This is a genomic window from Chromobacterium sp. CCUG 30098 (assembly GCF_059916605.1).
The window spans coordinates 615,787-671,472 of sequence record NZ_JAUCGS010000001.1 but is presented as its reverse complement, the minus strand read 5'-3'; the positions used below and the strand labels follow the sequence as shown (position 1 = coordinate 671,472).

Below are 55,686 nucleotides of genomic sequence, written 5' to 3'. Positions count from 1 at the left end.
GCCCGCCCCTTCCCCATTCCGCCGACGCTTGCGCCGGCGCTTCCTGTAGTCAGCCGACGGCCCCCGGTTTCATGGCCGCCGTCGGCTTGTGGCTGCGCGATCACGCCGGCCTGCTGCGCGCGCTGCAATGGGGGGTGGTGCTGGTCTACGCCGCGCTGCTGATCGTGCCGGCCTGCCTGGACCTGCCCGGAGACACCGCCCGGATCTGGAACAATCTGACCATCTTCGCCCAATTCGTGTTCTGGGGCATCTGGTGGCCCTTCGTGCTCTTGTCCATGGTGCTCTTCGGCCGGCTGTGGTGCGGCGTGTTGTGCCCGGAAGGCGCGCTGTCCGAATGGGCGGCCAAGAAAGGCCTGGGGCGGCCCATCCCGCGCTGGATGCGCTGGGGCGGCTGGCCCTTCGTCGCCTTCGCGCTGACTACCATCTACGGCCAACTGGTCAGCGTTTACCAATACCCCAAGGCCGCGCTGCTGGTGCTGGGCGGCTCCACCGTGGCCGCGGTGATCGTCGGCTTCATCTACACCCGCGGCAAACGCGCCTGGTGTCGCCACCTGTGCCCGGTCAACGGCGTGTTCGGCCTGCTGTCCAAGCTGGCGCCGATGTACTACCGGGTGGACGAAGCCGCCTGGAAAGCCTCGCAGCAAGGCAAAACCATCCCGATACAGACGGTGGATTGCGCGCCGCTGCAACCGCTGCGCCATATGCAAGGCGGCAGCGGCTGCCATATGTGCGGCCGTTGCAGCGGCCATCGCGACGCCATCGAACTGAGCCTGCGCTCGCCCACTGAAGAAGTGGTCAAAGTCGCCGCCAAGGAGGCCGACGGCTGGCAAACCGCGCTGATCGTCTACGGCCTTCTGGGCGTGGCGATGGGCGCCTTCCACTGGACCATGAGCCCCTGGTTCGTGGCCATGAAGCAGGCGGCGGCGGAATGGCTGGTGGACCGCGACATCCTGTGGCCGCTGGACACCGAGGCGCCGTGGTGGCTGCTGACCCACTACCCGCAGCATAACGACGTGTTCTCCTGGCTGGACGGCGCGGCGCTGATCAGCTATGTGCTGATCACCGCGCTGGCGCTGGGCAGCGGCCTGCTGCTCTGCCTGGCGGCCGGCGTGCGCATCGCCGGCCCCTGGCGGCTGCAACGCCTGCACCACCTGGCTCAGAGCCTGATCCCGCTGGCCGGCTGCGGCGTGTTCCTGGGTCTGTCCGCGCTGACGGTGACGCTGTTGAAAGCCGAAGGGGTGCCGATGTTCTGGGCCAACGACGCGCGGCTGGCCTTGCTGGCCGGTGCCAATCTGTGGTCGCTGTGGCTGGGACGCGCCATCCTCGCACGTTGGAGTGCCGGCTGGCGTCAGGCGCTGGCCTTGCTTCCCTTGCTGGCGGCGCTGGCCCTGGTGGACGCCGCCTGGGGCTTCATGTTCTGGTGGTGGTAGCCGTCCCGCTGGCGACGGGGTGGGCGCTGTGCGATAACAAAGCATGCTCCCACCCTGATCCTGGAGTCGCGCCATGTGGCGTTCGCTGCTGCTTGCCCTCTATTGCCTGGCCGCGACTGCGCGCGCAGAAACGCCGGCGATAGACTTCGCCACCGGCGAGTGGCCGCCCTATGTGTCGCGCAGCTTCACCGCCGACGGCGTGTTCGCCGACATGGTGCGGCAAATCTGCCGACGCGCCGGCTATACCGCGCGTTTTCACTATATGAGCTGGCCCCGCGCGGAAGCCGAAGTCAAAGCGGGCCGCGCCGCGGCGGCCTTTCCCTACCGGCCGACGCCGGAACGCGCGCTCAGTTTCGATTTTTCCCCGCCGCTGATCCACAGCAGCAGCTACTTCTTCTACTACAAGCCCCGGCTCGCCAATCCCCCCTACGACTTTCACAGCCTGGCCGACTTGCGCGCCTACCGCATCGGCGTGCAGCTGGGCTATTGGTACCAGCCGTTGTTCAAGCAATACCGCCTGAACACGCTGAACACCAACGACGAGGAAAACGCGATCAGGCTGCTGCGCGCCGGCCACCTGGACCTGGCGCCGCTGACGCTGGAACGCGGCCTGTTCCTGATCCGCACCCAGGCCGCCGGTCAGGAGCGCGACTTCGCCTACATTCCCACGCCGCTGGACAAGGCCACCTCGCTGTCGCTGATGTACTCGCGCACTTATCCGAACATCGTCAAACTACGGCGCGCAATCGATCAGACCCTGCAAGCGATGCAGGCCGACGGCAGCCTGCAAGCCATATACCAGCGCAACTTTCCCGAACTCAAGCCGCGGCGCTGACCAGAACCGGCTGCAGCACCCGCTGCGCGTCCTTGGGCGACATCCCGATCAGAAAACCGCGCTTGCCGCCGTTGATGTAGATGCGCTCCAGTTCGACGATACTGGCCTCCATATACACCGGCATCGGATGGCGGGCGCCGAAAGGACTGGTGCCGCCCACCTGGTAGCCGCTGTGCTTGTCCGCGGTCTTGGGATCGCAGGGATGGACCTTCTTGACGCCAATCTGCTTGGCCAACATGCCGGTGCCCACTTCGCGGTCCCCGTGCATCAGCACGATCAAGGGCCGCTTGTTCTCGTCCTCCATGATCAAGGTCTTGATCACACAGTGCTCGTCCACGCCCAACTCCCGCGCCGACACCGTGGTGCCGCCCTTTTCCTCGTACTTGTACAGATGCTCGCTATAAGCGACCTGATGCTCGCGCAATACCCGGATCGCCTGAGTGACCGGGGCTTTCTCCTTGGACATGATCTTCACGGTGAAAAACAAAACGCCACTGTAGAAGTTTGAGCGCCGGCTGGCAAACCCCAAGCCGCCGCTTAGCCGCTCCAGTGCGGGGGGATTTGTCCCAGCTCAAGCGCCGCCGGGCCGGCGCAGCCGCCACCACAGCCGCAGCCCCAGCAGCACAGCCAACACCGCCGCGTAGATCAAGGGCTGGCTCAGGTCCTTCTTCACCAACCACCAGTAATGGATGACCGCCAGCAAGGCCGTCGGATAGACCAGCCGATGCAGCCGGCCCCAGTTGCGCTTGAGCCGGCGCATCCAACCCTGGGTGGAGGTCAGCGCCAACGGCGTCATCAGCAAGAGCGCGGCGAAACCGACGGTGATGAAGGGCCGCTTGTAGATGTCCCTGACGATGCCGGCCCAATCGAAGAACTGGTCCAGCCACAAATAGGTCAGGAAATGCAGGCTCAGGTAGAAAAAGGCGAACAAGCCCAGCATGCGCCGGCACTTGAGCGGCCAGCCGCCAGCCCCCAAACGCCGCAAGGGCGTCATCGCCAGCGTCGCCAGCAGCCACACCAAGGTCCAGGTGCCGGTGGAACGAGTGATGAACTCCACCGGGTTCACCGCCTCGCCGGACAGCACAATCCAGGCGGCGCGCGCCAGCGGCAACAGACAGACCGCAAACAGCAGGCATTTGAACCAGGCCAACGCGTGATCGGCCGGCCGGGCGGAAGCGGATTTAAGGCGCAATGTCGTCATCCTCGCCCCATCAATAGTTCTTGCGCAGATCCAGGCCGCGGTACAAACCCGCCACCTGCTCGGCGTAGCCGTTGAACATCAGCGTCTTGCGCTTGAAGAACTCGCCGATGCGGCGCTCGCTGGCCTGGCTCCAGCGCGGGTGATCCACCTCCGGGTTCACATTGGAATAGAAGCCGTACTCGCGCGCATTGGCCCTATTCCAACTGGTGGCCGGCATGGTTTCCTGCAAATGGATGCGCACGATGGACTTGATGCTCTTGAAGCCGTATTTCCACGGCACCACCAGGCGGATCGGCGCGCCGTTCTGATTGGGCAGCACATCGTTGTACAGGCCGACGGCCAAAATGGTCAACGGGTGCATCGCTTCGTCCATGCGCAGGCCCTCGCGGTAGGGCCAGTCCAGCACCCGGCCGCGCTGGCCGGGCATTTCCGCCGGCCGCTGCAGGGTTTCGAAGGCCACGTACTTGGCGCGCGAGGTCGGGTTCATCTGCTTGAGCAGGCTGGCCAAGGGAAAACCCACCCATGGAATCACCATGCTCCAGCCCTCGACGCAACGCAGCCGGTAGATGCGCTCCTCCAGCGGCATTTTCAGCAATTGCTCAATGCCGAAGCTGCGCGGCTTGGCCACCTCGCCGTCCACCAGCACGTTCCAGGGACGGGTTTTCAGGCTGCCGGCATTCGCCGCCGGGTCCGACTTGTCGGTGCCGAACTCGTAGAAATTATTGTAGCCGGCAATCTCTTTCAGGCTATTGGCCTTGTCGTTGCCGGCCAGCGTCGACAAGGGGCTTTTCTTGGCGGCCAGCGCCGCCAGCGTCTCGGCGGACAGCAGCAGGCCGGCGCTGCCCAGCATGAAGTGGCGGCGGTTCAGGTACACGCCTTCCGGCGTGATGTCCGACGAGGGAATATCGGCGGGTTTCTTGATCAGCATGGCGGTGTCTCCAGTCTTTACCCCCATGAGTCGGGAGCGGCTCCTGAATCTGACAATCGACCACGCCGATAATTTACGCAAGCGGCTCCGCACCCGCCCGCCAGGCCTGACCCAAGGCGCTGCCCTGGCCGCCGTCGCGCGCCAGGCGCCGGCCTATGGCCTGCAAGGCGGTCCAGCGCGGCCCGCACCAGTCCGGCGCGATCAAGGTGGGCGCTTGCGCGGTGGCCGACACCCGATGGTAGACCACCTGCGGCGGCGTGCGGCGGATCAGGCTGGCCGCCAGCTCGGCGTAGTCGTCCAGGCTCCACGGCGTCACTTCGCCGCGCCGGTATTGCGCCGCCATCCGCGATCCGCGCACCACCATCAGCGGATGCAGTTTCAGCCCTTCCACGCCGATATCCAATACCGTGTCCAGCGAGGCGTGGACGGCGGCGGCGTCCTCGCCGGGCAGTCCGGCGATCAGATGGGTGCAAATCTTGAGCCCGTGCCGGCGCGCGCGTCGCACCGCGTCGCGATATTCGGCCAGGCCGTGGCCGCGCCGGATCAAGGCCTGGGTCTGGTCATGCGCGGTCTGCAAGCCCAGTTCCAGCCACACCTCGCCGCCTTGGTCCTGATATTCCGCCAGCAGGGCCAGCGCGGCGTCCGGCACGCAATCCGGCCGGGTGCCGACGCACAGCCCCACCACATCGGCGCCTGCCAGCGCCTCGTCGTACAGCCGGCGCAGCAGCTCGGTTTCGGCATAAGTGCTGGTATAAGCCTGGAAATAGGCGAGGTAGCGCCGCGCGCGGTCGGTCTTCTCCTTCTCCCGCGCCAACTGCTCGCTGATAGACAAGGCGGCCGGGTCGCGGCCGAAACTGCGCACATTGCAAAAGGTGCAGCCGCCGCGCCCCAGCGTGCCGTCGCGGTTGGGGCAGGTGAAATCGCCGGCCAGCGACAATTTATGCACCGGCTCGCCGAAGCGGCGTTTCAGATAATAGCCAAAGGTATGCAGATGCCGGGTCAGGTCCATCGCCAAACAAAGCCCAAAACCGGGCAGTCTAGCAAGCAGGCCGCCCGGAAGCGCTGAGCGGGATCAAGGATGGACGCGGCGGCACCGCTCTTAAAGACGATGCCAGCCCAATAGATACAGCAGCGAAAACAGCCCGGCGCTGAGCAGCAGCGCCAGCGCCAAGGTGCTGAACAGCTCGTGCAGGCTCTGCCGCTGGCGCCGGTTGAGCAGCCAGCGCGCCAGCATCAGCAAAACGCCGCACAATACGAAAAACTTGAAGAGACGACCGAACATGGCGGGCCAGCGGAAGAAAGTCGCCCGATTATCCGGCGCGCCGCCCCAGCTGGCAAGACGGCTGTCGCCGGCGGCAAAAGACATGCTAAAGTCCTGGCTGTAGCCTACAGGAGGCTCCGCGACAGAGAATGGCCGGCATGGACCGGCCGCCGGCGGAGCGACAGCATGCGCGCAGCCGGCCCCGGCTCGCCGCGCATGCCGAAAATAGCAAAAGAGGCACTCAAGTCACCATGTCCGACCTCCACGACTCCGTCGGCATCGTCACGGCCCAAACCGCCGTGTTCGATACCCCCTTGCCGCTGAACAGCGGCGCCGTCCTGCCCGGCTATCAGCTGCGCTTCGAAACCTACGGCGAACTCAACGCCGCCAAAAGCAACGCCATCCTGATCTGTCACGCCTTGTCCGGCCATCATCACGTGGCCGGCCGGCACCAGGCGGACGACAAGGCCGCCGGCTGGTGGGACAATATGGTGGGCCCCGGCAAGCCCATAGACACCCGCCGCTTCTTCGTGGTGGGCGTCAACAATCTGGGTGGCTGCCACGGCAGCACCGGCCCGTCCAGCGTCAATCCGGCCACCGGCCGGCCCTGGGGTTCCGGCTTTCCCGTCGTCACCGTGTCAGACTGGGTCACCAGCCAGGCGCGGCTGGCGGACCGGCTGGGCGTGGAACGCTGGGCGGCGGTGATAGGCGGCAGCCTGGGCGGCATGCAGGCCATGCAGTGGAGCATCGACTACCCGGAGCGCATCGCCCACGCGTTGCTGATCGCCTCCGCGCCCAAATTGTCGGCGCAGAACATCGCCTTCAACGATGTGGCGCGCCAGGCCATCATCACCGATCCCGAATTCCACGGCGGCGATTTCTACGCCCACGACGCGCTGCCGCGGCGCGGCCTGCGGCTCGCGCGCATGCTCGGCCACATCACCTATCTGTCCGACGACGGCATGGGCGAGAAATTCGGCCGCATGCTGCGCTCCGGCGAGTACCGCTTCGGCTACGACGTGGAGTTCGAGATCGAATCCTATCTGCGCTATCAGGGCGACAAGTTCTCCGACGCCTTCGACGCCAACACCTATCTGCTGATGACCAAGGCGCTGGACTACTTCGATCCGGCCAAGGACTTCGGCGGCGATCTCGTCGCCGCGCTGAAAAAGGCCAGCGCCCGCTTTCTGGTGGCCAGCTTCACCAGCGACTGGCGCTTCTCCCCGGAGCGCTCGCGCGAAACCGTCAAGGCGCTGGTGGCCGCCAACCGGCCTGTGTCCTACGCCGAGATCGAATCCGTCCACGGCCACGACGCCTTCTTGATGACCGACGAGCCCTATGTCCAATTGATGCGCGCCTACCTCGACCGCGTGGCGCGGGAGGTGCAAGCATGAACGCTCCGCAAACCACGGCGCCCTTGCGCGCCGACCTGCGTCTGATCGCCGACTGGATCGCGCCCGACAGCCGCGTGCTGGACCTGGGCTGCGGCGACGGCGCGCTGCTGTCCTGGCTGGGCCGCAACAAACAGGTGGTCGGCTACGGCGTGGACCTGGATGTCGGCAATGTCGTCAAATGCGTAAACGCCGGCGTCAACGCGCTGCAAGGCGATCTGGAAACCGGTCTGGCCGAATTCGACAGCGACGCCTTCGACCACGTGGTGCTGTCGCAAACCATACAGGCGATGCGCGAAACCGAGCAGATCCTGAACGAGATGCTGCGCGTCGGCCGCGAAGCCATCGTCACGTTTCCCAACTTCGGCTACTGGGAAAACCGCTGGCAGATCCTGCAAGGCCACATGCCGGTCTCCGACACCATTCCCTACCAGTGGTACGATACGCCCAACATTCACTGGTGCATGCTCGGCGACTTCGAAGCGCTGTGCGCCAAGAATCGGCTGCGCGTGGTGGAACGCGTGGTGATGAACGGGGTCAAACGGGTGACTTTCATGCCCAATCTGCGCGGCAGCCTGGCCTTCTACCGGGTGGCGCGCCAATAACAACAAGCGGCGGGCTCGTCTCGCCGCGCGATCCGTAGAAACTGGCCTGCCCATGAGCAACACAACCATAGACTGGCGGCGCGACGTCTTTTCGCGCACGATGCTGATCTGCGTCTTCACCGGCTTCGCCTCCGGTCTTCCGCTGTACACCCTGATCAATCTGCTTCCCGCCTGGCTGCGCAGCGAAGGCGTCGACCTCAAGGCCATTGGTCTGTTCGCGCTGATCGGCCTGCCCTATACCTGGAAATTCCTGTGGTCCCCCTTGATGGACCGCTACGTGCCGCCGCTGCTGGGCCGCCGTCGCGGCTGGATGCTGCTGACCCAGCTGGCGCTGATCGTCACCATGGCCGGCTTCGGCCTGTTCAACCCGGCCCAGCACATCTGGAGCATCGCCGCGCTGGCGGTGGGCGTGGCCTTCTTCTCCGCCAGCCAGGACATCGTGCTGGACGCCTATCGCCGCGAGATCCTCAGCGACAACGAACTGGGCCTCGGCAATACCGTGCACATCAACGCCTACCGCTTGGCCGGCCTGGTTCCGGGTTCGCTGTCGCTGATCCTGGCCGATCACATCTCCTGGGACCGAGTCTTCCTGATCACCGCGCTGTTCATGATCCCCGGCCTGCTGATGACGCTGCGAGTCAGCGAGCCCAAGCTCGCCGGTCAAGCGCCCAAGACCCTGCGCGAAGCCGTGGTCGAACCCTTCCATGAATTCATCACCCGCCAGGGCTGGCAGGGCGCAGCCTGGATTCTGGGCTTCATCTTCCTGTACAAGCTGGGCGACAGCATGGCCACCTCGCTGGCCACCCCCTTCTACATGGACATGGGTTACGCCAAATCCCAGATCGGCCTGGTGGCCAAGCACGCGGCGCTGTGGCCGGCGGTGATAGGCGGCCTGCTCGGCGGCCTGTGGATGATCAAGCTGGGCATCAACCGGGCGCTGTGGGCCTTCGGCGTGGTGCAGGTGCTGTCCATCCTGGGCTTCGCCTGGCTGGCCAGCTACGGCCGCTTCGCCTCCATCGGCGCGCATGAACTGAGCATGCTGGCCGTGGTCATCGGCTTCGAGGCGCTGGGCGTGGGTCTTGGCACCGCGGCCTTCGTCGCCTTCATCGCCAAGAGCACCCACCCGGCCTACACCGCCACCCAGTTCGCCTTGTTCACCAGTCTGGCGGCGGTGCCGCGCACCCTGGCCAACGCCTCCACCGGCTACATCATCGACGCCATAGGCTGGACCAGTTTTTTCCTGTTGTGCACCGCGCTGGCGCTGCCCGGCATGGTGTTGTTGCTGAAAGTCGCCCCATGGAGGGAAAAGGAGGGAGCATGAAGGCATGGAAACCAGCGTTGCTCTGCGCAACGCTGCTGAGCGCGTCCTGCGCCGCGTCGGCCTCCGCCGACACGGCCATGCAAACCGTCAAATACCGCTGCAACGGCAGCAAAATGGTGGTGGTGGAGTATCCGCGGCAGCAAAGCGGCGCCGCCATCCAGCTGAACTGGAACCATCACCGCTACCGGCTGACGCCGGCCAAGGTCGCCCAGGGCGAGCGTTACGTCAGCCAACAACTGATCTGGTCGCTGCTGGACGAGCAAGCGCGCCTGACCACTCGCGGCGGCCGCGTGCTGGCGCAAGGCTGCCGCAAGATCCAGCTGCCGGCAACGGCCGACGGCGCTTAATCTCCCCAGGCCCGACACGACTGCGGGCCGGACTCCTCCGGCCCGCATTGCGCCAGATTGCCGTCCTGATCCAGGCTCAGCTGCAAGCGGCCGGCCAAACGGTGGCCGGCCCTGGGCTTGGCCAGCAAACGGAAACTGGCTTGTCCGGCACTGTCCGAGCCCAGGCTGACGCTGCCCAGCCGAATGTCGAAATCGCGGGTGGCGGATCGCGGCAGAGGCGGCCATGCCGTGGATCCCGAGCGGTTTTCGAGATGCCAGCGCTGGATGAAATGCAGATTCTCCAATAGCGCCGCGCGCGCCTCCGCCAACTGCCCGCGCAATATCTGCTGCTGATAGGCCGGCCAGGCCATCGCGGCTAGAATGGCCGCCACCGCCATCGCCGTCAGCAACTCCAGCAAACTCATGCCCGCTTGCGTCCTCATTGCGCCTCCTCCGGCAAACGCCAATTCAAACGCCCGCCGCGGCCGGCCTGCGCACCCGCCCCGGCCCAGAACCAACTCTGCACGGTCAGCATGTCGCGCTCGCTCTCACCCCAGACCCTCACGCTGACTCGATACAAACGGCCGTCCACGCCGGCGATCCGGAACGCCGGATTGAGCAATTCCAGCACATAACGCGGCGAACTCCAGCGCTGCCCTGCGCGCGGCCGCGCCGGCAAGCAGGACGCCGGCGGACGGCCGGACGTCACCTCCAAGCCGCGGCTGGGGCCGCAAGGATGCAAGAGCGGCCATCTCGCCCCGTTGATCTGGGCGCTGCGCCGCCACACATCGGGCTCGGTCGCGCACAAGCCGTATCCGACGCCGGCGACGGCGGACAGGCAATCCGGCATGAACCAGCCCAGGCCGCGGGCGTCTCCTTGCCAGGGAATGCCGGCTTCGCTCGCCAGAGCGTCCTCGAAACGGAGGTTCAAATCCAAGGTCCGCCGTTCCGCCGCCCGCAACGCCTGCAAAGCCGCCAGCCTCAATGCGCGCTCCTCCGCCAGATTGCGCGTGGCGCGCTGCTCCACCGCCACCGAGCGCGCGCTGCCCATGGCCAACACCGTCAGCAGACTGAGCAGCGGCAGAATCAGCCACAACACCGCTCCGCGCCGCCGGGCCCTCATCCGCCCGGCTCCAGCGCGCACGGCAGGGCCGGCGTCAGCGCCACCACCGTGGACCAGCTCCGCCGGCGGCCGCCCGCTTGCAACTCAAGCGCCAGTTCCACCCGCGACAGCCGCTTCCAATCCTCCGCGGCCAATTGCTCCGGCCCCTCCCTCCAGGCCAGCGCCAATGGTCGACACCCGCTGCGAACGCCAAGGCGCTGCCTCAACGCCACCACGCCCGTCGCCAGCAATTGCGGCGGCTCCGCCGCCCTACCGGGCAGGCTTTCCTCCAACCACAGCGCGTCGCCATCGTCACCCTCGCGACGCAGAACGTAACGCTGCGAGGCGATGGCCAAGACCTCCAAGGAGGCGATGTCCGCGCCCCTCAAGAGCCCGGCCCTCACCGCCCCCGGCCAGGTCAGCACATGCGCGCCGGCCTCCCGTCGCCATTCCAGCCCCGGCTCGCCCCGCTTCAACAGCCTCAGGCTGGAACAACTGACCAGCGCCGCCTCTTCCCAATCCACCTCGCCTTGCCAACTCAACGTGGTCCGCGTCGCGTCCTCCGCCAGCAAGGCCGCCGCCGCGCCAACCCCGTAGCGAAAGCGCATGCCTTCCGGCGCCTCGAACCCTCGCCCCGGCGACTCCATCGCCTGCGCGCAAGCGAAACGTCCATGCTTGCGCCAGCTTTCCGCCAATTGCGCCAGCGCGAACTGTCCATCCTGATGTTGACGCAAACCGTTCTCCAACACGCGCAAGCTGCCCTGCATCGTCAACGCCCCCTGCAAGGCCAGCGCCAACACCAGCAGCCCCATGCTCGTCGCCACCATCATTTCCACCAGGGAGAAGCCCTGGACGCGCGCGCGGGCCGCCACGGTCAAGGCTCGTCCAAGGCCAGCGCGTAACGACGCTCAAAACGACCGGCGCCGTCTCCGGCCGACATGCCGGTCCAAGTCAGCCTCACATAGGCAACGGCGCCCTGCTGCTCGCAAAGCGCCGTCATCGCGTCCAGCGCGCCGCGGCATGAGCTCGCCTCTATCGCTCCTTCCAAGCCTTCCAGCCGCTGCCGCAAACGCGCCCAATCCGCCTGAGCTTGCGACGACGCTTGCTCCGCCGCCGTCTCCGGCCACAGCAGCGCCGCCTCCCCCAGTTCGAGCGCCGCCGCGATCGCCTCCGCCCGCAACAAGGCGTCGCGGCCATGCAGCAGAGCGCGCAATTGCACCGAGGACAGCGCCAGCATCGACACCATGACCAAGAACAAGGCCAGCATGGTTTCCAGCAAGGCGCCACCGCGCACGGCGGGCTCAGGCCGGGCAGTCATGATCCGCCCTGCCGACTTCCGCCCGGCCATGAGCGCTGACCGTCAGCGTCAAGCACACGCCGGCGCGCGGGCTTTCCAGCAACAGGCGCGCGCTCTGGCCGCGCGCCAGCCGCCCGTTCGGCATGAATTGCAGCTGATCCCCTTCCGCGCGCATCCTGACCTTGCCCACGGCGAACACCAGCAGATGCAAACGCTCCTGGCTGTCGTAGCCGGCCTGGGCGCCGCCCCCTTTATCCGCATACGCCAACGCGCCGCGGTCCCACACCTGCCGCTGCTTGGCGCAGCCTTGCAATTGCAGATTGCGCTTCAGATTGGCCGCGCACACATATACCGGCCGCTTGCTCCTCAGCGCCTCGCTACGGGCAAAGTGCAATAGATTGGCCATTGCCTGGGCATGGCTGCGCAATTGCTGCGTCGACAATAAACGGCCCAGTCCCGGCGCGGCGATCGCCAGACAGAGCAGCATGATCGCCAGAACCGTCATGGCCTCAATCAGGGTGAAACCGGTCTGAGTTCGCATCGCAGGCTCCCCGTCTCATTGGGCACCTGGGTAATATATTAAGCAAAGCGAGGCGGACGAAACCGATCTTGTTCCCGCCGACGCCCGTCTGGCCAAGCATTTAGACCAGGACCAGGAAAACGACACAGGCATGAAAAAAGCCAGCCTGAGCGGCTGGCTTTCAGATGGCGACGCAAAGCTGGCTCAGTGCGCGCTTTCCCAACTTTCCCCCGCGCCCACTTCCGCCAGCAAGGGCACCTTGAGCTTGGCCACGCCGGCCATGATCTCGGGCAAGCGGCGTTTGACCAACTCCAGCTCGGCGTCCGGCACTTCCAGCACCAGTTCGTCATGCACCTGCATGATCAGCTTGCTGCCCAGGCCCTCGCCCTGCAGCCAGTCCTGCGTCGCAATCATCGCCAGCTTGATCAGATCCGCCGCCGTGCCCTGCATCGGCGCGTTGATCGCCGCACGCTCGGCGCCGGCGCGGCGCGCCGGATTGGACAACTTGATTTCCGGCAGATACAGGCGACGGCCGAACACGGTTTCGACATAGCCTTGCTCGCGCGCGGTCTCGCGCGTGGTCTGCATATACTCGGCCACGCCCGGGTAGCGCATGAAATAACGGTCGATGTATTGCTGGGCGGCGCTGCGCTCGATGTCCAGCTGCGCGGCCAGACCGAAGGCGCTCATGCCGTAGATCAGGCCGAAGTTGATCGCCTTGGCGGCGCGGCGCTGATCGGCGCTGACCTGGGACAGCTCGACGCCGAACACCTCGGCGGCGGTGGCGCGATGGATGTCCTCGCCGCTGGCGAAGGCCCGCAGCATGCCGGCGTCGTCGGACAGATGCGCCATGATGCGCAGCTCGATCTGCGAATAATCGGCGCTGACGATCACATGCCCAGGCGGCGCGATGAAGGCCTCGCGCACGCGACGCCCTTCCGAGGTGCGCACCGGAATGTTCTGCAGATTGGGATCCGAGCTGGCCAAACGCCCGGTGATCGCCACCGCCTGCGCGTAATTGGTGTGCACGCGGCCGGTGGCCGCATTGATCAGCTGCGGCAATTTGTCGGTGTAGGTGGACTTGAGCTTGGCCAGGCCGCGGTACGCCAGAATGCATTTGGGCAGCGGGTGCTCCAACGCCAGCGTCTCCAGCACCGATTCATCGGTGGAGTAGCCGCCGGACGGGGTCTTCTTCACGCCCTTGGTGGGAATGCCCAGCTTGCCGAACAGGATTTCCTGCAACTGCTTGGGCGAATTCAGATTGAAAGGCTGGCGGGCCAGATCGTAGGCCTGGTTTTCCAGCTTCAGCATTTCGGTGCCCAACTGATGGCTCTGCGTCGCCAGACGCTCGCGGTCTATCAGCACCCCGTGGCGCTCCATCGCGAACAGCACCTCGGCCACCGGCAGCTCAATGTCCCGGTAGACCTCGCGCAAGCGGCCGTTCAGCAGGCCGGAGAAATATTGATTCAAGCGCAGCGTGATGTCGGCGTCCTCCGCCGCGTAATTGGCGGCGGTGTCGATGTCCACCTCGCCGAAGCCGATCTGCTTGGCGCCCTTGCCGCAGATCTCCTCGTAGCTGACCGTGGATTCGCCCAGATGGCGGCGCGCCAGATCGTCCATATTGTGGCGTTCATGGCTTTCCACCACATAGGACGCCAGCAGGGAATCGTCGACCACTCCGGCCAAGCGGATGCCGTGGTTGGCGAACACATGGCGGTCGTACTTCAGGTTCTGGCCGCACTTTTTCTTGCCGGCGTCTTCCAGCCAAGGCTTGAGTTTGGCCAGGCTCCGCTCCAGGTCCAACTGCTCGGGCGCGCCGGCGTAATGATGGCCCAACGGCAGATAGGCGGCTTCGCCGGAGCGCACCGAGAAGCTGACGCCGATGATGCGCGCCTGCATCTGGTCCAGGCTGGTGGTTTCCGTGTCCAGCGACACCACATCCGCCGCGGCCAGCTTGGCCAGCCAGGCGTCCAGCTGCGCGGCCTCCAGAATGGTTTCATAGCGCCGCTCCGCCGCCGTTTCCGGCAGAGCCGGGCTGTCCTGCGCGGCCTCGATGGCGAACAGATCGTCGCCCTGGGTTCCGCCCGCGGTCTGCGCCACCGCCGGCATCTCCTCGCCCTCGGTCACCTCGCGGTAAAAGGTGCGGAAGCCCAAGCCCTGATACAGCTCGGCCAGACGCGGCTTGTCCTTGAGGCCGTGCTGCAGGCTGTCCAGGCCATAGGGCATGTCCGCGTTCAGATCCACATCGCACTTGATGGTGATCAGCTCGCGGCCCTTGGGCAGCCAATCCAGCGCCGCGCGCAGGTTCTCGCCCACCTTGCCGCCCACTTCCGCCGCCTGGGCGATGACGGCGTCCAGGCTGCCGTACTGCTCCAGCCACTTGACCGCGGTCTTGGGCCCGCACTTGTCCACGCCCGGCACATTGTCCACCTTGTCGCCGATCAGGGTCAGATAGTCGACGATCAATTCCGGCGGCACGCCGAACTTGTCCTTGACCCCGTCGCGATCGAAGGTTTCATTGGTCATGGTGTTGACGATGGACACCTGTCCGTCCACCAACTGCGCCATATCCTTGTCGCCGGTGGAGATGACCACCCGCATGCCAGCGGCCGCGCCGGCGCGCGCCAGCGTGCCGATCACATCGTCAGCCTCCACGCCCGGCACCACCAGCATCGGCCAGCCCGAGGCTTGCACCACCTCATGGACCGCCGTAATCTGGGAGGCGAGTTCCTCCGGCATCGACGGGCGATTGGCCTTGTACTCGGGGTAAAGGTCGTCGCGAAATGTCTTGCCTTTGGCGTCGAAAACGCAGGCGCTATAATCGAACTGCACTTCCTTCTCCAGCCGCCTGAGCATGTTCACCATGCCATAGACAGCCCCCACCGGGCGGCCATCCGGAGAACGCAAATCGGGCATCGCGTGAAAGGCGCGGTACAAATAAGAAGAGCCGTCGATCAATAACAGTGTTTTCATAAAAAGAGGCAGAATATGAGCTTGTCCGATAAATTACCGCAAACCAGCGATCGTCACGCGATGATGCAGCGTTTCCGTTCCCGCGAAGCCTGGCATGTGATGAAGATCATGTCGGAGTTTGTCGATTCGGCGGAAGCCTTGCAAGGCATCATGCCGGCGGTGAGCATCTTTGGCAGCGCGCGCACGCCGCGCGACCACAAGTATTACAAATTGACCGAAGAAGTCGCGCGTCTGCTGTCGGACTCCGGCTTCTCCGTTGTTTCCGGGGGCGGCCCCGGCATCATGGAGGCCGCCAATAAAGGGGCATTCTACGGCAGAAGCCCGTCGGTGGCGCTGAATATCGTGCTGCCGCACGAACAAAAACCCAATGAATACCAAGACCTGAGCATCAAGTTCAACCACTTCTTCAGCCGCAAGGTCATGTTCGTCAAGCACGCTATCGCCTACGTGGTGATGCCGGGCGGCTTCGGCACCCTGGACGAAATGTTCGAGGCCCTGACGCTGATACAGACCGGCAAGAGCCGCAAGATCCCCATCATCCTGTGCTGCCGCGAGTTCTGGGAGGGCCTGCTGGACTGGGTCAAGGACAGGCTGATCAGCGAAGGCATGATCAATCCCGAAGACATGAATCTGATCCAACTGATCGACGATCCGCGGCAAATCGTCGAAACTATCTTCAAACATTACGAAACCCGCGGTTTTGAAGCGCTGCCGGAAGAGCGCGAACAACTGCTGCACCTTTAAAACTGATGACAATCAAGGACCACGCCATGCGCCGCCTGCTCGCCGCCCTCGCCCTGCTGCCATTGACAGCCGCCTGGGCCGATACGCCCCCTCCCGCCAAGACCCCGGTGCCGCCGCCGCCGACGATCAGCGAACAAAACGCCGCCACCGCGGAACCGGAGGTGCGCATCATCCAGAAGGGCGAGGAGAAGATCGAAGAATACCGGCTCAACGGCCACCTCTATATGGTCAAGGTGACGCCGTCGCACGGCGTGCCCTATTACCTGATGGACGACAACGGCTCCGGCACCATGAAGCAGATCGACCCCGCCAACCGCATCATCATCCCGCGCTGGGTGCTGATCCGGTTCTGAGAGGGCCACTATGTCGGTTTACACCACGGTCAGCCATGACCAGATGCAGGAATGGCTCAAGCGCTACACCTTGGGCCAGTTGCTGGACTTGAAGGGCATTGCCTCCGGCATCACCAATACCAATTACTTCCTCACCACCACGCACGGCCGCTATGTGCTGACGCTGTTCGAAGCGCTGAAGCTGCAGGAACTGCCTTATTACCTGACGCTGATGAGCCACCTGGCGCGCCACGGCGTGGCCTGCCCGGCGCCGGTGGCCGACAACACCGACCAGTTCGCCTCGATGCTGGCCGGCAAGCCGGCCTGCCTGGTCAGTTGCCTGGACGGCGCCGACGTCGCGCAGCCCACCCCGGCGCAATGTCGCGCCGTAGGAGAAATGCTGGCGCAAATGCATATCGCCGGCGCCACCTTCCCCGGCAAAATGGCCAATCCGCGCGGTCCGCGCTGGTGGAGCGAAACCGCGCTCCAGGTCTACCCTCGCATGGACGAAGACGCCGCCGCCTTGCTGCGCGAAGAGGTGCAACTCCAGGACAGCCACCGCTTCGATCACCTGCCCTCCGGCGTGATCCACGCGGATCTATTCCGCGACAATGTGCTGCTGGACGGCGACCGCATCGCCGGCTTTATCGACTTTTACTACGCCTGCAACGACGTGCTGCTCTACGACCTGGCCATCGCCGTCAACGACTGGGCCCGCAAAGCGGACCACGGCATAGACGACGAGCGCGCCGCCGCGCTGCTCTCCGGCTATCAGTCGGAACGCGAACTCACCACGGAAGAGAAAAAAGCCTGGCCGCTGATGCTGCGCGCCGCGGCGCTGCGCTTCTGGGTGTCGCGGCTGCAGGATCTGCATTTCCCGACGGCGGGCGAGATGACCTACACCAAGGATCCCAAAGTCTTCCAAACCGTGCTGGAGGCGCATCGCTCGCGCAGCGACTACTGGCTGCGACATTAATGGCACACTCACTCCCGTCGTGTTGACAAATCCTCAGTTGTCACTTTGCAGACTTACAGTCCTGCACTATGCTGATGGCAAGCAGTATTGATTTTATGAAGTTGATAGTTTTCCTGTTTTAAATGTTGCACTTAGATTAACTTCGAAGCACAAATACACAAGGGCACACTATCATGTTGAAGAAAGTCTTTATTCTTGCCTTGGCTGGCCTGCTCTCTGCTCCGGTGTTTGCCGCAGAGGAAGCCGCAGCGACCTCGGCGGCGGGCAGCAGCGCCGCCGGCACCACCTCCGCGGCAGCCGCTGGCGCCGCAGGCACCACTGCCGGCATTGCCGGCCTGAGCGTAGGCACCATCGCCGCCATCGGCGCAGCGGTCGCCGCAGCGGTTGCAGTTTCCAGCAACAGCGACTCCTCTACCTCCCACTCCGCCACCACCCACCATTAAACCGCCGTGCCTATGCACTGCGGCTTGACCGGACACTGGCCTTCGTCCCGAACAGGCAGCCTGCCTGCGCCCGCAACAGGCTGCCTGTGTTTCTGCCTGCGTCTGACATAGACGCTGCGTAAGCTTGACGTTCTTTATTGATATTCATTTGTTGTTTGCAAGACCAAATCAATAACTCTAAATAAAGCAATCCATGCGTGGCATTCTGATAAAAGGGATCGTTTTCGGGGGTAGTTGCGGCCTGCTGTTGCCGGTTTACGCGCAACCGTCGCTCAATGGCCAATCCGGCTACATCAATATGCCGTCGGCGGACCTTGGCCGCGATGGCTCCTTAAGCTTTGGTTTCAGCTCCGACAAGCCATACAGCACCTTGTGGGTCTCGGCAACGGCGCTTCCCTTTCTGCAGATTTCGGGGCGTTATATCTCTATTGCCGGCATTGCCGGTTTTGACGATCAGCAATACGGCGGCGGCTACGGCAGTTATAAAGACAAAGCCATCGACACCAAATGGCGTTTGCTTGAAGAGGCCGACTTTTGGCCCGCGCTCTCCTATGGCCGAACGGATATTTTCGGCACCGCCCTATGGCGCGGTGATTATCTGGTGGCCAGCAAGCGCCTCCGACCCAACCTAGAAGTCTCGGCGGGTGTCGGCTCCGGCCGGATCGAAGGCCCTTTCGGCGGCCTGCGCTGGACGCCGGAACGCTTCCCCCGCTGGTCGCTGGTAGCTGAATACGACGCGAATCACTATATATCGGATATTCGTTCCAAAGACACCTTCGCTTCGCAAAGAAAAAAAGGGCCTGCGGCCGGCATTGAATACCGATGGGGCTGGCTGGGCCTGCAGTTAGCCAAGCAAAAAACCCATGCCAGTCTGAACGCCTCTATCGAAATCCCCTTGAATGAGCGCGAATTCGTTCCCAAAATCAGCGAGCCCGCTTATTTCAGCGGTGGCCCCGAAGTCCCGCTCCGCCCCACCTTGCGTCAATGGCATGCCAATAGCGCCTATGGCCACAGCCTTGTCAGCGCCTTGAGCAAACAGGATTTCAAAAACATCCGCATCAGCATGCGCGGCGACGAGTTCGTACTGGAATTGAACAATAGCCGAATTTCCAATGTGGGCCGTGCGGTGGGCCGCGCGGTTCGCACCGCGTTGTACTTTACCCCAATTGAAACGCGCAGCATCCGCGTGGTCTACACCAAGCTGGAACAGCCAATCGCGACCTATAGTTTTTTCAAGCTGTCCACCTTGAACGACTACCTGCTGGGCAAGATCGATCGCCAACGCTTTCTGGAAAGCGTCAGCATCACGCCAGGCAAGAACTTGGAGTTGGAGGAAGTCGACGCGCAGCAGCTCAGCGCCAGCATCAAAGACAGCGTCAACCTGGAGATTTTGGCGGGCAAGGACGGCGACATTGTCCAGCTTAACGCCGAGGACAACGAGGCCAATCGCTTCCGACTGGTGCCCAAGACCGGGGTTTACTTCAATGACCCCAGCGGCGCCTTCCGCTATGAAATCGCCGCCGCCGCCACCTATACGCGGCGTATGGGAACCGGCTTGTTTCTGAATAGCGCACTCAGCGCCAATCTCTACAACACGGTCTCCGGCGTCAAACAGCCATCCAACAGCCTGCTGCCTCATGTCCGCTCCGACGTGGCCGAATACAAGAAAACCAATTCGCCCAAGCTGGACCGCCTGCTGCTGAACCAGTATCTGACCCTGGGGCCGAATACCTATGCCCGCGCCTCCGCCGGCATTTACGAGGAAATGTTCCGCGGCGCCGGCGGCCAGATCATCTATTACCCCGAAACCCGCCACTGGGCGATAGACCTCGCCGTGGACGCCTTGCAGCAACGCGACTTCAAGGGCTGGCTCGGCAAACGCGATTACCAGACAGTCACCGCACTGGCCTCGCTGCACTATAAATTGCCGATGAACGTCACCGCCACGGTGCGGGCGGGCCGCTTTCTCGCCAAAGACAGCGGCGCCCGTCTGGAGCTGAAACGCCGCTTTCGCTCCGGCATCGAGATCGGCGCCTGGTACACCAGCACCAACGGCAACGACATCACCTCACCCGGCCTGCCCAGCTCGCCCTATAAGGACAAGGGCTTGTTCATTTCCATCCCGCTGAACAGCATGTTGACGCTGGACACCCAGGCGGTGGGCAATTTCGCCCTGTCCCCATGGACGCGAGATGTCGGCCAGATGGTGATGTCCCCCGGAGACCTCTACGATCAGCTGAACGACCCGCGCAGCGATGTGAACGCCTACGACGGCCTGGGCAATTTCGCCGAACGGCCGGATGAGCAAGACCTGCCTCAAGTCAACCCGCCCGCTCCGTCTTTCCATCCCTGGCCATCGGTGCGGCTACGGCTGAGCGACTCCTCCAAGCAGTTCGCGTCCATGGAAGACAAGCCAGGCGCCGTGGCCATTGCTGCCGGCATGACCCTGGCGGCGATAGCCCTGGACAAGCCGGTGAACCAGGCGGTGGGCCGGCATCAGGACAACCGCCTGCTCAAGGGCTGGAAACAAATTGGCAAGACCCTGCCTGTCGCCGTGCTGGGTCTGGCGGGCGGCGCTTTCGCGCTGGGCGACGACAGGCTGAGCAACACCGGCTTGATCGCGCTGGAATCCTCGGCGCTGTCCGCCGCCGGCAGCATCGCGCTGAAGAGCTTGGGCAATCGCGCGCGGCCAAACACCAGCGATAACCCTTGGCAACAGCAGCCGGCGGGCAGTTCCCGCTTCCAAAGCAGCTTCACCTCCAATCACGCCGCAGTGCTGTTCGGCGCGCTGACGCCGTTTGCCAAGGAATACGACCAGCCCTGGCTGTATGGCCTGGCCGCCATCGGCGCGCTCGGCCGCGTCGCCGGCAAGGACCACTGGTTGTCCGACGTCGCCGCCGGCAGCCTGCTCGGCTACGCCTCCGGCGCCTGGCTCTGGCACGCCCAGCGGGACGAGTCCCGTTATCGCACCTCGCTGATGCTGGGCCCCAAGCAGGCCGGCATTCAAGTTTCGAAATCACTGGATTGAAACGACCTCCCATGACCCATCCGCTCGCGACCATGACTGCTTATCCAAGCCTCCGCCGCCAGATGATCCCGCTGCTTATCGCCCTGTGCGTCGCCAGTCCCGTCTACGCGGCCGCAAACGCCGCCGGCAATTTCTCCAGCACCATGATGCCCAGCTATGAGCCGGACCCCATGATGTACGGTCAACCCAGCATCAACAATCAGGCCCCGCTTGCCCAACCGCAAGCGTGGCCGCCCCAAACGCCGCAACCGCAATGGCAGCAGCAACGCAGATTGTCTCCTTCCTCCAGCACAAAACAAGACAAACGCGACCCGCTGCAAAATGGGCAGCAAGAAGAGAAACTGCCACCCTTCGTCGAATACGTGAAAGTCGCCACCGGCAACATCCTGCCGGTCTTTGGCGCGGACCTGTTCGACAGCCCTCCGTCGACCTTTGCCCCCAGCGGCGCCGCCCAGGTCAATCCGGACTATGTGATCGGCGCCGGTGATCAGATCCAGGTCAAGGGCTGGGGCATGGTCGATATCGACCTGACCCTGACCGTGGAACGCAACGGCACGGTCTATCTGCCCAGAGTCGGCGCCATCGCGGTGGCCGGCGTGAAATTCAGGGATTTGCAAGACACGCTGAAAAAAAGCGTCTCACGCGTATTCCACAACTTCGATCTGAGCGCCAGCCTGCTGCAAACCCGCGCCGTGCAGGTATACGTCGTCGGCAATGCGCGCGCGCCCGGCAGCTATACCCTGGGCGGGATGAGCACCTTGCTGAACGCGCTGTTTGCCGCCGGCGGCCCCAACGACAATGGATCGATGCGTCATATCCAATTGATGCGCGACGGCAAGGCGGTCGGTCAGCTCGATCTTTACAAGATTCTGGTAGATGGGGACAAGTCCAGCGATCTGACCCTGCGCGACGGCGACGTGATTCAAATCCGACCGACGGGCAAGCGGGTCGCCCTGCAGGGCGACGTCAAACACCCCGCCATCTATGAGTTTGCCGACGGCGACAGCGTCGCAGACCTTTTGCATTGGGCCGGCGGCCTGGAATCGGCGGCGGAAGGCAAGGCTTGGCAATTGGAGAAAAGCGTAGACAATCGCTTCGAACCGCAATGGCAGACGCCCAATGGGAAAAGCGGCCTTGATAACGTCGCCCTAAGACAACTCAAGCTGGCGGCCAGCGATATTTTCCGGGTGTTCGCACCCAACGCGCTGCCGGTGAACATTCAGCAAGACGCCGAATACGTCCGAGTCAGCGGAGAAGTGAAACAAACCGGCACCTTCCTGCTGCAAAAAGGCGAGACCCTGCGCGATCTGGTCATGCGCCTGGGCGGCTCCACGGAAAACGGCTATGTCTTCGCCACCAATTTACAGCGCGAGAACATCAAGAAAGAACAGCAGGCCAAACTGGATGAGGTGGCCAATCGCTTTGAAAAGGAACTGGAGCAGGCCTCCGCCGCGCGCCTGTCCAAACAGACCGATAAAGACAATGTCGCGGCCATTACCGCGGAAGTCGAGCGTCAGCGCAAACTGGCGGAAAAAATGCGCGCCATCAAAGCGGAAGGGCGCGTCGTGCTGGAGCTGAGCGGCAGCGGCGCCCAAGTCAAGGACCTGCCCGATCTGCCCCTGCAGAACGGCGACTCCATCACCATCCCGCGCCGGCCCGGCACCGTCAATGTCCTGGGCTCGGTTTACCAGAGCAATGCCTTCATCTACAGGCCGCAACGCTCGGTGAAAGACTATCTGGACCTGGCCGGCGGCATCAGCCAGACCGGCGACAAATCCGCGACCTATGTGATCCGGGCCGATGGCACCGTGGCCAGCAATAATAATGCGGGCTGGTTCAACAGCCTGGGCGGCAAGCGCATCAATCCGGGCGACACCATCGTCGTTCCCGACGAGCTCGTAGTCAGCAGCTGGACTCAGTCGCTGAAGGAATGGACCTCGATTCTCTATCAGTTCGGGCTGGGCGCCGCCGGCTTGAAAGTCTTGAAATAAGACAAGGCCTCATCACTTAACTCGGGATTCAGACATGTCCACACACGACAGGGCAGAAGCTCAAACCGTACCTTCCGATGACATCGATCTCATCACCGTGCTGAAAACCTTGCTGAAACACAGGCGCTGGGTCATCGGCAGCGTTATCGCGCTGGGCAGCGGCGCCTTGATCCTGAGCCTGACGCTGCCGCCGCTATATACCTCCACCGCCAAGATCCTGCCGCCCCAGCAGCAAAACTCGAGCATGAATATGCTGCTGGGCCAACTGGGTGGACTGGCCGGCGCGGCCGGAGGCATCACCGGCCTGAAAAACCCGGGCGAACTCTATATCGGCCTGCTGCAAAGCCGCACGGTGGCGGACAATTTAATTCAACAGTTCAAATTGAAACAGCGCTACGCCACGGAAACGATGGACGAAACCAGAAAGGCATTACAGAGCGCCAGCGCCTTCAACAGCGGCAAGGACGGCTTGATCAGCATCAACGTGGAAGACAAGGATCCCCAATTCGCCGCGGCTCTGGCCAACGGCTATATCGCCCAATTGATCCGGCTCAATCAATCCCTAGCGGTCACCGACGCGGCCAAACGCCGGCTGTTTTTCGAGACCCAGCTAAAACAGACCAAGGAGCAATTGGCCACCGCGGAAACCGCGTTGCGCCAGACCCAGGAGCGCACCGGCATGATTCAGCCGGATGGTCAGGTCCAGGCCATTATGAACACCGTTACCCAGCTGAAAGCCAGCATCGCCGCCAAGGAAGTGCAACTAGAGGCCCTGCGCAGCTACGCCACCGAACAGAACCCGCTCTATCAACGCAGCCGGCAAGAACTGGCCGGTTTGAAAACGCAATTGGCCAAACTGGAAAACGGCGCTGCAATCGCCGGCGACGTGATGGTGCCCACCGGCAAAATGCCGCAATCCGGGCTGGAATACCTGAGACGGCTACGCGAGGTAAAGTACCAGGAGACGATTTTCGAGCTGCTGGCCAAACAATATGAACTGGCCAGAATCGACGAAGCCAAGGATTCGTCACAAATCCAGATATTGGACAGCGCCGCAATACCCGAGCTCAGAAGCAAGCCTATTCGCTCTTTGATCACCGTCGTGGGACTATTCAGCGGCTTGGTGCTCGGCATCGCGCTGGCCCTACTGCGCGAACGTTTCCAGATCGCGCAACAGTCCGGCCGCCTGCATGAATTGAACTGGGCGCTGAAAGAGCGCTAGCGCGTCACCCGCCGCCTATACCCCATCCGGAACACGAAGCCCAGGACCAGCATCACCATCATGCTGGCCGCCAGGCTCAGCGGGCTGGACCAGACCAGCGGCGCGATCAGGCCGGCCACCACGCTGGACATCATGGTCTGGAAGAAGCCCTGCAGCGAGGAAGCGGTGCCGCGCAGCGATGGAAACTGGTCCATCAGGTTTAGGGTGATGGACGGCGCAGCGATCGACATGCCGGTGGTGTACAACGCCAACGGCAATACCGCCCACGGCATCGCGGCCTCCGGCGCCAGCAGGTTGTACAGCAGATTCCAGCCTGCGGCGACGAACATCACCGCGTAGCCGCGCGACACGATGTCCTTCTGCGCCACCCGTCCGGCCATCTTGCCGGACAGATAGGCGCCCAGCATGATGCCGGACACGGCCGGGCCGAACATCCATAGAAACTGTTCCGGCCCCAGGTGCAGATGCTGCATCAGAAACACCGGCGCTGACGGTATGTAAAGGAAGAAGCCGGCGAAATTGAAGGACACCGCCGCGGTCAGCAACTGGAACTCGCGCTTGCGCCCCACCTGCCAGTAATTGGCCAACAGGTATTTAACCTTCAAGGGCTGGCGCGCGGACTCGTGATGGGTTTCCGGCAAGGCGAACCAGCTCATCAGGAACAGCGCCAGACCGATCAGCGCCATGAAGACGAAGATGGAATGCCAGCCGAAGGCGCCGAACAGCCAGCCGCCCACCACCGGCGCAATCGCCGGCGACAGCGAGAACAACATGGTCACCTGCGACATCAGCCGCTGAGCGTCGGCGCCGTCCAGCTTGTCGCGGATGATGGCCCGCCCCACCACCAGGCCGGCGCCGCCGCAAAAGCCCTGCAGCGCGCGGAACAACAGCAATTGCCCCAGGCTGTCCGACAGCGCGCAGCCTATCGACGCCAGGCTGAACAGCAAGGTGGTGACCAGCACCACCGGACGGCGGCCCACCGCGTCCGAGATGGAACCGTGCCACAACATCATCACCGCGTAAGACAATAGATATACCGTCAACGCCTGCTGCATCTGCAAGGGCGAGACCGCCAGGCTTTGCCCGATCGCGCTCATCGCCGGCAAGAAGGTGTCGATCGAAAACGGCCCCAGCGTGGACAGGGCCGCCAACAGGATTGCCAGCCCGAAGTGGCTGCGTGTGGTGGGATGCATGGCGGATAAATAACAATGAGAGTCAATGCATGGTAACGGTTGGGCCGGAACTTGCCAAACCGGACTGATGTAAATAAAACGTCATAGCCGGATATCGCTACGCTCAGGCGCGCGCCGCTGGCGCCGGCTTCGATTTCGTGCCACGATCAATCCACTCCACGCCGGCCATAACAAGGAGAGACCAGCATGATTCGCCTGTACCACAACCCGCGCTGTTCCAAATCCAGGGAGGCGCTGAGCCTGCTGGAGAACGCCGGCGCGGAAATCGAAATCGTCGAGTATTTGAAGCACCCGCCCAGCTATGAAGAGCTGGAGCGCCTGTTGACGCTGCTGAATATGGAACCGCGCGATCTGATCCGCCAGAAAGAGGAGGAGTACGCCGAACTCTATCTGGACGACATCACGCTGGAACCCAGACACCTGATTACCGCCATGATAGACAATCCCAAGCTGATTGAACGTCCTATCGCCGTTTGCGGCGATCGCGCCGTGGTGGGACGTCCGCCGGAGCGGGTGCTGCAGCTGCTGGGCTAGCCTTAGCCGGCATCGCCCATCAGCGCCCAGGGCTTTGGCCTTGGGCGTTTTTGCATGCGGCCGCCCCTGCCCAGCCCATTGCCTTCAAAATTATCACTTGCGGAATAGTAACTTCCGTTACTAAAATAACGGCTATGAATCCAACCAAGTCATTTCAAACGCTTGAGCAGGCCGTCAATCGGATCGAAGCGCGTTTTCCCGGCGTGCCGCGCCAGGAAGTCATTCTGGCGCGCTTGCTGTACCACATCCTGCCGCGGCTGTCCGCCCACCTGTGCGACAAGCTGAAGCATCACGGCCTCAACGAGACGGTGTGGATGGCCCTGCTGGCGCTGTACGCCTGTCCGCAACAGGCGCTCTACCCGTCTGAAATCAGCGACACGCTGGATTCATCGCGCACCAACGCCACGCGCATCGCCGACGAACTGGTCAAAAACGGCTGGGCGGCCCGCTCGCCCAGCGCGGAAGACCGACGCAAGATCCTGCTGGAGTTGACGCCGGGGGGCGTGCAACTCGTCGAATCGCTGCTACCCGTCTCCCGCGAATGTCACCGGGAGCTGTGGTCGGATTTCGACGCCGCGGAAAAGCAGGAGTTCGAACGCTTATTGCGCAAACTGCTCTGCAGCCTGGGCGGCTGAAGCTGGGGAACTGGCTTTTTTTCGTCCTTATAATAACTTGCGTGACTATCACATCATCAATCACTTCATCAATTGCTAATACAGCAAGTGAACACGGGGAGTCCCACAAGGTGAAAAAGACTCAATGGCAGCACGGCGTCAGCGCCCTGCTGCTCAGCGCCCTGTTGGGCGGCTGCGCGAGCTTCGGCCCGGATAGCGCGCCGGCCACGCAGCTCGATGCCGGGCAATTGCGGCTGAGCGACGGCCAGGCCGGGCAGATCGCCAGCGACTGGTGGACTCAGCTGAACGACGCGACGCTGAACCAGTTGGTGGCGCGCGCCCTGCAAGAAGCGCCGTCCTTGAAGCTGGCCGAAGCCCGGCTGCGCCAGGCGCGCGCCGCCGTCGGCATCGTCGAAGGCAATAGCGGCCCCAAACTCGATTTCAGCGCCAATATGACCCAGCTGAATTACGAGTTTCCGGCGCCGATCTCGCGCGACTACGTCAACGCCTACACCGCCATGCTGATGGGCAGCTGGGAGTTCGACTTCTGGGGCAAGCACCGCGGCCAGATCGACGAAGCCGTCGGCCAACAGCAAGCCATTGCCTTCGAAGGTGCTCAGACCCGGCTGACGCTGACTCAGGCCGTCATCGCCCAATACACCCAGTTGCAGCGGCTGCAGGCGCAAAGCGCGGTGCTGGCCAAGCGCATCCAGCTGGCGGAGAGCCGTCAAACGCTGACCCAGGCCCGCATCAACGCCGGCCTGCTGCCGGGCGACAACCAGCGCGGCAACGAAGTCTCGCTGCACCGTCTGCGCCAACAGCAAAGCGCCTTGGCCCAGGACAGCGACCGCGCCCGCCACGCGCTGGCGGCGCTGACCGGCCAGGGACCGGACGCCTTGAACGCACTGCAAGCCGCCAAGAGCACGGCGCTGCCGCCGCTGGACATGGACAGCCTGCACGCGGAACTGCTGGGCAAACGCCCGGACATCGCCGCCCAACGCGCGCGGGTGGAAGCCACGGCCGGCGCGGTCAAAGCCGCGCGCGCCGAGTTCTACCCCAATATCAAGCTGACCGCCTTCGCCGGCCAAACCTCGTTGGAACTGAACAAGCTGATGAACGGCAACTCCACCTTCTGGGGTTTCATGCCGGCAATCAGCCTGCCCATTTTCCACTCCGGCGCGATCCAGGCCAATCTGGGCAAGCAAAAGGCCGGCTACGACCTGGCTGTGCACAGCTACAACCAGACCGTGTTGGACGCGATGCGCGACGCCGCCGACGCCGTCAGCGGCTGGCAGCAAAGCGGCAAGCAACTGGAACAGGCCCGCCAGGCGCAGGACAGCAGCGGCCGCGCCGCCGACTCCGCCGCCGCCCGCTTCAAGGCCGGCATCATCAACAAGCTGAACCTGCTGGATGCCCAGGACAGCGCGCTGGCGCAACAGTCGGCGCGCATCGACGCCGAAGCCGGCCGCAAACTGGCTTGGGTCTCCCTGAACACCGCATTGGGCGGCGGCTTCAACGCTGCGCCCGCCACCCACTGAGAACGCATCCATGGACAAGAAAACCAAAACCGCGCAAGGGCGCAAACGCAATCTGATCGTCGCCACCACCCTGTTCGCCGCCATCGCCATCGGCTACGGCGCCTACTGGGCGCTGGTGCTCAGTCATCAGGAAAGCACCGACGACGCCTATGTCAGCGGCCACCTGGTGCAAGTCACCCCGGAAGTGGGCGGCACCGTCGCCAAGGTGCTGGTGGACGACACCCAGCACGTCAAAGCCGGTCAATTGCTGGTCAGCCTGGACAAGAACGACGCGCAGCTGAACTTCGACCGCGCCCGCAATGAATTCGCCCAAGCCGTGCGTCAGACCCGCCAATTGATGAGCAACACCCAACAGCTGGCGGCCCAGGTCACCCTGCGCGAAACCGAGCTGGCCCGCGCCGACGCCGACCTGAAACGCCGCAAACAGTTGGCCGGCACCGACGCGCTGTCGGCGGAAGAACTGGGCCACGCCAACGACGCCGTCGCCGCCGCCAAGGCCGCGCTGGACGCCGCGCGCGAACAGCAAAAAGCCAGCGCCGCGCTGCTGGGCAAGGACGCGCTGGCGCAGCAGCCTGCGGTCAAGGCCGCCGCCAGCCGGCTGAAGGAAGCCTGGCTCGCGCTGCAGCGCACCGAGATCAAGGCCCCGCTGGACGGCGCCGTCGCCCGCCGCAATGTGCAGGTTGGCCAGCGCCTGGCCGCCGGCACCCCGCTGATGTCGGTGATCCCGCTGCAAAACCTGTGGGTGGACGCCAACTTCAAGGAAGGCCAGCTGGCCAAGATCCGCATCGGCCAGCCGGTGGAACTGAAGTCCGATCTCTACGGCGGCAAGATCGTCTACCACGGCAAAGTGGTCGGCCTGTCCGCCGGCACCGGCAGCGCCTTCTCGCTGCTGCCGGCGCAGAACGCCACCGGCAACTGGATCAAGGTGGTTCAACGCGTGCCGGTGCGCATCCAGCTGGACCCGAAAGACCTGCAATCGCACCCGCTGCGCGTCGGCCTGTCCATGGACGCCGTGGTGGACACCTCCAGCACGGACGGCAAGGCCGTGGCCGAAGCCCAGCCCTTCGTCGCCCACCAGGACGTCTCCGGCCAGCTGCCGGACCTGAAACAGGCCGACGAACTGGTGCGGACGCTGCTGGCGGCCAACGCGGGTGAAGGCAAGGCCGAATAAGGGGTCCGGACCATGAATCATCCACCACTGACCGGCTCCAAGCTGGTCTGGATCACGCTGGCGCTGTCGATGTCGGTGTTCATGCAAGTGCTGGACACCACCATCGCCAACGTGGCCTTGCCCACCATCTCGGGCAACCTCGGCGCGGCCACCAGCCAGGGCACCTGGGTGATCACCTCCTTCGGGGTGGCCAACGCCATCGCGGTGCCGCTGACCGGCTGGCTGGCCAAGCGCCTGGGCGAAGTGAAGCTGTTCACCGCCTCCACCCTGCTCTTCGTGCTCACCTCCTGGCTGTGCGGCATGTCCAGCAGCCTGGAAATGCTGATTTTCTTCCGCGTGCTGCAAGGCGCGGTGGCCGGCCCGATGATTCCGCTGTCGCAGAGCCTGCTCTTGTCCTGCTACCCGCCGGAGAAGAAAGGCATGGCGCTGGCGCTATGGGCGATGACGGTGATCGTCGCGCCGGTGTTCGGCCCGATTCTGGGCGGTGTGATCAGCGACAACTGGCACTGGGGCTGGATCTTCTTCATCAACGTGCCGGTGGGACTGGCGGCGGCCTTCATTTCCTGGCGCATCCTCAAGCCGCGTGAAACCGAAACCGTCGATCTGCCTATCGACCGCATCGGCCTCGCTCTGTTGGTGATAGGCGTAGGCTCGCTGCAAATGGTGCTGGACCGCGGCAAAGAGCTGGACTGGTTCAACTCCACCGAGGTGATCACCCTGGCGGTGATCGCGGTGCTGGCGCTGGTCTATCTGGTGATCTGGGAGCTGGGCGAGAAACATCCCATCGTCGACCTGAGCCTGTTCAAGCAGCGCAACTTCACCGTCGGCACCGTCGCCATCAGCCTGGGCTTCATGCTCTACTTCGGCACCGTGGTGCTGCTGCCCCTGATGCTGCAGACCCAGATGGGCTACACCGCCACCTGGGCCGGCCTGGCCGCGGCCCCCATCGGGCTGATCCCGGTGGTGCTGTCGCCCATCATCGGCAAGTACGCGCAGCGGCTGGACATGCGCTGGGTGGTGACGGTGAGCTTCAGCGTGTACGCGATCTGCTTCTTCTGGCGCAGCACCTTCAACCCGCAGATGGACTTCGCCTACGTGGTGTGGCCGCAGGTGGTTCAGGGCATAGGCGTGGCCTGCTTCTTCATGCCGCTGACCACGATCACCCTGTCCGGCCTGCATCCCAGCCAGATCGCCAGCGCGTCCAGCCTGTCCAACTTCCTGCGGATTCTGGCCGGCAGCATCGGCACCTCGATCACCACCACGATGTGGGACCGTCGCGAGGCGATGCACCACGCGCGCCTGACCGAGCATGTCAGCCTCTACGATCAGGCGTCCAACGCCTGGTTCCGGCTGCTGGACATGGCCGGCCTGTCCTCCGGACAGCAGGCGGCGCTGACCTCGCTGCAAATCACCAAGCAGGGCTACATCATGGCGGCCAATGAGATTTTCTGGCTGTCCGGCGTGCTGTTCGTGCTGTTGATCGGCCTGGTGTGGTTCGCCAAGCCGCCGTTCACCGCTGCTGGCGGCGACAGCGGCGCGCATTGAACACAATAGCCTGAATAGAACGGGCAACGCTTTACTGCGTTGCCCGTTTAACTATTCAACAAATACACTTCCCTGCAAATCCTGTGGCGTAATGTGATAAACACCTTGTGCTGGGAATTGGCGTGGCCGCTCTTTGTCGACCACTGCATATAGGACTTCTCGGTTACTCTGTTTTTGTAGAATTACCCGACACTCATCATCCGTTCTTCCAGTAAAAACTGGGCTCACTCTACGTAAAGTTTTTAACTCAACCTTAGCCTGCGGCTTTGTACCCAATAGCAATAAAACATATTCTCCATCAAGGCGAACAACAAGGTTATCAACCTCCATACCACCCTCCATCACGGTAATAAAGCCCCCTGATTGTAGTAGACCAGCATCTGAAACATGCTAGGGAGATATCCATACCCCCTGAATTGAAGTCAACTCTCCAGAGTCATAACAAGAACTTCCTATTCCCCTAGGAACACCGCGGCTCTCTTTTCGAGAAATGCCCGCATGCCCTCCTTCTGATCCCTCGACGCGAACAAGAGCTGGTAAGCCTTGCGCTCCAGCATCAGCGCCGTCGCCAACGGCGCGTCGGCGCCGGCCAGCACCACTTCCTTGATCTGCTCCACCGCCAGCGGCGGCAGCGCGGCGATCTGCGTCGCCAGCTCCAGTGCGCGCGTATCCAGCGCCTCGTCCGCCGTCACCTCGCTGACCAGGCCCATCGCCAGCGCCTCCGCCGCGCCGATGCGCTCGCCGGTCAACAGCAGCTTCATCGCGCGGAACTTGCCCACCGCCCGCAGCAGCCGCTGGGTGCCGCCGGCGCCCGGCATCACCCCCACCTTGACTTCCGGCTGGCCGAACTGGGCGGATTCGGCGGCGACGATGATGTCGGCGTGCATCGCCAGCTCGCAGCCGCCGCCCAAGGCATAGCCGGCCACCGCCGCGATCACCGGCTTGGGACAGTCGGCAATCGCCTGCCATAGCTTGTGCAGCTGGCGCTGCATCAGCTCTATGCTGCCGCAGTCGGCCATCTCGGTCAGGTCCGCGCCGGCGGCGAAAGCGCGATGGTCGCCGCACAGCAGAATCGCCCTGACGTCGGCCGCGGCGGCCAGCTCCTGGAAACGCCGCGCCAACTCCCGCCGCAGCGCCGTATTCAAGGCATTGAGCGCCTGCGGGCGGTTCAGGCGCAGCCGCGCCACGCCATCGGCCGGATAATCCAGCAAGATCAGTTCGTCCATCACGCCTCCTCCACCCTCTCCAGCACCAGGGCCACGCCCTGGCCGACGCCGACGCACATCGCGCACAGCGCCAGCCTATCTCCGCTGGCCTCCAGCTGACGCAGCGCGGTCAGCGCCAGCCTGGCGCCGGAAGCTCCCAGCGGATGGCCCAGCGCGATCGCGCCGCCGTTGGGGTTGACCCGGGCGTCGTCGTCGGCCAGGCCCAGTTGGCGCATCACCGCCAGCGATTGCGAGGCGAATGCCTCGTTCAGCTCGATCACGTCCATATCCGCCACGCTCAGGCCCAGCCGCCGCAACAGCTTTTCCGCCGCCGGCGCCGGCCCCATGCCCATGATGCGCGGCTCCAGCCCCACCGAGCACATGCCCAGAATCCGCGCCCGCGGACGCAGGCCGTGGCGCTTGAGCCCGGCGCCGCTGGCCAGCAACAGCGCCGCCGCGCCGTCGTTGACGCCGGAGGCGTTGCCGGCGGTGACCGAGCCGTCCGCCACCACGCCCTTGAGCCGCGCCAGCTCCGCCAGCGTGGTGGCCGGCCGCGGGTGTTCGTCCCGGATCACCCGCAGCGGCTCGCCCTTGCGCTGCGGCAGCTCCAAGGCCAGGATCTCCGCGTCGAAGAAACCGCGCTCGCGCGCCGCGGCGTAACGCTGCTGGCTGCGCAGCGCGAAGGCGTCCTGATCGGCGCGGGAAACCTTGAACTGGCGCGCGACGTTTTCCGCGGTTTCCGGCATGGAGTCGATGCCGAACTGACGCTGAAACGCCGGGTTGACGAAGCGCCAGCCTATGGTGCTGTCCTCTACCCGCGCATTGCGCGCGAACGGGCTCTCGGCCTTGCCCAGCACGAAGGGCGCGCGCGACATGCTCTCCACGCCGCCGGCCAGCACCAGTTCGGCTTCGCCTGCGGCGATCGCCCGCGCGGCCAGACCCACCGCGTCCAGTCCGGACGCGCACAGGCGGTTGACCGTGATCGCCGGCGCGGACTGCGGCAGGCCGGCCAGCAAGGCCGCCATCCGCGCCACATTGCGGTTGTCCTCGCCGGCCTGATTGGCGCAGCCCAGAATCACCTCGTCCAGGCAGGACCAGTCCAGCGGATGGCGCCGCATCAGCGCGGCGAGCGGCAGCGCCGCCAGATCGTCGGCGCGCACGCCGGAAAGCGCGCCGCCGTAACGGCCGAACGGGGTGCGAATGCCGTCACAGATATAGGCATGGGGCATGGGAAACCTCCTGGATCAACGGTGTTGGAACTGCGGCGGCCGCTTGTCGAGAAAGGCCTGCATGCCTTCCTTCTGGTCGGCCAGCGAGAAACTGGCGTGAAAGGCGCGCCGTTCGAACAGCAGGCCTTCGGCCAGGCTGGATTCGAAAGCGCGGTTCAAGGACTCCTTGATCAGCATCAGCGCCGGCAGCGAGTAGCCTGCCATCCGCGCGGCCAGCGCCTGCGCCGTCGCCAGCACGTCGGCGTCCGCCACCACCCGCGACACCAGGCCGGCGCGCTCGGCTTCGTCGGCGCTATAGAGCTGGCCGCTCAAGCACCATTCCATCGCCTTGGCCTTGCCGATGGCGCGCGGCAGCCGCTGGGTGCCGCCCATGCCGGGCAGGGTGCCCAGCTTGACTTCCGGCTGGCCGAAGCGGGCGGACTCGCCGGCGATGATCACATCGCACATCATCGCCAGCTCGCAGCCGCCGCCTATCGCCAGGCCGCGCACCGCGGCGATTAGCGGCTTGCGCACGCCGCGCGCGCGCTCCCAGTGCCGGCTTACGTAATCGTCGAGAAAGACTTGCTGATAATCCCATTCGGCCATGCGGCCGATGTCGGCGCCGGCGGCGAAGGCCTGCTCGGTGCCGGACAGCAGAATGACGCTGATGTCGGGATCGCCGTCCGCCGCGTCCAGCGCGGACTCCAGCTCCCGCATCAGCTCGGGGCTCAGCGCATTGAGCTGCGCCGGCCGGTGAATTTCCAGGTGGCAGATCCGCTCAGCGCGGCGCTCCCTCAGATGCTCGCTCATGGTCAGTTCCCTCTCCACATCCATACACCCCGTGAAGAAACAACTGGCTGACTATCCGCGCCATGCCCTGCCGGTCCACCGCGCCGTCCGCGCGGAACCAGGTGAAGGTCCAGTTCATCATGCCGAACAAGGTCATCGTCACCGGTTTGACCTCCGTCGCCGGCAGCTCCGGCCGCAAACGGGCGATCAGTTCGGCAAAGGCGGACACCACGCCGGCCTGCTTGGCCTTCACCTTCAGCCGGTCCGCCTCGCCCAGGAATTTGACGTCCTGCACCAAGACCATGTGGTAATGGCGCGAGAACGCGTACTCCTCCATGAAGCGCTCGATCAGCAGCCGCAGATGCGCGTCCGCCGGCAGCGCTTGCCGCGCCGCCTCGTCGACGATGCCCACCAACCTATCCACATAGGTGTCGGCGATGTCGAACAGCAGATGCGATTTGTCGCGGTAGTAGTGATACAGCAGCGGCTTGGACATGCCGCACAGCTCAGCCAGTTGGGCTATCGAAGCACTGGGAAAACTCTGCTCGGCAAACAGGCGGGCAGCGTTCTCCAGTATGTTTTGTTGCTGCGCCTCGTAATTGGGAGATTTTGTTCTGGCCATATCCGCATATCGGTTGAATGAAAAGACCAGACGCGGCACCAGCGAACCTCCCCGATGACTACGAGCCGCCAGGCAAACCCCGGTCAAACCGGGGCTTGCCAGCGGTTCTAGACAAGCAACCGTCAACGCTCATCAAAACTGAGCACCACTTGCTGGGTCCGTGGACGCGCCTGACAGGCGAGCACGAAGCCTTGTTCCACCTCGGCCGCTTCCAGGGCGAAATTCTTGTCCATGGACACGCGGCCGGACAGCACCTTGGCTCGGCAGGTGCAGCATACCCCACCTTGGCAAGAGTAAGGTAGGTCGACCCCGGCCGCGGTGGCCGCTTCCAGGATGCGCTCACCGGCGCTCAGTTCCAGTTGGCGCTGCTGGCCGTCGATGATGAGAGTGACGCTGGCCGCCGGATTGTCCTCGGCCGCCGCTGCCGGTTTGGCCGCACCGCGCCCCGGTACGCCGAAACGTTCGTAATGGATGCGTCCGGCGGCCAGCCCCACGCGCTCCAGGCAGGCGCAGGCCTGATCAATCATATCGTTGGGGCCGCAAACGAAGGCTTCGTCCACCGCGCTGTCCGGCAGCAGCGCGGCCAGCGCCCTGTGCAGCCGTTCGCCGTCGAGACGGCCGTGAAACAGCTCCGGCTGCTGTGCTTCGCGGCTGAGGAAGTGATACACCGCCAGGCGCGCCGGATAGCGCGACTTCAGCGCCGCCAGCTCGTCGGCGAACAGAATACCGCCGCGCCGCCGATTGCCGTACAGCAAGGTGAAACGGCTGTGCGGCTCTCGCCGCAAGGTGGTTTTCAAGGTGGACAGCAAGGGGGTGATGCCGCTGCCGGCGACGATGCCCAGATAGTGCTTGCGCTGCTCCGCCGCCAGCGGCGTGAAAAAGCGCCCCTCCGGCGGCATCGCTTCCACCTCCTGCCCAAGCTGCCAATGCCGGTGGACGTGGCTGGAGAACACGCCGCCCTCCACCCGCTTCACCGCCACCCGTAAAATGCCTTCGTCCGCGCCACAGCACAGCGAATAAGTGCGCCGCTGCTCCACGCCGTCGATATGTTCGCGAAACACCAGGTGCTGGCCCTGGGTGAAGCGGAAGCGCTCCTTAAACTCCGCCGGCGGCTCCAAGGTCAGCGAAATGGCGTCGTCGGTTTCCTGGCGGCGTTCGACGACGCGCAGGCGATGGAAAGCTAGTCTCATCCCGGTCTCCTTACTCCGGTCCCTCAGTGGACTCAGATCGGCTTGAAATACTCGAATGGCTCCAGACAGGCCTCGCAGCGGTAAAGCGCCTTGCAGGCGGTGGAGCCGAACTGGCTCAGCCGCCGGCTGCGGACGGAGCCGCATTGCGGACAGGCCGGCGCCGCCGTTTGGAAGCGCAGCGGCTGCCAGTCGTCCTCGGCCGCCCTTGCGCAGGCCGGCGGCGCAATGCCGTAACGGCGCAGCTTTTCGCGGCCGTCGGCGCTGATCCAGTCGCTGCTCCAGGCCGGACTCAGCTGGGTGCGCAACACCACCCGCTCTTCGCCCGCCTGACCCAAGGCCTGCCGCACCGAGGCGGCGATGGCCTCGGTCGCCGGGCAGCCGGAATAAGTGGGGGTCAGCGTGACCTCCAGATCCTCCCCCACCCGCGCCACCTTGCGCACGATGCCCAGATCGCACAGCGACACCGCCGGCACCTCGGGATCCGGCACCTGGTCCAGCACCCGCCAGGCTTGCGCCACGCTCAGCCGCGCGGCGCGCATCACCAGCGCCCTCCGGGATAGGCGCGCTGCAGGAACTGCATCTCCGCCAGCACATGGCCCAAGGATTCGCTGTGTTCGCCGCGCTTGCCGCCGGAACGATATTCGGTGTCCGCCGGCGGCCGCAGCGTGGCTTCCGCCAGCACCGGCAGCATCAGCGCCTCCCATTCCTTCCGCAGAAGAGCCGCTTGCGGCGCGACGCCGTCCAGGCGCCGCTCCAGCGCGTCCTCGTCGAACATCTCGGCCAGATACGGCCACCAATGCGTCAGCGCCCGCTGCATGCGCCGCCTCGATTCGTCGGTGCCGTCGCCCAGCCGCACCACCCATTCCGCCGCGTAGCGCAGGTGGTAGCGGCTTTCCGCCAGCGCCTTGCCGGCGATCGCCGCCAGCCGCGCTTCGCCGCCGCGCAAGGTCCGCCACACAGCCACTTGGTAGGCGCTGAACAGGGCGATGCGCAACACGGTCTGACCGAAGTCGCCGTTGGGCAGCTCCAGCAAGGTCAGGTTGCGGAACGCCGGCGCGTCACGCAGATAGGCCAGCGCGTCCTCGTCCCGGCCCCGTCCCTCCCATTCGCCGGCCAGACTCAGCAGCAAGCGCGACTGGCCTATCAGATCCAGCGCGATATTGCTCAGCGCGATATCGTCTTCCAACTCCGGCGCGTGGCCGCACCATTCACCCAGGCGCTGGCCCAGCAACAAGGTGTTGTCGCCCAGCCGCAGCGCGTATTCGATCAGGTCCGCCGTCGCCGGCGGCTGCGTTTGCACAGCTATCTGCACAGACATCGCGCACTCCTCACATATGGTTCACGGCTTCCGGCAACTGGAAGAAGGTGGGCAAGCGATAAGTCTTGCTGGCCATCGGTTCGAACAGCATCTCGCGTTCGTCCGGCTCGCTGCAGCTCAGCGCAGCGCTGGGCAGCGCCCAGACCGCGCCGGGCGGGAACTCGCCGAAGGCCCGCTCCGCCCGCTCCAAGGCCTGCGATGCCGACGCGGCCAGCAGGCTGGCGACGTGCAGATGATCCAGACCCGGCTTGAGCTGCAAAAACACTTCGTACTGTTGCGGCGCCGCGGCTTCCGTCGCAGACGGCGGCTCGCCGTTCTCGCTTAGGCGGGCGCTGGGCGCCACCCACAGGCTGATGCCCTCTTGGCGGCGGAAATAGATGTCTCTGGCCAGCAGCAGCGCATGGCGCGCATCGGCGGCGTGCAGGCTGCTGGAGTGCTTGTATTGCAAGGCGTTGCGGCCAAGGACAAAAACCTCGAAACGCGGCCAGGCGTTAGGCTCGGACATGATGGCTCCTGATCAGGCGGCGGCGCGCGCCGCCTGTTTGTCGGCATAGGCTCGGGCCGCGGCGCGCACCCAGGCCCCCTCTTCATGCGCGCGGACGCGCGCGGCCATGCGTTCGCGGTTGCAGGGGCCGTCGCCCGCCAGCACCCGCTTGAACTCCGTCCAATCCGGCTCGCCGAAGTCGTAATGACCGCGCGCCTCGTTCCAGACCAGCGCCGGGTCCGGCAGCGCGATGCCCAGCACTTCGGCCTGGGGCACGATGGCGTCGACGAACTTCTGCCGCAAATCGTCGTTGGAAATGCGCTTGATGCCCCATTGCATGCTGCTGGCGCTGTGCACCGAATCCCGGTCTGGCGGGCCGAACATCATCAGCACCGGCCACCACCAGCGGTTCACCGACTCCTGCACCATGGCCCGCTGCTCCGCGCTGCCGCCCATCATCGTCAGCAACAGATCGTAGCCCTGGCGCTGGTGAAAGCTTTCTTCCTTGCAGATGCGCACCATGGCGCGGGCGTACGGGCCGTAGGAACAGCGGCACAGCGGAATCTGGTTCATGATCGCCGCGCCGTCCACCAGCCAGCCTATGGTGCCGATGTCGGCCCAGGACAAAGTGGGGTAATTGAAGATGCTGGAGTACTTGGCGCGGCCGGACAGCAAGGTCGCCACCATTTCGTCGCGCGGGCTGCCCAGGGTTTCCGCCGCCGCGTACAGATAAAGGCCGTGCCCGCCCTCGTCCTGCACCTTGGCCAGCAGAATGGCCTTGCGCTTGAGCGTGGGCGCGCGGCCGATCCAGTTGCCTTCCGGCAGCATGCCCACCACTTCGGAATGCGCATGCTGGGAGATCTGCCGCAACAAGGTTTTGCGGTAGGCGAGCGGCATCCAGTCGCGCGCTTCTATCTTGTCGTCCGCCTGCAGCTTGGCGTCGAAGGCCTGCTGCTGAAGCGACGGCTCGGCCGCCGCCGCGGCGATGTCCGGCTGATCCAGGGCTTGGGTGTACATGGCGCATCCTCCTAGGTGAGCATCGCCGGAAGCGGATGTCCGGCGCGCTGAAACAGCATATTAATTAATTTACCGGTCGTTCAATTAAAATACAAGCATTAACGAAACCAGCCCCTCGTCGCCTAGTCGCGCGGCCGCTTGTCCACCACCCGCCGCGCCTTGCCCACCGAGCGTTCTATGGTCATCGGCTCCACCACCTGCACTGTGGTCGTCACGCCGACATGGCTCTTGATGCTGTGCTGCAACTGCCGCGCCGCCAGCTGTTTGGCGTCGTCGCGCGCCGGCCCGCTGGGCTCGCGCTCGACGAAGACCGCCAGGCTGTCCAGGTGACCGTCTTTGTCGACCTCCAGATAGAAATGCGGCGCCAGCCCCGTTTGCCGCAGAATCACTTCCTCGATCTGGGTGGGAAACACATTGACGCCGCGGATGATCAGCATATCGTCGGACCGGCCGACGATCTTGCCGATGCGCCGCATCGAACGGCTGCTGGGCGGCAGCAGCCGGGTCAGGTCGCGGGTGCGGTAGCGGATCACCGGCATCGCTTCCTTGGTCAGCGAGGTCAGCACCAATTCGCCCTCCTCCCCGTCCGGCAGCACTTCGCCGCTGTGCGGATCGATGATTTCCGGGTAGAAGAAATCCTCCCAGATCACCGGGCCGTCCTTACTTTCCACGCACTCGCTGGCCACGCCCGGCCCCATCACCTCGGACAGGCCGTAAATGTCCACCGCGTCTATGCCAGCTCGGCGCTCGATCTCCTGCCGCATCTGCCCGGTCCACGGCTCGGCGCCGAAGATGCCCACCTGCAAGGAGCAGGCCGCCGCATCCATGCCCCGGCGCTCCATTTCATCGAGGATGTTCAACATATAGGACGGCGTGACCATGATGATGTCCGGGCGGAAATCCTGGATCAGCTGCACCTGGCGCTCGGTCTGACCGCCGGACATCGGCACCACGGTGCAGCCCAGGCGTTCCGCGCCGTAGTGCGCGCCCAGCCCGCCGGTGAACAGGCCGTAACCGTAAGCGATGTGCACCATGCTGCCGCGCCGGCCGCCGGCGGCGCGGATGGAGCGCGCCACCACCGTGGCCCAGGCCTCGATATCGTTGCGGGTGTATCCCACCACCGTGGGCTGGCCGGTGGTGCCGCTGCTGGCGTGGATGCGCGACACCTGGTCTCGCGGCACCGCGAACAGGCCGAACGGGTAGTTGTCACGCAAATCCGCCTTGCTGGTGAACGGGAAGCGGCTCAGATCCTCCAGCCGCCGCAATTGCCGGGGATGGACGTCGGCTTGCTCGCACTTGGCGCGAAAGGGCGCGACATTGTCGTAAGTGTGTTGCAGCGTCCATTGCAGACGCTGCAGCTGCAAGGCGGACAGTTCGTCGCGGCTGGCGGTTTCCATCGCGTCCAGCTCGCTGGACATAGGGCGGGTGACGGGCATGGTGCTTCTCCTGTGTGGGTTCGGGGCTGGCTCTGCGGCCAATTGCTGCTGGCTGGACAAGACGGCGGGCTTGCGCTCCTTGGACGGGCGTTGAGAAACAAAAAACGGCATGCGGCCTTTTACTCGGCCCGCTCTCCGCTCCGGTGCGAGCGGCCGCGCAGCAGGGCCAGGGTTTCGCCGCGCTGATTGCTGATCCGCACATCGTAAAGACCTTGCCGAGCCCCCTGATGCAGGCACTCGGCCTCCGCCAGCAGGCAGTCCCCCCCGCGGGCCGGCAGCAGATACTCCACGCTGACGGCCGCGCCGACCGTCCTCGGCCCCCAGCTATTGCAGGCGACGGCGAAAGCGGTGTCCGCCAGCGCGCACAGCAGGCCGCCGTGACATAGCTGGAAGCCGTTGAGCATGTCGTCGCGCACGCGCATGCGTAGCCGGGCCCGGCCCGGCGCCACGTCCAGCAGCTCCATGCCCAGGCTGGCCGACGCCCGATCCTGGCTCAGCATCGCCAGCGCGCTGTTCTCGGCAAGTTGCCGAGCGGCTTCTGTCTCAGTCATGGAAGCGTCCTCCGGACAAGGCCAGCCGCCGCAGCAGCGGCGAGACGCGATAACGATCGTCGCCGTAGTGCGCGTGCAAAGCGTCCAATGTCTGCGCCAGATAGTCCGTGCCGAGCTTATCGGCCCAGGCCAGCGGACCGCGGGGATAAGCGGCGCCCAGGCACATCGCCTGATCCACGCTGTCCGCCGCGGCCACGCCCTGCCCCACCGCGTCGGCCGCCTCGTTGGCCAGCATCGCCACGGTGCGCAACACCGCCATGCCGGCGGCGTCGTCCATCCGCGACACCAGCAGGCCGGCCGCCTGCAACACGCCCTCCGCCCGCGCCGCCGCCTCCGGCGCGGCCTGGTCCGCCATGGCCAGCGCCAGCCGCGGCGCGCTGGCGTAATCCAGAGCCAGATCGAACACCGCCCAGCCGGCGTGGCCGCTGTCCGCGGCGCGGCGGGTGGCGCTGCGGCCGTCGGACAGGGCCAGCCGCAAATCATCCCAACTCAGCCAGCCCTGCTCCGGCCCCGGCTCGCGTTCCACACGCACGCCGCCGGCCCGCAAGCGCGCCAGCAAGGGTTCGGCCGCGCCCAAGCCGCCATGCACGCGCAGCGCCGCGGGCGCCGCTTGCGGCGGCGCGGCGTCCGGCGCCGGCAAGGCCTGGCCGTAATCGTAAAAGCCGCGACCGCTCTTGCGGCCCAGGCGGCCGGCCGTGACCAACTCCTGCTGCAGCGGCGACGGCCGGAAACGCGGGTCCTGCTGCATCGCCTGATACACCGACTGCGTCACCGCGAAATTCACGTCATGGCCGATCAGGTCCATCAACTCCAAGGGTCCCATCGCGAAGCCGCCGGCTTCGCGCAGCAAGGCGTCCAACGTGGATGGCGCGCAAGCGCCTTCTTGCAGCAGCCGCAAGGCCTCGGCGTAGAAAGGCCGCGCCACCCGGTTGACGATGAAGCCGGGAGTGGACGCGGCCGGCGCCGGCGTCTTGCCCCAAGCGCGCATCCACTGGCACAGACGCTCCGACAAAGCCGGCGCGGTCTCCAGCCCGCTCACCACTTCCACCAGCTTCATCCGCGTGGCCGGGTTGAAGAAATGCAGGCCTATCACCCGCTCAGGATGGCGCAGGCCCGCCGCCAGCGCGGTAATGGACAGGGAAGAAGTGTTGCTGGCCAGGACGGCGGCGGCCGGCAACAGCGCGTCCAACTGTCGCAATAGCGCCTGCTTGGCGTCCAGCCGCTCGACGATGGCCTCGATCGCCAAGCTCGCGTCGGCCAATTCCTCCAAGCTGCTTACCGGCCGCAGCCGGCGGCGCGCGGCGTCCAGCTGCGGCTGACTCCATTTGCCGCGCTGGACCAGGCCGGCCCAGTCGGCGGCGATCGCGTCCGGCGCCGCCGCCGCCGCGCCGGCGTCCTGATCGTATAAATACACTTCATGCCCAGCGGCGGCCGCCACCGCGGCGATGCCACGCCCCATCGCGCCGGCGCCTATCACCGCCACTCGCTGTTCGCTGCCCAATTGCATGCTCACTGCCCTCCAAAGCGCGGCGGGCGCTTGCCCAGAAAGGCCGCCACGCCTTCGCGGTAATCGGCGCTGAAGCCCAGCTCCCGCTGCGTATCGCGCTCCAGTTGCAGCTGCTGTTCCAGACTGTTGCCCTCGGATGCTTGCAGCGCCCGCTTGATCCGCGCGTAGGCCAGCGTCGGCCCGCTGGCCAACTGCTCGGCAAGCTGCCCCACCGCGGCGGGAAAAGCCTCGTCGTCTACGCAGCGCCAGATCAAGCCCCATTGCTCGGCACGCTCGGCCGGCAAGGGCTCGGCCAGCAGCGCCAACCCCATCGCCCGCGCCTGGCCCAGCAAACGCGGCAGCCAGTAGCTGCCGCCGGCGTCCGGCAGCAGACCGATCTTGCTGAAGGCCTGGATGAAACTCGCCGAGCGGGCGGCGATCACCAGATCGCAAGCCAGGGCGATATTCGCTCCGGCCCCGGCCGCCACGCCGTTGACCGCGGCGATCACCGGCTTGGGCATATCGCGCAGCCGCCGCACCAGCGGCGCGTAGTAAGCCTCGATGGACAAGCCCAGATCCGCCGGCGGCTGTCCCGGCTCCGGCGCCCGGTCGCTCAGATCCTGGCCGGCGCAGAAGGCGCGGCCGGCGCCGGTCAGCACCAGCGCCCGGACCTCGACGTCGTCGCGCAGGCGGTCCAAGGCCGCCGCCAAGGCCTGGTGCATGGCGGGGTTGAAACTGTTCAGCCTTTGCGGCCGGTTCAGCGTCACGGTCGCCACTCCGGCCTCCAGATTCACCTCAATACTCGTTTCCGCTGCCTGCATGCTCGCCTCCCCTTTGGGCGCGGCCTTGGCTCAACTGGCCAAACCGCCACTTCAGCAAACGCTATCATTGACCGACCGGAAAATCAATTATAAGCTGACCCACATCAATGACAGTGCGCTGAAACTGTTGTTACCGTGCCCGGCTTGCCGCTGACATGGCGCAGGCCGGCCTCTCATCCCTCCGCCCGAGGAGAACGTCCATGTCTCACCCTCTGTTCCAGCAGCATCAAGCCACCTTGGACCAGGCCCTGCAGGCCTTGAGCGAGCGCCAGTACTGGTCCCCGCACCCGGAAATGCCCAGCCCCAGAACTTATGGCGAAACCGCCGCCGCGGACGGCCAGGCGGCGTTTGAGGCTTTATTGCAACAAGACTTCCAGCTGGACGGCCTGCCGGCCGGCCAGGGCTGGGTGGGCAGCGAACGCTCTCCCTATCGCGGCGCTTTGCGCATCCGCTATCCGCGCCATGACGCCGACGCCTTGCTGAACGCCTCCACCGCGGCGCTGCAATCGTGGCGGCAAGCCGGCCCGCAGGCCTGGGTGGGCGTCTGCCTGGAAATCATTCAGCGGCTGAACCGCCGCAGCTTCGAGATCGCCCACGCGGTGATGCACACCACCGGCCAGGCCTTCATGATGGCCTTCCAGGCCGGCGGCCCGCATGCGCAGGACCGCGCCTTGGAGGCCGTGACCTACGCCTGGCGCGAGATGTCGGCCATTCCCGGACACTGCCGCTGGAGCAAGCCGCAGGGCAAACATGAACCGCTGGTGCTGGAGAAAAGCTGGAAGGTGATCCCGCGCGGCGTCGGCCTGGTGATAGGCTGCAGCACCTTTCCCACCTGGAACGGCTATCCGGGGCTGTTCGCCAGCCTGGCCACCGGCAACAGCGTCATCGTCAAGCCGCATCCCGGCGCGGTGCTGCCGCTGGCCCTGACGGTGCGCATCGCCCGCGAAGTGCTGGCCGAGGCCGGTTTCGATCCCAATACCGTGCTGCTGGCGGCGAACCAGCACGGCGAGCCGCTGGCCAGCCTGTTGGCGCAGCGGCCGGAGGTGAAGCTGATCGACTTCACAGGCAGCAGCGCTCACGGCGAGTGGCTGGAGAGCCAGTGCCGCCACGCTCAGGTCTACACCGAAAAAGCCGGCGTCAACTGCGTGGTGCTGGACTCCACCGCCGATTTCCCCGGCCTGTGCCGCAACCTCGCGCTGTCGCTGGCGCTGTACAGCGGCCAGATGTGCACCGCGCCGCAGAATATTTTCATCCCGGCCGACGGCATCCACACGCCCGAAGGCAAGCTGTCCTACCAGCAAACGGTGGAAGGCCTGTGCGCGGCGCTGGAAGCGCTGTGCGCGGAGCCGGCCAAGGCGGTGGAACTGCTGGGCGCGCTTCAGAACCCCGGCGTGGTCCAAAGGCTGGAAGCGGCGCGCGCGCTGGGCCGGCCGGCGCTGGACAGCCGGAGGCTGAGCCACCCGCAATACCCGGAAGCCGAGGTGCGCACCCCGCTGTTGCGCCAGTTGACGATGGAGGACCGCGCCGTTTACGAGCAGGAACACTTCGGGCCGATCAGCTTCCTGATTCAGACGCCGGACAGCGCCGCCGCGCTGCGCCAGGCGGAAGACAGCATGCGCCGCCACGGCGCCCTGAGCTTCTCGGTCTACAGCACGGACCAGCAGGTGCAGGCGCTGGCCCGGCAGGCGGCGGAAAACGCCTGCGTGTCGCTGGCGCTCAATTTCACTGGCGCGGTGATGGTCAATCAGTCCGCCGCCTTCAGCGACTTCCACGGCAGCGGCGGCAATCCGGCGGCCAACGCCAGCTTGTCCGACAGCGCCTTCGTCGCCAACCGCTTCCGCGTGGCGCAAACCCGCAGCTTCGTCTGAGCCCCGGCCCCGGTCTCGGCCGGGGCGCCACCCGCCATCGTCAAAAGCGCGTTTACGATCCGGCAAGCCGGAGCGAGACAAGGCCTTGCCGCGGAAGAACAGGAATGTGCCGGCGATGCGCCGGCGTTCTTGCGCGGAGCTCGCCGGCTAACGCTCCACGCCGCGCAGCTGATCGTAAACCGCTGGTTAAGGAGCCGCGCCATGAGCCCGCAACAACAGCAAGCGATTCTGAATCATCCCGCCTTTCAACAACTGGCCCGCGGCAAAGCGCGGCTGGGCTGGAGCCTGACCGCCGTCATGCTGCTGCTCTATTACGGCTTCATCCTGGTGCTGGCCTTCGCGCCGCAGTGGCTGGCCCGGCCCATAGGCGCCGGCGTCACCACCGTGGGCATGCCGGTGGGCGTCGCCATCATCCTCGCCGCGTTTGTGCTGACCGGGATCTACGTGCGCCAGGCCAACAAGCGGCTGGACCCGCTGAACGAACAAGTGCTGAAGGAGTGCCAGCCATGAGAATCCCTGTCGCCATGCTGGCGCTGACGCTGGCCGGCCCCGCCTGGGCCCAGTCCGGCGCGCAACGGCCCTTGAACTGGAACGCCATCCTGATGTTCCTGCTGTTTGTGGCGCTGACCCTGTTCATCACCGCTTGGGCCGCCCGTCGCACCCGTTCCGCCTCGGACTTCTATACCGCCGGCGGCGGCGTCACTCCCCTGCAAAACGGCCTGGCCATCGCCGGCGACATGATCTCCGCCGCCTCCTTCCTCGGCATCTCCGCGATGATGTTCAGCAAGGGCTACGACGGCTTGATCTATGCGCTGGGGGTGTTGGCCGGCTGGCCCATCATCATGTTCCTGATCGCCGAGCGCTTGCGCAATCTGGGCCGCTTCACCTTCGCCGACGTGGTGTCCTACCGGCTGAGCCAGACCCCGGTGCGCATCACCGCCGCCTGCGGCACGCTGACGGTGGCGCTGCTCTATCTGGTGGCGCAGATGGTGGGCGCCGGCAAGCTGATCGAACTGCTGTTCGGCGCCAGCTACCTGAGCGCCGTGATCATCGTCGGCGCGCTGATGGTCTTGTACGTGATGTTCGGCGGCATGCTGGCCACCACCTGGGTGCAGATCGTCAAGGCGGTGCTGCTGCTATCCGCCACCAGCTTCATGGCCTTCATGGTCTGGCGACGCTTCGGCTATAGCAGCGAGGCCGTGTTCGCCGCCGCCGCCGAGCTCCGCGGCCAGGCCATCCTGGCGCCGGGCGGCCTGGTGTCCAATCCGGTGGACGCCGTCTCCCTGGGGCTGGGCATGATGTTCGGCACCGCCGGCCTGCCGCATGTGCTGATGCGCTTCTTCACCGTGGCCGACGCCCGCGCCGCGCGCCAATCCGTGTTCTACGCCACCGGCTTCATCGGTTATTTCTATCTGCTGCTGATCCTGGTGGGCTTTGGCGCCATCCTCATCGTCGGCGGCGACGCCGGCTTTCGCGACGCAGACGGCGGCATTGTCGGCGGCGCCAATATGGTGGCGGTGCACCTGGCCCAGGCGGTGGGCGGCAATCTGTTCCTCGGCCTGGTGTCGGCGGTGGCCTTCGCCACCATTCTCGCCGTGGTGGCCGGCCTGGCCCTGTCGGCCGCATCGGCGGTGTCCCACGACCTGTACGCGGTGGCGCTGCGCAAAGGCAAGGTGAGCAGCGCCGAGGAAATGCGGGTGTCGCGGCTGGCCACGCTGGTCATCGGACTACTGGCCATTCTGCTGGGCTTGTTGTTCGAGAAGCAGAACATCGCCTTCCTGTCCGGCCTGGTGCTGGCGATTGCCGCCTCGGTGAATTTCCCGGTGCTGTTTCTGGCGATGTTCTGGCCCCGGCTCACCACCCGCGGCGCGGTGGCCGGCAGCCTGGCCGGCCTGGCGTCCGCCATCGCGCTCTTGGCGCTGGGGCCCATGGTGTGGGTGGATATCCTGGGCCATCCGCGGCCGATCTTCCCCTACGCCAACCCGGCGCTGTTTTCCATGAGCGCGGCCTTCGCCTGCGCCTGGTTATTGTCGATCTGCGATCGTTCGTCCCAGGGCCAATTGGAACGCAGCCGCTTCCCGGCGCAATACATCCGCGCGCTGACCGGACTGGGGACCGGCGCCAAGCCCTGATGGGGTTCAGGCCAGCAGCGCCGCCATCGTCATGTTCTGGAACGCGGCCATGCCGCGGGTCAGCGTCTTGTCGCGGTGCTGCACCTGGTACAAGGTGCGCGTCAGCACCGGCAGGCCGGCGTTCAGCTCCACCACCGCGCCGGTCTGCAACAGATCGGCCACCACCCGCCGCGACAGGCAGCTGACCCCCAGGCCGGCGGCCACCGCGTGCTTGATCGCTTCGGAATGGCCCAACTCCATGCTGACGTTGAGCATGGCCAGGTGCGGCAGCAATAGACGATCCACCTCCTCGCGCGTACCGGAGCCGGCTTCGCGCAGAATCCATTCCGCTTGCGCCAGGTCCTGGCGCGCCGCCTCCCCTCGCGCCAGCGGGTGATCCGCGGCGGCGAACACCACCAGCTCATCCTGTCTCCAGGGCTGGGCGACCAGATCCGGGTGATGGCAAGGCCCTTCGATGAAACCGAAGTCCACCCGCAAGGCCGCCACCGCGTCGACGATGTCGCGGGTATTGGCCACGTCCAGCTCCAAGCGCGCCAGCGGCCAGGCAGCGCGGAAGGCCGCCAGCTGCTGCGGCAGCAGATAGTTGGCCACCGTGCTGCTGGCGCCTATCTTCAAGGACATCGCCCCGGCGTTGAACAGACTCTGCATGTCCTGAGCCGCGTCCAGCATGGCCCGCGCCTTGGGCCACAGCAGCCGGCCATGCTCGTTCAGGCTCAGCCGTTTGCCGATGCGGTCGAACAAGCGCACGTCTAGGCCGGTTTCCAGCTTGTCCAGCGCCTGGCTGGCGGCGGACTGGGTCAGCGCCACCTGTTGGGCCGCCTGAGTGACGGTGCCGTATTCGGCCACCGCGACGAAGACCTCCAGCTCGCGCAGGGTCAGCTTCAAGGCCATACCCCCTCCTTATATTGATTTTGCTACTGACATATATCCATTTTATCCGTTTCTCTACTGAAAACGAGGGGCGTATCGTTAGCCTCATCCGCCATAGACCAAACAGGCATTTACTTATGACAAACCTTCGCCAAATCATGCCGGGCCTGGCGTTGGCCATCGCCCTCGCCGTCGCCGCGCTCTACGCCGCGGATTTGCCGGCGATGAAACACCTGGGCTTCTCCGCCCTCACCCTCGCCATCCTGGGCGGCATGCTGATAGGCAACACCGTCTACCGCTACTTCGCCGGCGCCAGCCACCACGGCATCCAGTTCTCCAAACAGAAGCTGCTGCGCCTGGGCATCATCCTGTTCGGCTTCAAACTGACCTTCCAGGACATCGCCGCCGTCGGCTTCGCCGGCGTGCTGATCGACACCCTGGTGCTGTGCACCACCTTCCTGCTGGCCTTCCGCATCGGCCGCAAGTATTTGGGCATGGACGAGCAAAGCGTGATCCTGATCGGCGCCGGCAGCTCCATCTGCGGCGCGGCCGCGATCCTGGCCACCGAACCGGTGCTCAAGGCCCACGCGGAAAAAGTGGCGGTGGCCGTCGCCACCGTGGTGGTGTTCGGCACCGTGGCGATGTTCCTGTGGCCGATGCTGTATCAGTGGACCAGCCATCTGGGCATTTCCGAGTTCAGCTACGGCGTGTTCGCCGGCTCCACCATCCATGAAGTGGCGCAGGCGGTTGCCGCCGGCAAATCGGTCAGCGAGGCGGCGATGACCACCGCGGTGATCACCAAGATGATACGGGTGATGATGTTGGCGCCCTTCCTGATCGCCCTGTCCAGCTGGCTGGCCGCCAAGCCGCACGGCAGCCGTCAGCAGAAGGGCCGCATCGCCATCCCCTGGTTCGCCGTCGCCTTCCTGGGCGTGGCCGCCTTCAACTCCTTCAATCTGCTGCCGGCCGCATGGGTCAACGCCATCGTCTCCCTGGACAATCTGCTGCTGGCCGCCGCGATGGGCGCGTTGGGCATCACCACCCATTTCTCCGCCATCCGTCAGGCCGGCGCCAAACCGATGCTGCTGGCGTCCATCCTGTTTGGCTGGTTGATCGTCGGCGGCGGCCTGATCAACTTCGGCGTCAGCCATCTGCTGCACTAAACGCCGCTCGCGCAAAATCAAAACCGCCCGGTTTGCGCCGGGCGGTTTTTTTCACTGAGCGGCCATCATGGTTTAGAACAAGCCACGGAAAGGGTTCCACCCCTTATAGCCTTTGACCTTCTTTTGGTAATACAGATAATTCACCGACATGCCAGCCAGCGCGCTAAAGCCGAAACCAAGCCCGCGGGTGATCGACTCAGGCACATCCAGCAAGACGAGGAACAGGTTGATCAGCAGCGCCACACCCAACAAGGACAGCATGTTCTTCCACAAGCCCAGCACCAGGTAATAGATTGGCCAGAAGAAAAAAGCGATGAAATTCATCTGCACCTTAAGGCGGTCGCCAAACGACAAGGCTTTGAATGCCTCCTTGTAACTGGCGCTATTCGGCGCGCCGTGCTGATCGAAGAAGGCAAAGCGCATCTGCCATTTGTCGCTGTAAGCGGTGTAAGCGGAAGGTTCTGACATGACTTTTCCACATGTGGTTAATAATGACATTATTTTGCGACATGCCAAAGGATAGGACAATGAAATCGCGGTCGGAGCCCATCCCGAGCCAAAACAAAACCGCCCGGCTTACGCGCGGGCGGTTTGGGACGGTCGGATCAGTTCCGGCTCAGCACGGACACTTCTTCATGCTCTTGCCGCCATAGCGTTCGTCCTGACAACGGCGGAAGAAAGCCTCGCGGCTCATCACCTCCGCCTTGGGATCGAAGCGGCGGCGGCTGGCGACGTAAGCGTCGTAATCCTTGACCCCCACCATCAACCGGGCGGTTTTCGCCCATTGTTGCCATAGCTTGCCCATCACGCGCCCTCCTCCCGGAACATGGCCGGCACCTCCTTGGCGGTGGACCATTTCACCGCCAGGGACTTGCGCATCACGTTCAGCGCAAACACCAGCATGGCGATCACCACCGCCATGAACAGCGCCGTCAAAGTGGCGTCCACATAGTCATTGAAGATGATCTGATGCATTTGCGCCATATTCTTGGCCGGCGCCAGCACCTCGCCCTTGGCCGCGGCGGCGGAGAATTTGTCCGCGTGGGCCAGGAAGCTGATCTTGGGACTGGCGTGGAACAGCTTCTGCCAGCCGGCGGTCAGCGTCACCACCAACAGCCACAAGGTGGGCACGGCGGTGACCCAGATGTAGCGGGTTTTCTGCATTTTGATCAGCACCGCGGTGGCCAGAATCAGCGCGATGCCGGCCAGCATCTGGTTGGCGATGCCGAACAGCGGCCACAAGGTGTTGATGCCGCCCAACGGATCCACCACGCCCTGGTAGAGGAAGTAGCCCCAGCCGGTCACCGCCAGGCCGGTGGCGATCAGGTTGGCCGCCCAGGACTCCGTGTTGGCCATAGGCTTGACCACCAGACCCAGCAGATCCTGGATCATGAAGCGCAGCACGCGGGTGCCGGCGTCGATGGTGGTCAGGATGAACAGGGCCTCGAACAGAATGGCGAAGTGATACCAGAAGGCCATCATCGCCGGCCCGCCTATCACATTGGACAGAATGTGCGCCATGCCCACCGCCAAGGTCGGCGCGCCGCCGGCGCGGGACAGGATGGTGCTCTCGCCCACGTCCTTGGCCATCTGGGTCAACATGTCCGGCGTGATGAGGAAGCCCCAGCTGGAAATCACCTGGGCGGCTTCTTCCGCGGTCTTGCCTATCACCGCCGCCGGGCTGTTCATCGCGAAGTACACGCCCGGATCCAGCACGCAGGCGGCGATCAACGCCATGATGGCGACGAAGCTTTCCATCAGCATGGAGCCGTAGCCTATCATGCGGGCGTGGGTTTCGTTCTCCAGCATCTTGGGCGTGGTGCCCGAAGCCACCAGCGCGTGGAAACCGGACACCGCGCCGCAGGCGATGGTGATGAACAGGAAGGGGAACAGATTGCCGGCGAACACCGGGCCGCTGCCGTCGATGAATTTGGTCACCGCAGGCATGTGCATATTGGGTGCCACGATCATGATGCCGATGGCCAGGCCGACAATGGTGCCGATTTTCAGGAAGGTGGACAGGTAGTCCCTCGGCGCCAGCAACAGCCATACCGGCAGCACCGAGGCGACGAAGCCGTAGCCGATCAGCGTCCAGGCCAGCGTGGTGCCGCTCAGGGTGAACAAGGGCGCCAGGGTTTCGTTCTTGGCGATGTCGCCGCCGTAAACAATGGCCAGCATCAGCAGGATGAAGCCGATGACGGAGATCTCGCCGATCTTGCCCGGCCGGATGTAGCGGGTGTAAACGCCCATGAACAGCGCGATCGGTATCGTGGCGGCAATGGTGAAGGTGCCCCACGGGCTGCCGGTCAGCGCCTTGACCACCACCAGCGCCAGTACCGCCAGCAGGATGACCATGATCATCAGGATGCCGATGGAGGCGATGACGCCGGGGATGGCGCCCAGTTCGGTGCGGATGATCTCGCCCAGCGATTTGCCGTCGCGGCGCACCGACAGGAACAGGATCAGGAAATCCTGCACCGCGCCGGCCAGCATCACGCCGACCAGAATCCACAGCGTGCCCGGCAGATAACCCATCTGCGCGGCCAACACCGGACCCACCAGCGGCCCGGCGCCGGCGATGGCGGCGAAGTGGTGGCCGAACAACACCCATTTATTGGTGGGCACGTAGTCCAGGCCGTCATTGTATTTTTCCGCCGGGGTCAGCCGGCGAGCGTCCAGTTCCAGCACTTTGTGGGCGATGAAGCGGCCGTAAAAGCGATAGGCGATGGAGTAGACAGACACCGCCGCCACGATCAGCCAGACCGCGTTGACCGGCTCGCCGCGATTGAGGGCCACCACGGCGAAGGCCGCCGCGCCCGCCAGGGCGACGGCCAGCCACACGGCCCATTCTCTTATCTGTTGCATATGGCAAGTTCCTATTCTCTTTATCCCGTTTTAATTTATCGGTCCCTGGCGGCAACGGCGGCCACAGCCGGCTTTTTGTGCCTGACCGATTCTGGATTGATAGCGCCGGAAAATCAAGCAGGCCAAATCATTTGCAAAAACTATCGATAGTTTATGACGAATAGCAGTCACGATAATGCTAAAGTCGCCGGCAAACCTCGCGTGCTAATATTTTGATTTGAACCACCGAAATCCCGTCGACGGACATGAACAGCGATACCCCCCATATTCTCATCGTCGAAGATGACGTGAGACTAGCCGAATTGATAGGCGCTTATCTGAGCAAGCACGGCTATCGCATCTCCCAGCACGGCCGCGGCGACACCGCGCCGGCCATCATCCTGGAAGAAAAGCCGGACCTGGTGATCCTGGACATCATGCTGCCGGGCAAGGAAGGCTTCGACGTCTGCCGTGAAATCCGCCCGCGCTATAACGGCCGAGTGCTGATCATGACGGCGCGCGACGAGGACGTGGACGAAATCCTGGGGCTGGAACTGGGCGCCGACGACTACCTGGCCAAGCCGGTGGAGCCGCGCCGCTTGCTGGCGCGGGTGCGCGCGCTGCTGCGCCGCGGCGGGCCGGGGGCGCAGGCCGACGGCGAGGCCGGCGACGAAGACAGCTTCACCTTTGGCCAGTTCTGCATCAGCCAGGCCACGCGCGAAGCCACGCTGAACGGAGACCTGATCGATCTGACCACCGCCGAATTCGACCTGCTGTGGCTGTTGTCCTCCCATGCCGGCCAGGTGCTGTCCCGCGACGACATCATGAGCGAGCTGCGCGGCATCGGCTTCGACGGCTTGGACCGCTCCATCGACGCGCGCATTTCGCGGCTGCGCCGCAAGCTGGGCGACAATCCCGACGCGCCGGCCCGAATCAAGACCGTGCGCGGCAAAGGCTATCTGTTCTCGCGCAGCGACTGGGAATAAGGCATGAGCACTCGTCGTTTGCGCGGCTGGCTCAAGCCGTCGCTGGGCACTCTGTTCGCCCGTTATTTCTTCGCCACCATGCTGGTGGAGCTGATCATCATCATCGGCTTCGGCTTCCTGGTCACCAAGCTGTACGAGAACAGCGACCGCGACGGCAAGCTGCAATTCATGAACGGCACCGTGAGCCTGATCCGCGAGCAGCTGGCTCAGACGCCGCATCGGGACTGGGACCGCAAGCTCGCCGACATCGCCCGCGCCTTCAGCTATCCGGTCAAACTGATCGCCCATCCTCCCGACGATTTCGAACCGGAAGGCCATGCCGCGCTGCAAGGCGGCCGCCCCTATCTGGATTTCGACAGCCAGTTGCTCTACGTGCCGCTGCCCCATGATCCGCGTCTCTTGCTGCTGGGCCCGCTGGAAGCCCCGGCCAGCAACAGCAGCTGGATCAGCGAAGACATGGAAATCCTGCTGTTGTGGATTCTGCTGACCGGCTCCACGCTGGGCACCCTGATCTACTTCAGCCTGCGCCCGCTGTGGAAGGACTTGCTGGAAGTGCGCCGCAAGGCGGAGGTGTTCGCCGACGGCGACTTCAGCGCCCGCGCCCAACCGTCCAAAAGCCGGCTGCTGGCCCCCCTGTCCCTGGCCTTCAACAGCATGGCCGCGCGGCTGGAGCGGCAGATGGAAACCCGCCAGGCCTTGTCCCACGCCATCGCCCACGAGATCCGCACCCCGATCGCGCGGCTGCGCTTCGGTCTGACCATGCTGGAGGAAGAAGAGGACGAGCAGGAATGGCGGCGCTACCGCGAAGGCATGGAGCGCGATATGCAGGAGCTGGAGGAGCTGTTCAACACCAGCATGGAGTTCGCCAAGCTCAACCGCAACGAAGTGCCGCTGCACTGGGAAACCGTGGACCTCTACGACTGGTTCGACGATCTGGTCGATCTGGTCACGCCGCTGAAACCGCCGGGCATCGCGCTGGAGCTGGACTGCGCGCTGGGCAACGGCGCGTTCGACCGCAAGCTGATGTATGTGGCCAGCCGCAACCTGCTGCTCAACGCCTTCAAATACGCCAACGCTCAGGTCCGGCTGACCGTGTGTCACAACGCTTCCGGCCAGCTGCTGATTCATGTCGACGACGACGGCTGCGGCATTCCCGAGGCTGAACGCGACAAGGTGTTCGAACCCTTCCTGCGGCTGGACCGCAGCCGCGACCGCGCCACCGGCGGCTATGGTCTGGGGCTGTCCTTCGTCAAGCTGATCACCGAACACCACGGCGGCCAGGCCAGCGTGAGCGCCAGCGAACTGGGCGGCGCGCGCTTTACTCTGCGCATCATGCAACCACAGCAATAAGACCCGCTAAACCAACCCCTGATCCTGCGCTGCGCGGTTTAGTTAGCGGCTCTATGAGCGGCTCAGAGCCCGCTTGCGATCCGCGGGGCCTCACGCGGCGAGCACGGTTTCAGAACGCGCATCGACCGCTTCTCCGCTTCTTCCTTGTCCCGCTCTTGCCCGCGAGACTTTGAAGAGGCGGCCAAGAACGCCGGCGCCGGCGAAAAGTAAAGCCGCAGTTTGTTAAGCAATCTGAATGGGGTCACGCGCCGTCACAAAGCGGGGACAGGAAGCCAACAGACCCCAAGCCGCCGCGTCGGGATAATGCCAGCATCTCAACTTGGATTCGGGTATTTCCCATGGTTTCTTCACGACCGGCCGCCCTGCTGGTACACGGTCTGGGCGGCAGCGCATACGACCTTGGCGCGCTTGGACGCACGCTGGAGGAGGCGGACATCGTCACGCACACCCCACTGTTGCCGGGACATGGCGGCGAGCCGGAAGATCTGCTGTCCGTCCGCTGGCAGGACTGGGTGGAAACCATACGCAAGGAATACCTGGAACTGAAGACGCGCCACAAGGTGGTGCATCTGGCCGGCGTTTGCCTGGGCGGACTGGTGGCGCTGGAAGTGGCGCGGCTGGAAAACCATCAGGACGGCCTCGCCTTGTACGCGCCGCCGCTGTTCCTGGACGGCTGGAGCCTGCCCAAGCTGACCTGGGCGCGCCACATCGTCTACCGCATTCCCGGCCTGGCCAAGAAGATGCGCGTGCCGGAAGTCGAACCCTTCGGCATCAAGAACGCCCGCATCCGCAAGGCCATCCAGCAGCGCTTCGAACGCGGCGAACGCTTCCACTACGCCTACATCCCGCTGGCCTGCATCCGCCAGGTAGATGGACTGCGCCGCCAGCTGATGTCGCGGCTGGAAGAGATCACCTGCCCGACGCTGATCGTGCATGCCGACGAGGACGACATCACCAGCCCGCGCTCGGCCCGCTACCTGCAGCGCTATCTGGGCGGCAAGGTCGACTTCATGCCCTTGTCCAATAGCTACCACATGGTGATGGTGGACAATGAACGCGGCGAGGTGCTCAAGCGCAGCCTGAAGTTTTTCAACCTGCGCGCCCAAGCCCGGGCCGCCGCCGCTGAACACGCCGACTGGGCCGTCTTCGCCGCCGCCTGAACGCCGCGTCGTCGCCATCAGGGCAAGCCTCAGGCTTGCCTTTTTTCTTGCCTGCACCAGCCGCGCCCGTCCCTTCTTCAACTAAAGTTGCAAGCAATCACAACTAAACATTGAATTTAACAGCTGCGCAAACTTCCCGGCCGCCCCGTCATCAACCGTCATCAAGCCAGAACACAGCGACAATGGAAGACGAGGACCGGCTGAAGCAAACTGTTTGCACGAGCCGGATCGGCCCCCCGCCGGTCTTGCAACGGTTCCGTTCTCTTTTCCCTTTGTGTGACTTTGCGTGCCCGCCGGCTCCGGCGGGCATCTTTTCTTTTCCCTGCCCGTCCCGCTTTGTTACAGATCGTTACACAAGCCCTCCATCGATCACACAAAGAGCGTTTACAAGCTCAACAGACTGATTTGGTTCCTGTTCGCACAATATCGCAGTTATCAACAAAGCAAACAGTCGCAAAAATGAAAAAACTGATTACCGCTTCCGTGCTGAGCCTGGCAGCTCTGACCGCACACGCCGCCGATCCGGGCTTCTACGTCTTCGGCAACACCGGTTACAACTTCTCCAAGCCGGAGTCCGGCAACCGCAACATCGTCCTGAAAGACGCCAAGGCCGCCGGCACGGTATGGGAACTGGGCGCCGGTTACCGCTTCAACCAATACCTGGC

General features: G+C 64.6%; 56 protein-coding genes (2 of these 56 cut by a window edge). 26 read left to right on the top strand and 30 right to left on the bottom strand.

The window, feature by feature from the left end; translation table 11 throughout:
* A protein-coding gene (locus QUG03_RS03195; RefSeq protein ID WP_253314202.1) for a 4Fe-4S binding protein crosses the window boundary here: on the top strand, positions 1-1,430 show its 3' portion. It extends 13 nt beyond the left edge of the window; only the last 1,430 of its 1,443 coding nucleotides appear in the window; the start codon falls outside the window, past its left edge; its stop codon occupies positions 1,428-1,430.
* A 73-nt stretch (positions 1,431-1,503) separates the two neighbouring features.
* Positions 1,504-2,265, top strand: a complete 762-nt coding sequence (locus QUG03_RS03190; protein ID WP_253314201.1) for a substrate-binding periplasmic protein — start codon at positions 1,504-1,506, stop codon at positions 2,263-2,265.
* Here the strand turns inward: QUG03_RS03190 and ybaK are convergent.
* From ybaK to QUG03_RS03165, 5 genes are all read right to left on the bottom strand, one after another.
* Positions 2,249-2,731: a Cys-tRNA(Pro) deacylase gene (gene ybaK / locus QUG03_RS03185; RefSeq protein WP_107801986.1), complete on the bottom strand. Its 483-nt coding sequence runs from the start codon at positions 2,729-2,731 to the stop codon at positions 2,249-2,251. The two genes, QUG03_RS03190 and ybaK, sit on opposite strands and share 17 nt — an antisense overlap.
* 105 nt (positions 2,732-2,836) lie before the next feature.
* Positions 2,837-3,466: a protein-methionine-sulfoxide reductase heme-binding subunit MsrQ gene (gene msrQ, locus QUG03_RS03180; protein ID WP_500819333.1), complete on the bottom strand. Its 630-nt coding sequence runs from the start codon at positions 3,464-3,466 to the stop codon at positions 2,837-2,839.
* Between the two features lie 10 nt (positions 3,467-3,476).
* Positions 3,477-4,394 carry a protein-methionine-sulfoxide reductase catalytic subunit MsrP gene (gene msrP / locus QUG03_RS03175; protein ID WP_253314199.1) on the bottom strand — a complete coding sequence of 306 codons (918 nt, stop codon included), beginning with the start codon at positions 4,392-4,394 and terminating at the stop codon, positions 3,477-3,479.
* A gap of 73 nt (positions 4,395-4,467) precedes the next feature.
* Entirely contained in the window at positions 4,468-5,403 is a 936-nt protein-coding gene (gene mnmL, locus QUG03_RS03170) for a tRNA modification radical SAM protein MnmL/YtqA (protein WP_500819332.1), read from the bottom strand.
* 90 nt (positions 5,404-5,493) lie between these two features.
* The gene (locus tag QUG03_RS03165; RefSeq protein WP_048413183.1) at positions 5,494-5,676 is read right to left on the bottom strand and encodes a protein MIGRI; all 183 of its coding nucleotides are present in this window, start codon (positions 5,674-5,676) and stop codon (positions 5,494-5,496) included.
* 230 nt (positions 5,677-5,906) lie between these two features.
* Between QUG03_RS03165 and metX the strand changes: the two genes are divergently transcribed.
* Genes metX through QUG03_RS03145 form a run of 4 tightly spaced genes read left to right on the top strand, consistent with a single transcriptional unit; the run spans position 5,907 to position 9,319 of the window.
* A complete protein-coding gene (metX, locus tag QUG03_RS03160; RefSeq protein ID WP_500819331.1) occupies positions 5,907-7,049 on the top strand; it encodes a homoserine O-succinyltransferase MetX in 1,143 nt (380 codons plus the stop codon).
* Positions 7,046-7,651, top strand: a complete 606-nt coding sequence (gene metW, locus QUG03_RS03155) for a methionine biosynthesis protein MetW (protein ID WP_227105300.1) — start codon at positions 7,046-7,048, stop codon at positions 7,649-7,651. The genes metX and metW overlap by 4 nt, the downstream gene beginning before the upstream one ends.
* A gap of 52 nt (positions 7,652-7,703) precedes the next feature.
* On the top strand, positions 7,704-8,972 hold the full coding sequence (locus QUG03_RS03150; protein ID WP_486635972.1) for an AmpG family muropeptide MFS transporter: 1,269 nt from the start codon (positions 7,704-7,706) through the stop codon (positions 8,970-8,972).
* A complete protein-coding gene (locus QUG03_RS03145) occupies positions 8,969-9,319 on the top strand; it encodes an MliC family protein (RefSeq protein WP_500819330.1) in 351 nt (116 codons plus the stop codon). Before QUG03_RS03150 ends, QUG03_RS03145 begins: the two co-directional genes overlap by 4 nt.
* On the opposite strand, the gene QUG03_RS03140 is transcribed toward QUG03_RS03145, so the two are convergent.
* The 6 genes from QUG03_RS03140 to polA all read right to left on the bottom strand — a co-directional run bounded on the left by QUG03_RS03140 (position 9,316) and on the right by polA (position 15,190).
* Complete coding sequence (locus tag QUG03_RS03140) at positions 9,316-9,741, bottom strand: type IV pilin protein (protein WP_500819329.1); 426 nt, start codon at positions 9,739-9,741, stop codon at positions 9,316-9,318. The genes QUG03_RS03145 and QUG03_RS03140 overlap by 4 nt on opposite strands.
* Positions 9,738-10,394 carry a hypothetical protein gene (locus tag QUG03_RS03135; RefSeq protein WP_500819328.1) on the bottom strand — a complete coding sequence of 219 codons (657 nt, stop codon included), beginning with the start codon at positions 10,392-10,394 and terminating at the stop codon, positions 9,738-9,740. Before QUG03_RS03135 ends, QUG03_RS03140 begins: the two co-directional genes overlap by 4 nt.
* Before the next feature lie 23 nt (positions 10,395-10,417).
* Positions 10,418-11,272, bottom strand: coding sequence for a PilW family protein (locus QUG03_RS03130; RefSeq protein ID WP_500819327.1), 855 nt, complete (start codon positions 11,270-11,272; stop codon positions 10,418-10,420).
* A gap of 2 nt (positions 11,273-11,274) precedes the next feature.
* Positions 11,275-11,718 carry a hypothetical protein gene (locus QUG03_RS03125; RefSeq protein ID WP_474454731.1) on the bottom strand — a complete coding sequence of 148 codons (444 nt, stop codon included), beginning with the start codon at positions 11,716-11,718 and terminating at the stop codon, positions 11,275-11,277.
* Entirely contained in the window at positions 11,702-12,238 is a 537-nt protein-coding gene (locus tag QUG03_RS03120; RefSeq protein WP_500819326.1) for a GspH/FimT family pseudopilin, read from the bottom strand. Before QUG03_RS03120 ends, QUG03_RS03125 begins: the two co-directional genes overlap by 17 nt.
* Before the next feature lie 183 nt (positions 12,239-12,421).
* Positions 12,422-15,190 carry a DNA polymerase I gene (gene polA, locus QUG03_RS03115; protein WP_235086152.1) on the bottom strand — a complete coding sequence of 923 codons (2,769 nt, stop codon included), beginning with the start codon at positions 15,188-15,190 and terminating at the stop codon, positions 12,422-12,424.
* Positions 15,191-15,205: 15 nt separating this feature from the next.
* Between polA and QUG03_RS03110 the strand changes: the two genes are divergently transcribed.
* From QUG03_RS03110 to QUG03_RS03080, 7 genes are all read left to right on the top strand, one after another.
* Positions 15,206-15,934, top strand: coding sequence for an LOG family protein (locus QUG03_RS03110; protein ID WP_048413174.1), 729 nt, complete (start codon positions 15,206-15,208; stop codon positions 15,932-15,934).
* 5 nt (positions 15,935-15,939) lie between these two features.
* Positions 15,940-16,287 (top strand): DUF2782 domain-containing protein, encoded by a 348-nt coding sequence (locus tag QUG03_RS03105; protein ID WP_253314188.1) that lies wholly within the window; start codon positions 15,940-15,942, stop codon positions 16,285-16,287.
* 10 nt (positions 16,288-16,297) lie between these two features.
* Positions 16,298-17,242 carry a homoserine kinase gene (thrB, locus tag QUG03_RS03100; RefSeq protein ID WP_500819325.1) on the top strand — a complete coding sequence of 315 codons (945 nt, stop codon included), beginning with the start codon at positions 16,298-16,300 and terminating at the stop codon, positions 17,240-17,242.
* Between the two features lie 173 nt (positions 17,243-17,415).
* The gene (locus QUG03_RS03095) at positions 17,416-17,685 is read left to right on the top strand and encodes a hypothetical protein (protein WP_019101144.1); all 270 of its coding nucleotides are present in this window, start codon (positions 17,416-17,418) and stop codon (positions 17,683-17,685) included.
* Positions 17,686-17,878: 193 nt separating this feature from the next.
* The gene (locus QUG03_RS03090; protein WP_500819324.1) at positions 17,879-20,713 is read left to right on the top strand and encodes a YjbH domain-containing protein; all 2,835 of its coding nucleotides are present in this window, start codon (positions 17,879-17,881) and stop codon (positions 20,711-20,713) included.
* A gap of 62 nt (positions 20,714-20,775) precedes the next feature.
* A complete protein-coding gene (locus QUG03_RS03085; RefSeq protein ID WP_107801994.1) occupies positions 20,776-22,704 on the top strand; it encodes an SLBB domain-containing protein in 1,929 nt (642 codons plus the stop codon).
* A 34-nt stretch (positions 22,705-22,738) separates the two neighbouring features.
* Positions 22,739-23,926 (top strand): GumC family protein, encoded by a 1,188-nt coding sequence (locus QUG03_RS03080; protein ID WP_500819323.1) that lies wholly within the window; start codon positions 22,739-22,741, stop codon positions 23,924-23,926.
* Here the strand turns inward: QUG03_RS03080 and QUG03_RS03075 are convergent.
* Positions 23,923-25,119, bottom strand: a complete 1,197-nt coding sequence (locus QUG03_RS03075; protein ID WP_107800761.1) for a multidrug effflux MFS transporter — start codon at positions 25,117-25,119, stop codon at positions 23,923-23,925. The two genes, QUG03_RS03080 and QUG03_RS03075, sit on opposite strands and share 4 nt — an antisense overlap.
* Before the next feature lie 186 nt (positions 25,120-25,305).
* On the opposite strand from QUG03_RS03075, the gene arsC reads away from it, so the two are divergent.
* From arsC to QUG03_RS03050, 5 genes are all read left to right on the top strand, one after another.
* A complete protein-coding gene (arsC, locus tag QUG03_RS03070) occupies positions 25,306-25,653 on the top strand; it encodes an arsenate reductase (glutaredoxin) (RefSeq protein WP_227105311.1) in 348 nt (115 codons plus the stop codon).
* A gap of 134 nt (positions 25,654-25,787) precedes the next feature.
* Complete coding sequence (locus tag QUG03_RS03065; RefSeq protein ID WP_043635397.1) at positions 25,788-26,288, top strand: MarR family transcriptional regulator; 501 nt, start codon at positions 25,788-25,790, stop codon at positions 26,286-26,288.
* A 110-nt stretch (positions 26,289-26,398) separates the two neighbouring features.
* Entirely contained in the window at positions 26,399-27,805 is a 1,407-nt protein-coding gene (locus tag QUG03_RS03060; RefSeq protein ID WP_500819322.1) for an efflux transporter outer membrane subunit, read from the top strand.
* 10 nt (positions 27,806-27,815) lie between these two features.
* Positions 27,816-28,976 carry an EmrA/EmrK family multidrug efflux transporter periplasmic adaptor subunit gene (locus QUG03_RS03055; protein ID WP_107800764.1) on the top strand — a complete coding sequence of 387 codons (1,161 nt, stop codon included), beginning with the start codon at positions 27,816-27,818 and terminating at the stop codon, positions 28,974-28,976.
* A gap of 12 nt (positions 28,977-28,988) precedes the next feature.
* Positions 28,989-30,521, top strand: a complete 1,533-nt coding sequence (locus QUG03_RS03050; RefSeq protein WP_253314181.1) for a DHA2 family efflux MFS transporter permease subunit — start codon at positions 28,989-28,991, stop codon at positions 30,519-30,521.
* A 51-nt stretch (positions 30,522-30,572) separates the two neighbouring features.
* Here the strand turns inward: QUG03_RS03050 and QUG03_RS03045 are convergent, their stop codons facing one another.
* The 14 genes from QUG03_RS03045 to paaG all read right to left on the bottom strand — a co-directional run bounded on the left by QUG03_RS03045 (position 30,573) and on the right by paaG (position 42,648).
* Positions 30,573-30,851 (bottom strand): hypothetical protein, encoded by a 279-nt coding sequence (locus QUG03_RS03045; RefSeq protein WP_231461480.1) that lies wholly within the window; start codon positions 30,849-30,851, stop codon positions 30,573-30,575.
* A gap of 122 nt (positions 30,852-30,973) precedes the next feature.
* Positions 30,974-31,747: an enoyl-CoA hydratase-related protein gene (locus tag QUG03_RS03040; RefSeq protein ID WP_500819321.1), complete on the bottom strand. Its 774-nt coding sequence runs from the start codon at positions 31,745-31,747 to the stop codon at positions 30,974-30,976.
* A complete protein-coding gene (gene pcaF, locus QUG03_RS03035) occupies positions 31,747-32,955 on the bottom strand; it encodes a 3-oxoadipyl-CoA thiolase (RefSeq protein WP_253314179.1) in 1,209 nt (402 codons plus the stop codon). Before pcaF ends, QUG03_RS03040 begins: the two co-directional genes overlap by 1 nt.
* Before the next feature lie 15 nt (positions 32,956-32,970).
* Positions 32,971-33,744, bottom strand: a complete 774-nt coding sequence (locus QUG03_RS03030) for an enoyl-CoA hydratase-related protein (RefSeq protein ID WP_107800768.1) — start codon at positions 33,742-33,744, stop codon at positions 32,971-32,973.
* Positions 33,713-34,345, bottom strand: a complete 633-nt coding sequence (locus QUG03_RS03025; RefSeq protein ID WP_107800769.1) for a TetR/AcrR family transcriptional regulator — start codon at positions 34,343-34,345, stop codon at positions 33,713-33,715. Before QUG03_RS03025 ends, QUG03_RS03030 begins: the two co-directional genes overlap by 32 nt.
* A 122-nt stretch (positions 34,346-34,467) precedes the next feature.
* Positions 34,468-35,535, bottom strand: coding sequence for a 1,2-phenylacetyl-CoA epoxidase subunit PaaE (paaE, locus tag QUG03_RS03020; protein WP_500819320.1), 1,068 nt, complete (start codon positions 35,533-35,535; stop codon positions 34,468-34,470).
* Between the two features lie 32 nt (positions 35,536-35,567).
* Positions 35,568-36,074 carry a 1,2-phenylacetyl-CoA epoxidase subunit PaaD gene (paaD, locus tag QUG03_RS03015; RefSeq protein WP_107800771.1) on the bottom strand — a complete coding sequence of 169 codons (507 nt, stop codon included), beginning with the start codon at positions 36,072-36,074 and terminating at the stop codon, positions 35,568-35,570.
* Complete coding sequence (gene paaC / locus QUG03_RS03010; RefSeq protein ID WP_500819319.1) at positions 36,074-36,853, bottom strand: 1,2-phenylacetyl-CoA epoxidase subunit PaaC; 780 nt, start codon at positions 36,851-36,853, stop codon at positions 36,074-36,076. The genes paaD and paaC overlap by 1 nt, the downstream gene beginning before the upstream one ends.
* 10 nt (positions 36,854-36,863) lie before the next feature.
* Positions 36,864-37,358 carry a hypothetical protein gene (locus QUG03_RS03005; protein ID WP_500819318.1) on the bottom strand — a complete coding sequence of 165 codons (495 nt, stop codon included), beginning with the start codon at positions 37,356-37,358 and terminating at the stop codon, positions 36,864-36,866.
* 12 nt (positions 37,359-37,370) lie between these two features.
* Positions 37,371-38,354: a 1,2-phenylacetyl-CoA epoxidase subunit PaaA gene (gene paaA / locus QUG03_RS03000; RefSeq protein WP_500819317.1), complete on the bottom strand. Its 984-nt coding sequence runs from the start codon at positions 38,352-38,354 to the stop codon at positions 37,371-37,373.
* A gap of 122 nt (positions 38,355-38,476) precedes the next feature.
* A complete protein-coding gene (paaK, locus tag QUG03_RS02995) occupies positions 38,477-39,790 on the bottom strand; it encodes a phenylacetate--CoA ligase PaaK (RefSeq protein ID WP_107800773.1) in 1,314 nt (437 codons plus the stop codon).
* Between the two features lie 119 nt (positions 39,791-39,909).
* Entirely contained in the window at positions 39,910-40,341 is a 432-nt protein-coding gene (gene paaI, locus QUG03_RS02990) for a hydroxyphenylacetyl-CoA thioesterase PaaI (RefSeq protein WP_107800774.1), read from the bottom strand.
* Positions 40,334-41,848, bottom strand: coding sequence for a 3-hydroxyacyl-CoA dehydrogenase PaaH (gene paaH / locus QUG03_RS02985; RefSeq protein WP_500819613.1), 1,515 nt, complete (start codon positions 41,846-41,848; stop codon positions 40,334-40,336). The genes paaI and paaH overlap by 8 nt, the downstream gene beginning before the upstream one ends.
* A gap of 2 nt (positions 41,849-41,850) precedes the next feature.
* A complete protein-coding gene (gene paaG / locus QUG03_RS02980; protein ID WP_500819316.1) occupies positions 41,851-42,648 on the bottom strand; it encodes a 2-(1,2-epoxy-1,2-dihydrophenyl)acetyl-CoA isomerase PaaG in 798 nt (265 codons plus the stop codon).
* Positions 42,649-42,848: 200 nt separating this feature from the next.
* On the opposite strand from paaG, the gene paaN reads away from it, so the two are divergent.
* The 3 genes from paaN (at position 42,849) to QUG03_RS02965 (ending at position 46,648) form a co-directional block, all read left to right on the top strand.
* Positions 42,849-44,516: a phenylacetic acid degradation protein PaaN gene (paaN, locus tag QUG03_RS02975; RefSeq protein ID WP_486635994.1), complete on the top strand. Its 1,668-nt coding sequence runs from the start codon at positions 42,849-42,851 to the stop codon at positions 44,514-44,516.
* Positions 44,517-44,717: 201 nt separating this feature from the next.
* Positions 44,718-45,026: a DUF485 domain-containing protein gene (locus tag QUG03_RS02970; protein ID WP_500819315.1), complete on the top strand. Its 309-nt coding sequence runs from the start codon at positions 44,718-44,720 to the stop codon at positions 45,024-45,026.
* A complete protein-coding gene (locus QUG03_RS02965; RefSeq protein WP_404990258.1) occupies positions 45,023-46,648 on the top strand; it encodes a cation/acetate symporter in 1,626 nt (541 codons plus the stop codon). The genes QUG03_RS02970 and QUG03_RS02965 overlap by 4 nt, the downstream gene beginning before the upstream one ends.
* 6 nt (positions 46,649-46,654) lie before the next feature.
* Here the strand turns inward: QUG03_RS02965 and QUG03_RS02960 are convergent, their stop codons facing one another.
* On the bottom strand, positions 46,655-47,539 hold the full coding sequence (locus QUG03_RS02960; protein ID WP_107800780.1) for a LysR family transcriptional regulator: 885 nt from the start codon (positions 47,537-47,539) through the stop codon (positions 46,655-46,657).
* A gap of 116 nt (positions 47,540-47,655) precedes the next feature.
* Here QUG03_RS02960 and QUG03_RS02955 point away from each other — a divergent pair, with 116 nt between their 5' ends.
* Positions 47,656-48,681, top strand: a complete 1,026-nt coding sequence (locus QUG03_RS02955; protein WP_107800781.1) for a YeiH family putative sulfate export transporter — start codon at positions 47,656-47,658, stop codon at positions 48,679-48,681.
* 72 nt (positions 48,682-48,753) lie between these two features.
* On the opposite strand, the gene QUG03_RS02950 is transcribed toward QUG03_RS02955, so the two are convergent.
* The 3 genes from QUG03_RS02950 to QUG03_RS02940 all read right to left on the bottom strand — a co-directional run bounded on the left by QUG03_RS02950 (position 48,754) and on the right by QUG03_RS02940 (position 51,546).
* On the bottom strand, positions 48,754-49,149 hold the full coding sequence (locus tag QUG03_RS02950; RefSeq protein ID WP_500819314.1) for a DUF2628 domain-containing protein: 396 nt from the start codon (positions 49,147-49,149) through the stop codon (positions 48,754-48,756).
* A gap of 148 nt (positions 49,150-49,297) precedes the next feature.
* Complete coding sequence (locus tag QUG03_RS02945; RefSeq protein ID WP_107800784.1) at positions 49,298-49,486, bottom strand: YbdD/YjiX family protein; 189 nt, start codon at positions 49,484-49,486, stop codon at positions 49,298-49,300.
* Positions 49,486-51,546, bottom strand: a complete 2,061-nt coding sequence (locus QUG03_RS02940; protein WP_486636000.1) for a carbon starvation CstA family protein — start codon at positions 51,544-51,546, stop codon at positions 49,486-49,488. The genes QUG03_RS02945 and QUG03_RS02940 overlap by 1 nt, the downstream gene beginning before the upstream one ends.
* A 245-nt stretch (positions 51,547-51,791) precedes the next feature.
* Here QUG03_RS02940 and QUG03_RS02935 point away from each other — a divergent pair, with 245 nt between their 5' ends.
* From QUG03_RS02935 to QUG03_RS02920, 4 genes are all read left to right on the top strand, one after another.
* A complete protein-coding gene (locus QUG03_RS02935; protein ID WP_500819313.1) occupies positions 51,792-52,511 on the top strand; it encodes a response regulator in 720 nt (239 codons plus the stop codon).
* Between the two features lie 3 nt (positions 52,512-52,514).
* Positions 52,515-53,861, top strand: coding sequence for an ATP-binding protein (locus QUG03_RS02930; protein WP_235086106.1), 1,347 nt, complete (start codon positions 52,515-52,517; stop codon positions 53,859-53,861).
* A gap of 338 nt (positions 53,862-54,199) precedes the next feature.
* A complete protein-coding gene (locus QUG03_RS02925; RefSeq protein WP_500819312.1) occupies positions 54,200-55,021 on the top strand; it encodes an alpha/beta hydrolase in 822 nt (273 codons plus the stop codon).
* Positions 55,022-55,480: 459 nt separating this feature from the next.
* Positions 55,481-55,686: the beginning of a porin family protein gene (locus QUG03_RS02920; protein WP_227105341.1), read on the top strand. It continues 385 nt past the right edge of the window; the window shows 206 of its 591 coding nt (coding positions 1-206); its start codon is at positions 55,481-55,483; the stop codon falls past the right edge of the window.

Excerpts from the sequence above, each read along its gene's own strand:
- QUG03_RS03190 (WP_253314201.1), top strand. The coding sequence starts at position 1,504 with ATGTGGCGTTCGCTGCTGCTTGCCCTCTATTGCCTGGCCGCGACTGCG.
- ybaK (WP_107801986.1), bottom strand. The coding sequence starts at position 2,731 with ATGTCCAAGGAGAAAGCCCCGGTCACTCAGGCGATCCGGGTATTGCGC.
- msrQ (WP_500819333.1), bottom strand. The coding sequence starts at position 3,466 with ATGACGACATTGCGCCTTAAATCCGCTTCCGCCCGGCCGGCCGATCAC.
- msrP (WP_253314199.1), bottom strand. The coding sequence starts at position 4,394 with ATGCTGATCAAGAAACCCGCCGATATTCCCTCGTCGGACATCACGCCG.
- mnmL (WP_500819332.1), bottom strand. The coding sequence starts at position 5,403 with ATGGACCTGACCCGGCATCTGCATACCTTTGGCTATTATCTGAAACGC.
- QUG03_RS03165 (WP_048413183.1), bottom strand. The coding sequence starts at position 5,676 with ATGTTCGGTCGTCTCTTCAAGTTTTTCGTATTGTGCGGCGTTTTGCTG.
- metX (WP_500819331.1), top strand. The coding sequence starts at position 5,907 with ATGTCCGACCTCCACGACTCCGTCGGCATCGTCACGGCCCAAACCGCC.
- metW (WP_227105300.1), top strand. The coding sequence starts at position 7,046 with ATGAACGCTCCGCAAACCACGGCGCCCTTGCGCGCCGACCTGCGTCTG.
- QUG03_RS03150 (WP_486635972.1), top strand. The coding sequence starts at position 7,704 with ATGAGCAACACAACCATAGACTGGCGGCGCGACGTCTTTTCGCGCACG.
- QUG03_RS03145 (WP_500819330.1), top strand. The coding sequence starts at position 8,969 with ATGAAGGCATGGAAACCAGCGTTGCTCTGCGCAACGCTGCTGAGCGCG.
- QUG03_RS03140 (WP_500819329.1), bottom strand. The coding sequence starts at position 9,741 with ATGAGGACGCAAGCGGGCATGAGTTTGCTGGAGTTGCTGACGGCGATG.
- QUG03_RS03125 (WP_474454731.1), bottom strand. The coding sequence starts at position 11,718 with ATGACTGCCCGGCCTGAGCCCGCCGTGCGCGGTGGCGCCTTGCTGGAA.
- QUG03_RS03120 (WP_500819326.1), bottom strand. The coding sequence starts at position 12,238 with ATGCGAACTCAGACCGGTTTCACCCTGATTGAGGCCATGACGGTTCTG.
- polA (WP_235086152.1), bottom strand. The coding sequence starts at position 15,190 with ATGAAAACACTGTTATTGATCGACGGCTCTTCTTATTTGTACCGCGCC.
- QUG03_RS03110 (WP_048413174.1), top strand. The coding sequence starts at position 15,206 with ATGAGCTTGTCCGATAAATTACCGCAAACCAGCGATCGTCACGCGATG.
- QUG03_RS03105 (WP_253314188.1), top strand. The coding sequence starts at position 15,940 with ATGACAATCAAGGACCACGCCATGCGCCGCCTGCTCGCCGCCCTCGCC.
- thrB (WP_500819325.1), top strand. The coding sequence starts at position 16,298 with ATGTCGGTTTACACCACGGTCAGCCATGACCAGATGCAGGAATGGCTC.
- QUG03_RS03095 (WP_019101144.1), top strand. The coding sequence starts at position 17,416 with ATGTTGAAGAAAGTCTTTATTCTTGCCTTGGCTGGCCTGCTCTCTGCT.
- QUG03_RS03090 (WP_500819324.1), top strand. The coding sequence starts at position 17,879 with ATGCGTGGCATTCTGATAAAAGGGATCGTTTTCGGGGGTAGTTGCGGC.
- QUG03_RS03085 (WP_107801994.1), top strand. The coding sequence starts at position 20,776 with ATGATCCCGCTGCTTATCGCCCTGTGCGTCGCCAGTCCCGTCTACGCG.
- QUG03_RS03080 (WP_500819323.1), top strand. The coding sequence starts at position 22,739 with ATGTCCACACACGACAGGGCAGAAGCTCAAACCGTACCTTCCGATGAC.
- QUG03_RS03075 (WP_107800761.1), bottom strand. The coding sequence starts at position 25,119 with ATGCATCCCACCACACGCAGCCACTTCGGGCTGGCAATCCTGTTGGCG.
- arsC (WP_227105311.1), top strand. The coding sequence starts at position 25,306 with ATGATTCGCCTGTACCACAACCCGCGCTGTTCCAAATCCAGGGAGGCG.
- QUG03_RS03065 (WP_043635397.1), top strand. The coding sequence starts at position 25,788 with ATGAATCCAACCAAGTCATTTCAAACGCTTGAGCAGGCCGTCAATCGG.
- QUG03_RS03055 (WP_107800764.1), top strand. The coding sequence starts at position 27,816 with ATGGACAAGAAAACCAAAACCGCGCAAGGGCGCAAACGCAATCTGATC.
- QUG03_RS03050 (WP_253314181.1), top strand. The coding sequence starts at position 28,989 with ATGAATCATCCACCACTGACCGGCTCCAAGCTGGTCTGGATCACGCTG.
- QUG03_RS03045 (WP_231461480.1), bottom strand. The coding sequence starts at position 30,851 with ATGGAGGTTGATAACCTTGTTGTTCGCCTTGATGGAGAATATGTTTTA.
- QUG03_RS03040 (WP_500819321.1), bottom strand. The coding sequence starts at position 31,747 with ATGGACGAACTGATCTTGCTGGATTATCCGGCCGATGGCGTGGCGCGG.
- pcaF (WP_253314179.1), bottom strand. The coding sequence starts at position 32,955 with ATGCCCCATGCCTATATCTGTGACGGCATTCGCACCCCGTTCGGCCGT.
- QUG03_RS03030 (WP_107800768.1), bottom strand. The coding sequence starts at position 33,744 with ATGAGCGAGCATCTGAGGGAGCGCCGCGCTGAGCGGATCTGCCACCTG.
- QUG03_RS03025 (WP_107800769.1), bottom strand. The coding sequence starts at position 34,345 with ATGGCCAGAACAAAATCTCCCAATTACGAGGCGCAGCAACAAAACATA.
- paaE (WP_500819320.1), bottom strand. The coding sequence starts at position 35,535 with ATGAGACTAGCTTTCCATCGCCTGCGCGTCGTCGAACGCCGCCAGGAA.
- paaD (WP_107800771.1), bottom strand. The coding sequence starts at position 36,074 with ATGCGCGCCGCGCGGCTGAGCGTGGCGCAAGCCTGGCGGGTGCTGGAC.
- paaC (WP_500819319.1), bottom strand. The coding sequence starts at position 36,853 with ATGTCTGTGCAGATAGCTGTGCAAACGCAGCCGCCGGCGACGGCGGAC.
- QUG03_RS03005 (WP_500819318.1), bottom strand. The coding sequence starts at position 37,358 with ATGTCCGAGCCTAACGCCTGGCCGCGTTTCGAGGTTTTTGTCCTTGGC.
- paaA (WP_500819317.1), bottom strand. The coding sequence starts at position 38,354 with ATGTACACCCAAGCCCTGGATCAGCCGGACATCGCCGCGGCGGCGGCC.
- paaK (WP_107800773.1), bottom strand. The coding sequence starts at position 39,790 with ATGCCCGTCACCCGCCCTATGTCCAGCGAGCTGGACGCGATGGAAACC.
- paaI (WP_107800774.1), bottom strand. The coding sequence starts at position 40,341 with ATGACTGAGACAGAAGCCGCTCGGCAACTTGCCGAGAACAGCGCGCTG.
- paaH (WP_500819613.1), bottom strand. The coding sequence starts at position 41,848 with ATGCAATTGGGCAGCGAACAGCGAGTGGCGGTGATAGGCGCCGGCGCG.
- paaG (WP_500819316.1), bottom strand. The coding sequence starts at position 42,648 with ATGCAGGCAGCGGAAACGAGTATTGAGGTGAATCTGGAGGCCGGAGTG.
- paaN (WP_486635994.1), top strand. The coding sequence starts at position 42,849 with ATGTCTCACCCTCTGTTCCAGCAGCATCAAGCCACCTTGGACCAGGCC.
- QUG03_RS02970 (WP_500819315.1), top strand. The coding sequence starts at position 44,718 with ATGAGCCCGCAACAACAGCAAGCGATTCTGAATCATCCCGCCTTTCAA.
- QUG03_RS02965 (WP_404990258.1), top strand. The coding sequence starts at position 45,023 with ATGAGAATCCCTGTCGCCATGCTGGCGCTGACGCTGGCCGGCCCCGCC.
- QUG03_RS02960 (WP_107800780.1), bottom strand. The coding sequence starts at position 47,539 with ATGGCCTTGAAGCTGACCCTGCGCGAGCTGGAGGTCTTCGTCGCGGTG.
- QUG03_RS02955 (WP_107800781.1), top strand. The coding sequence starts at position 47,656 with ATGACAAACCTTCGCCAAATCATGCCGGGCCTGGCGTTGGCCATCGCC.
- QUG03_RS02950 (WP_500819314.1), bottom strand. The coding sequence starts at position 49,149 with ATGTCAGAACCTTCCGCTTACACCGCTTACAGCGACAAATGGCAGATG.
- QUG03_RS02945 (WP_107800784.1), bottom strand. The coding sequence starts at position 49,486 with ATGGGCAAGCTATGGCAACAATGGGCGAAAACCGCCCGGTTGATGGTG.
- QUG03_RS02940 (WP_486636000.1), bottom strand. The coding sequence starts at position 51,546 with ATGCAACAGATAAGAGAATGGGCCGTGTGGCTGGCCGTCGCCCTGGCG.
- QUG03_RS02935 (WP_500819313.1), top strand. The coding sequence starts at position 51,792 with ATGAACAGCGATACCCCCCATATTCTCATCGTCGAAGATGACGTGAGA.
- QUG03_RS02930 (WP_235086106.1), top strand. The coding sequence starts at position 52,515 with ATGAGCACTCGTCGTTTGCGCGGCTGGCTCAAGCCGTCGCTGGGCACT.
- QUG03_RS02925 (WP_500819312.1), top strand. The coding sequence starts at position 54,200 with ATGGTTTCTTCACGACCGGCCGCCCTGCTGGTACACGGTCTGGGCGGC.